The 51,683-nt window shown below is 62.8% G+C and carries 48 protein-coding genes, 1 tRNA gene and 2 pseudogenes (1 of these 51 cut by a window edge); 24 read left to right on the top strand and 27 right to left on the bottom strand.

Features of this window, described 5'->3' with window-relative positions; genetic code table 11:
* Window positions 1-143: 143 nt before the first annotated feature.
* The gene (locus AC1DQK_RS09830) at window positions 144-941 is read right to left on the bottom strand and encodes a hypothetical protein (RefSeq protein WP_477869882.1); all 798 of its coding nucleotides are present in this window, start codon (window positions 939-941) and stop codon (window positions 144-146) included.
* 108 nt (window positions 942-1,049) lie between these two features.
* Between AC1DQK_RS09830 and lipB the strand changes: the two genes are divergently transcribed.
* The 3 genes from lipB (at window position 1,050) to AC1DQK_RS09815 (ending at window position 2,767) form a co-directional block, all read left to right on the top strand.
* Window positions 1,050-1,715 carry a lipoyl(octanoyl) transferase LipB gene (gene lipB, locus AC1DQK_RS09825; protein ID WP_477869880.1) on the top strand — a complete coding sequence of 222 codons (666 nt, stop codon included), beginning with the start codon at window positions 1,050-1,052 and terminating at the stop codon, window positions 1,713-1,715.
* A 57-nt stretch (window positions 1,716-1,772) separates the two neighbouring features.
* Window positions 1,773-2,027, top strand: coding sequence for a hypothetical protein (locus AC1DQK_RS09820; protein WP_477869879.1), 255 nt, complete (start codon window positions 1,773-1,775; stop codon window positions 2,025-2,027).
* 86 nt (window positions 2,028-2,113) lie between these two features.
* On the top strand, window positions 2,114-2,767 hold the full coding sequence (locus AC1DQK_RS09815; RefSeq protein WP_477869877.1) for a hypothetical protein: 654 nt from the start codon (window positions 2,114-2,116) through the stop codon (window positions 2,765-2,767).
* A 57-nt stretch (window positions 2,768-2,824) separates the two neighbouring features.
* Here the strand turns inward: AC1DQK_RS09815 and queE are convergent, their stop codons facing one another.
* Both queE and queC read right to left on the bottom strand, forming a co-directional pair.
* Window positions 2,825-3,457 (bottom strand): 7-carboxy-7-deazaguanine synthase, encoded by a 633-nt coding sequence (gene queE, locus AC1DQK_RS09810; protein ID WP_477869875.1) that lies wholly within the window; start codon window positions 3,455-3,457, stop codon window positions 2,825-2,827.
* The gene (queC, locus tag AC1DQK_RS09805; RefSeq protein ID WP_477869873.1) at window positions 3,457-4,149 is read right to left on the bottom strand and encodes a 7-cyano-7-deazaguanine synthase QueC; all 693 of its coding nucleotides are present in this window, start codon (window positions 4,147-4,149) and stop codon (window positions 3,457-3,459) included. The genes queE and queC overlap by 1 nt, the downstream gene beginning before the upstream one ends.
* 187 nt (window positions 4,150-4,336) lie before the next feature.
* On the opposite strand from queC, the gene AC1DQK_RS09800 reads away from it, so the two are divergent.
* Window positions 4,337-5,131, top strand: coding sequence for a proteasome-type protease (locus AC1DQK_RS09800; RefSeq protein ID WP_477869871.1), 795 nt, complete (start codon window positions 4,337-4,339; stop codon window positions 5,129-5,131).
* A gap of 155 nt (window positions 5,132-5,286) precedes the next feature.
* Here AC1DQK_RS09800 and AC1DQK_RS09795 read toward each other — a convergent pair whose 3' ends face one another.
* From AC1DQK_RS09795 to AC1DQK_RS09780, 4 genes are all read right to left on the bottom strand, one after another.
* Entirely contained in the window at window positions 5,287-5,733 is a 447-nt protein-coding gene (locus tag AC1DQK_RS09795) for a hypothetical protein (RefSeq protein WP_477869869.1), read from the bottom strand.
* Between the two features lie 127 nt (window positions 5,734-5,860).
* The gene (hslO, locus tag AC1DQK_RS09790) at window positions 5,861-6,781 is read right to left on the bottom strand and encodes an Hsp33 family molecular chaperone HslO (RefSeq protein WP_477869867.1); all 921 of its coding nucleotides are present in this window, start codon (window positions 6,779-6,781) and stop codon (window positions 5,861-5,863) included.
* Between the two features lie 138 nt (window positions 6,782-6,919).
* Window positions 6,920-7,849 (bottom strand): ornithine carbamoyltransferase, encoded by a 930-nt coding sequence (gene argF / locus AC1DQK_RS09785; protein WP_477869865.1) that lies wholly within the window; start codon window positions 7,847-7,849, stop codon window positions 6,920-6,922.
* The gene (locus tag AC1DQK_RS09780) at window positions 7,846-9,036 is read right to left on the bottom strand and encodes an acetylornithine transaminase (protein WP_477869863.1); all 1,191 of its coding nucleotides are present in this window, start codon (window positions 9,034-9,036) and stop codon (window positions 7,846-7,848) included. The genes argF and AC1DQK_RS09780 overlap by 4 nt, the downstream gene beginning before the upstream one ends.
* Window positions 9,037-9,241: 205 nt before the next feature.
* Here AC1DQK_RS09780 and AC1DQK_RS09775 point away from each other — a divergent pair, with 205 nt between their 5' ends.
* The 4 genes from AC1DQK_RS09775 to AC1DQK_RS09760 all read left to right on the top strand — a co-directional run bounded on the left by AC1DQK_RS09775 (window position 9,242) and on the right by AC1DQK_RS09760 (window position 14,022).
* Complete coding sequence (locus tag AC1DQK_RS09775; protein WP_477869862.1) at window positions 9,242-10,246, top strand: hypothetical protein; 1,005 nt, start codon at window positions 9,242-9,244, stop codon at window positions 10,244-10,246.
* A 148-nt stretch (window positions 10,247-10,394) separates the two neighbouring features.
* Window positions 10,395-11,795, top strand: a complete 1,401-nt coding sequence (gene thrC / locus AC1DQK_RS09770) for a threonine synthase (RefSeq protein ID WP_477869860.1) — start codon at window positions 10,395-10,397, stop codon at window positions 11,793-11,795.
* 5 nt (window positions 11,796-11,800) lie between these two features.
* On the top strand, window positions 11,801-13,033 hold the full coding sequence (locus AC1DQK_RS09765; RefSeq protein WP_477869858.1) for a M16 family metallopeptidase: 1,233 nt from the start codon (window positions 11,801-11,803) through the stop codon (window positions 13,031-13,033).
* Window positions 13,034-13,155: 122 nt separating this feature from the next.
* Entirely contained in the window at window positions 13,156-14,022 is an 867-nt protein-coding gene (locus AC1DQK_RS09760; RefSeq protein ID WP_477869856.1) for an RsmD family RNA methyltransferase, read from the top strand.
* Window positions 14,023-14,454: 432 nt separating this feature from the next.
* On the opposite strand, the pseudogene AC1DQK_RS09755 reads toward AC1DQK_RS09760, so the two are convergent.
* A pseudogene (locus AC1DQK_RS09755) lies at window positions 14,455-14,571 on the bottom strand (HGGxSTG domain-containing protein); the annotation flags it as partial.
* Between the two features lie 230 nt (window positions 14,572-14,801).
* Here AC1DQK_RS09755 and AC1DQK_RS09750 point away from each other — a divergent pair.
* Window positions 14,802-16,184, top strand: a complete 1,383-nt coding sequence (locus tag AC1DQK_RS09750) for an NfeD family protein (RefSeq protein WP_477869854.1) — start codon at window positions 14,802-14,804, stop codon at window positions 16,182-16,184.
* Window positions 16,185-16,967: a slipin family protein gene (locus tag AC1DQK_RS09745; protein ID WP_477869852.1), complete on the top strand. Its 783-nt coding sequence runs from the start codon at window positions 16,185-16,187 to the stop codon at window positions 16,965-16,967.
* Between the two features lie 225 nt (window positions 16,968-17,192).
* Here the strand turns inward: AC1DQK_RS09745 and AC1DQK_RS09740 are convergent, their stop codons facing one another.
* Window positions 17,193-18,035 (bottom strand): hypothetical protein, encoded by an 843-nt coding sequence (locus tag AC1DQK_RS09740; RefSeq protein WP_477869850.1) that lies wholly within the window; start codon window positions 18,033-18,035, stop codon window positions 17,193-17,195.
* Between the two features lie 396 nt (window positions 18,036-18,431).
* Here AC1DQK_RS09740 and AC1DQK_RS09735 point away from each other — a divergent pair, with 396 nt between their 5' ends.
* Window positions 18,432-18,701, top strand: a complete 270-nt coding sequence (locus AC1DQK_RS09735) for an ECs_2282 family putative zinc-binding protein (protein ID WP_477869848.1) — start codon at window positions 18,432-18,434, stop codon at window positions 18,699-18,701.
* Between the two features lie 38 nt (window positions 18,702-18,739).
* Window positions 18,740-19,177 (top strand): hypothetical protein, encoded by a 438-nt coding sequence (locus tag AC1DQK_RS09730; RefSeq protein ID WP_477869846.1) that lies wholly within the window; start codon window positions 18,740-18,742, stop codon window positions 19,175-19,177.
* An 85-nt stretch (window positions 19,178-19,262) separates the two neighbouring features.
* Here AC1DQK_RS09730 and AC1DQK_RS09725 read toward each other — a convergent pair whose 3' ends face one another.
* Entirely contained in the window at window positions 19,263-19,556 is a 294-nt protein-coding gene (locus tag AC1DQK_RS09725; RefSeq protein ID WP_477869844.1) for a 4a-hydroxytetrahydrobiopterin dehydratase, read from the bottom strand.
* A 56-nt stretch (window positions 19,557-19,612) separates the two neighbouring features.
* Here AC1DQK_RS09725 and AC1DQK_RS09720 point away from each other — a divergent pair, with 56 nt between their 5' ends.
* The 4 genes from AC1DQK_RS09720 to AC1DQK_RS09705 all read left to right on the top strand — a co-directional run bounded on the left by AC1DQK_RS09720 (window position 19,613) and on the right by AC1DQK_RS09705 (window position 22,262).
* A complete protein-coding gene (locus AC1DQK_RS09720) occupies window positions 19,613-20,017 on the top strand; it encodes a metallopeptidase family protein (protein ID WP_477869842.1) in 405 nt (134 codons plus the stop codon).
* Window positions 20,014-20,598 carry a heme ABC exporter ATP-binding protein CcmA gene (gene ccmA, locus AC1DQK_RS09715; RefSeq protein WP_477869840.1) on the top strand — a complete coding sequence of 195 codons (585 nt, stop codon included), beginning with the start codon at window positions 20,014-20,016 and terminating at the stop codon, window positions 20,596-20,598. The genes AC1DQK_RS09720 and ccmA overlap by 4 nt, the downstream gene beginning before the upstream one ends.
* Before the next feature lie 8 nt (window positions 20,599-20,606).
* Window positions 20,607-21,254, top strand: coding sequence for a heme exporter protein CcmB (gene ccmB, locus AC1DQK_RS09710; RefSeq protein ID WP_477869903.1), 648 nt, complete (start codon window positions 20,607-20,609; stop codon window positions 21,252-21,254).
* A gap of 171 nt (window positions 21,255-21,425) precedes the next feature.
* The gene (locus AC1DQK_RS09705; RefSeq protein ID WP_477869838.1) at window positions 21,426-22,262 is read left to right on the top strand and encodes a TIGR00266 family protein; all 837 of its coding nucleotides are present in this window, start codon (window positions 21,426-21,428) and stop codon (window positions 22,260-22,262) included.
* A gap of 127 nt (window positions 22,263-22,389) precedes the next feature.
* Here the strand turns inward: AC1DQK_RS09705 and AC1DQK_RS09700 are convergent, their stop codons facing one another.
* Both AC1DQK_RS09700 and AC1DQK_RS09695 read right to left on the bottom strand, forming a co-directional pair.
* Window positions 22,390-24,453 (bottom strand): S9 family peptidase, encoded by a 2,064-nt coding sequence (locus tag AC1DQK_RS09700; RefSeq protein ID WP_477869836.1) that lies wholly within the window; start codon window positions 24,451-24,453, stop codon window positions 22,390-22,392.
* 8 nt (window positions 24,454-24,461) lie between these two features.
* Window positions 24,462-24,977, bottom strand: a complete 516-nt coding sequence (locus tag AC1DQK_RS09695) for a hypothetical protein (RefSeq protein ID WP_477869834.1) — start codon at window positions 24,975-24,977, stop codon at window positions 24,462-24,464.
* An 82-nt stretch (window positions 24,978-25,059) separates the two neighbouring features.
* On the opposite strand from AC1DQK_RS09695, the gene AC1DQK_RS09690 reads away from it, so the two are divergent.
* The 3 genes and pseudogenes from AC1DQK_RS09690 to AC1DQK_RS09680 all read left to right on the top strand — a co-directional run.
* Window positions 25,060-25,136 (top strand) — tRNA-Arg (locus AC1DQK_RS09690).
* On the top strand, window positions 25,100-25,642 hold the full coding sequence (locus AC1DQK_RS09685; RefSeq protein WP_477869901.1) for a helix-turn-helix domain-containing protein: 543 nt from the start codon (window positions 25,100-25,102) through the stop codon (window positions 25,640-25,642). The genes AC1DQK_RS09690 and AC1DQK_RS09685 overlap by 37 nt, the downstream gene beginning before the upstream one ends.
* 6 nt (window positions 25,643-25,648) lie before the next feature.
* A pseudogene (locus AC1DQK_RS09680) lies at window positions 25,649-26,046 on the top strand (transposase); the annotation flags it as partial.
* 136 nt (window positions 26,047-26,182) lie between these two features.
* Here AC1DQK_RS09680 and AC1DQK_RS09675 read toward each other — a convergent pair.
* The 14 genes from AC1DQK_RS09675 to AC1DQK_RS09610 all read right to left on the bottom strand — a co-directional run bounded on the left by AC1DQK_RS09675 (window position 26,183) and on the right by AC1DQK_RS09610 (window position 46,130).
* Complete coding sequence (locus tag AC1DQK_RS09675) at window positions 26,183-28,906, bottom strand: TonB-dependent receptor (protein ID WP_477869832.1); 2,724 nt, start codon at window positions 28,904-28,906, stop codon at window positions 26,183-26,185.
* A gap of 755 nt (window positions 28,907-29,661) precedes the next feature.
* Window positions 29,662-33,120 carry a pyruvate carboxylase gene (gene pyc / locus AC1DQK_RS09670; protein WP_477869831.1) on the bottom strand — a complete coding sequence of 1,153 codons (3,459 nt, stop codon included), beginning with the start codon at window positions 33,118-33,120 and terminating at the stop codon, window positions 29,662-29,664.
* Window positions 33,121-33,247: 127 nt separating this feature from the next.
* On the bottom strand, window positions 33,248-34,228 hold the full coding sequence (locus AC1DQK_RS09665; protein WP_477869829.1) for a sugar kinase: 981 nt from the start codon (window positions 34,226-34,228) through the stop codon (window positions 33,248-33,250).
* Between the two features lie 17 nt (window positions 34,229-34,245).
* Window positions 34,246-35,391: a mannitol dehydrogenase family protein gene (locus AC1DQK_RS09660; protein ID WP_477869827.1), complete on the bottom strand. Its 1,146-nt coding sequence runs from the start codon at window positions 35,389-35,391 to the stop codon at window positions 34,246-34,248.
* 77 nt (window positions 35,392-35,468) lie between these two features.
* Complete coding sequence (locus AC1DQK_RS09655) at window positions 35,469-37,865, bottom strand: right-handed parallel beta-helix repeat-containing protein (RefSeq protein ID WP_477869825.1); 2,397 nt, start codon at window positions 37,863-37,865, stop codon at window positions 35,469-35,471.
* A 124-nt stretch (window positions 37,866-37,989) separates the two neighbouring features.
* Window positions 37,990-39,192 carry a UxaA family hydrolase gene (locus AC1DQK_RS09650; protein ID WP_477869823.1) on the bottom strand — a complete coding sequence of 401 codons (1,203 nt, stop codon included), beginning with the start codon at window positions 39,190-39,192 and terminating at the stop codon, window positions 37,990-37,992.
* Complete coding sequence (locus AC1DQK_RS09645) at window positions 39,192-39,488, bottom strand: UxaA family hydrolase (RefSeq protein WP_477869821.1); 297 nt, start codon at window positions 39,486-39,488, stop codon at window positions 39,192-39,194. Before AC1DQK_RS09645 ends, AC1DQK_RS09650 begins: the two co-directional genes overlap by 1 nt.
* Window positions 39,485-40,519: an aldo/keto reductase gene (locus AC1DQK_RS09640; RefSeq protein WP_477869819.1), complete on the bottom strand. Its 1,035-nt coding sequence runs from the start codon at window positions 40,517-40,519 to the stop codon at window positions 39,485-39,487. The genes AC1DQK_RS09645 and AC1DQK_RS09640 overlap by 4 nt, the downstream gene beginning before the upstream one ends.
* Entirely contained in the window at window positions 40,516-41,409 is an 894-nt protein-coding gene (locus AC1DQK_RS09635; protein WP_477869818.1) for an amidohydrolase family protein, read from the bottom strand. The genes AC1DQK_RS09640 and AC1DQK_RS09635 overlap by 4 nt, the downstream gene beginning before the upstream one ends.
* A 2-nt stretch (window positions 41,410-41,411) precedes the next feature.
* Window positions 41,412-42,263, bottom strand: coding sequence for a fumarylacetoacetate hydrolase family protein (locus tag AC1DQK_RS09630; protein ID WP_477869816.1), 852 nt, complete (start codon window positions 42,261-42,263; stop codon window positions 41,412-41,414).
* Window positions 42,260-43,408, bottom strand: coding sequence for an FMN-dependent L-lactate dehydrogenase LldD (lldD, locus tag AC1DQK_RS09625; RefSeq protein WP_477869899.1), 1,149 nt, complete (start codon window positions 43,406-43,408; stop codon window positions 42,260-42,262). The genes AC1DQK_RS09630 and lldD overlap by 4 nt, the downstream gene beginning before the upstream one ends.
* A gap of 7 nt (window positions 43,409-43,415) precedes the next feature.
* Window positions 43,416-44,147, bottom strand: coding sequence for an SDR family oxidoreductase (locus AC1DQK_RS09620; protein ID WP_477869814.1), 732 nt, complete (start codon window positions 44,145-44,147; stop codon window positions 43,416-43,418).
* Window positions 44,144-45,499, bottom strand: a complete 1,356-nt coding sequence (gene fucP, locus AC1DQK_RS09615) for an L-fucose:H+ symporter permease (protein WP_477869812.1) — start codon at window positions 45,497-45,499, stop codon at window positions 44,144-44,146. The genes AC1DQK_RS09620 and fucP overlap by 4 nt, the downstream gene beginning before the upstream one ends.
* A gap of 292 nt (window positions 45,500-45,791) precedes the next feature.
* Complete coding sequence (locus AC1DQK_RS09610; RefSeq protein WP_477869810.1) at window positions 45,792-46,130, bottom strand: L-rhamnose mutarotase; 339 nt, start codon at window positions 46,128-46,130, stop codon at window positions 45,792-45,794.
* Between the two features lie 66 nt (window positions 46,131-46,196).
* Here AC1DQK_RS09610 and AC1DQK_RS09605 point away from each other — a divergent pair, with 66 nt between their 5' ends.
* The 4 genes from AC1DQK_RS09605 to AC1DQK_RS09590 all read left to right on the top strand — a co-directional run bounded on the left by AC1DQK_RS09605 (window position 46,197) and on the right by AC1DQK_RS09590 (window position 50,068).
* A complete protein-coding gene (locus tag AC1DQK_RS09605; RefSeq protein WP_477869808.1) occupies window positions 46,197-47,276 on the top strand; it encodes a zinc-binding alcohol dehydrogenase family protein in 1,080 nt (359 codons plus the stop codon).
* Window positions 47,277-47,368: 92 nt separating this feature from the next.
* Complete coding sequence (locus AC1DQK_RS09600; RefSeq protein ID WP_477869806.1) at window positions 47,369-48,193, top strand: IclR family transcriptional regulator; 825 nt, start codon at window positions 47,369-47,371, stop codon at window positions 48,191-48,193.
* 567 nt (window positions 48,194-48,760) lie between these two features.
* A complete protein-coding gene (locus AC1DQK_RS09595) occupies window positions 48,761-49,240 on the top strand; it encodes a VOC family protein (RefSeq protein WP_477869804.1) in 480 nt (159 codons plus the stop codon).
* A gap of 51 nt (window positions 49,241-49,291) precedes the next feature.
* Window positions 49,292-50,068 (top strand): glutathione S-transferase family protein, encoded by a 777-nt coding sequence (locus tag AC1DQK_RS09590; protein WP_477869802.1) that lies wholly within the window; start codon window positions 49,292-49,294, stop codon window positions 50,066-50,068.
* A 316-nt stretch (window positions 50,069-50,384) separates the two neighbouring features.
* Here AC1DQK_RS09590 and AC1DQK_RS09585 read toward each other — a convergent pair whose 3' ends face one another.
* A complete protein-coding gene (locus AC1DQK_RS09585; RefSeq protein WP_477869801.1) occupies window positions 50,385-50,828 on the bottom strand; it encodes a nuclear transport factor 2 family protein in 444 nt (147 codons plus the stop codon).
* A gap of 160 nt (window positions 50,829-50,988) precedes the next feature.
* Between AC1DQK_RS09585 and AC1DQK_RS09580 the strand changes: the two genes are divergently transcribed.
* On the top strand, window positions 50,989-51,683 hold the 5' portion of the coding sequence (locus AC1DQK_RS09580) for an SDR family oxidoreductase (protein WP_477869799.1). Its footprint extends 70 nt past the window's final position; 695 of the gene's 765 nt are visible here — the first part of the coding sequence; the start codon lies at window positions 50,989-50,991; the stop codon falls past the right edge of the window.

Raw genomic sequence — 51,683 nt, 5'->3', positions numbered from 1 at the left:
CTTGCCCGGAAGCATCGGCTCGATCCGACGCCACTGCGCCTCGCTTAACTCGTATCGCTTGATCCCCATGATGCCTCCGCAATCGCGGAAACCCATGAATCAGACATCCCACCACTTGGGAATCCTCTGAATGTCGATACAGCCTAGGACATCGCGATCCTGCGATAGATCAACGCGATATACACCGCCATCACCAGCGACAGCATCGCCTGCAGCCCCGCACTGATCAGCGCCTGGGCGACCACCAGCAATTCTCCGTCGCTGACCGCCAGCTTGAGCAGTTGGACAAGCGAGCCGATCACCAGCTGGTCGACCAGCGCGACGATGATCTGCAGGAAGATGAACAGCACCCAGAAACCCGCAAAGCGCAACACGTTGTCGCGGCCGAGCGCCCAGATCCGGCGGAGCACCTGCGCCGTGCCAAGCTGCTCCAGCGCCAGCACCGGCGCTGCGACCAGCATCCGCACCATGATCACCAGCATGGGAATGATGATCAGCAAGGAAAACAGCGTGGACACCGCCGGAGAGGCGGGGCTCGCACCGAACGCGATCGCAGCCAGCGTGCCCATGGTGACGACCCCGATCGCTATGACGATCCAGATCGACATGACGACGAGGCCCGCCAGCAGCGCCGCCGGCGCCCGCTTCAACGCTCCGAGCAGCGCCTCTCCGACGCTGATGCGTGGCACCAGAACGATCAGCGACACCGCCAGATACCCATAGATCGCCAGGATCAGCGCCGGCAGGACGAGCAGCATCTGGGGGCTTGCGGTCCCGGTGCCGGCGGCGCTGCGCATCGCGGGTGCGCTGGCGATGGCAATGCCCAGCAGAACCTGCATCGGCCCGAAGATCGCCAGGCCCACCGGGATCAGCAGCCCGCTCTCCCGGCGCATGAAAGCTATCGTCTCTTCCCAGACAGTCCCGAGCGAGAAAGCGGTCATTCGATTGCATATCCCCAGACAGAACATCTCTCGCCTATCCTGCCGGGCCCTTGCTGTGCAATCGCCTCGCTCTTGATCGCGCAAGAAAATAGGCATTATGCGGTCAGCATGACGATCGATCACGACGCGATCGAGTGGCGGGTATCCCCCGGCCTCTCCCCTTATGCCGACACGCTCGCAGAGATGGAGGAGCGGGCCGCAGCCATCCGGGCCGGCGAAGCGCGAGAGTTGATCTGGCTGCTCGAGCACCCGCCGCTCTACACGGCCGGCACCAGCGCTGCGATCGACGAACTGCTCGCGCCGGACCGGTTTCCGGTGTTCAAGGCAGGACGTGGCGGGCGCTATACCTATCACGGCCCTGGGCAGCGGGTCGGCTATGTGCTGCTGGACCTCGAGAAAAGGGGCCGCGACGTGCGCCGCTTCGTGTCGGGGATGGAGGCGTGGCTGATCGCCGCTCTGGCGGACTTCGGGATTGTGGCGCGCAGCGAGCCGGGGCGGGTCGGTATCTGGACCGGCCAGGGTGCCGACGAGGCCAAGATCGGCGCGATCGGCGTTCGGATCCGGCGCTGGGTCAGCTTCCATGGCTTCTCTCTCAACGTGGATCCCGACCTTTCACATTTTCTGGGCATCATTCCCTGTGGCTTGGGCGATTTCGCAGTGACCAGCATGGCCCAGCTCGGTGTTTCGCCGGGCATCGACGCGGTCGACGCGGCGCTGCGCCGCCATTTTCCGGACATGCTCGCAGGACTGTGCGGCAACGCATCCGTCGCTTGAGTGGCCGAGTCGTTCCCTGTATCTTGAGCGCAACTCAACAAAATCAGGGAGTTCCTCATGAATCGTCCGATCAGCATCCTCCTCACCGGTAGCCTCATCGTGACGGCCGCTGTCGGCCTTTCGGGCTGCGGCAAGAAAGCAGGAGACAGCGACACCAATGTCGTAGAGATGAATGCCAGCGATGGATCGATGAACGACATGACGGTCGTCGAGAGCGCAACGCTCGATCAGGCGGGCGGCGCAGTATCTGCCGACAATGCGGTAGCCGTCGATAACGGCGCCGAAGCCGGCAATGCGAGCAACGCGAACTAAGACGGGGGACTATCAGCGGGGGCGCTTCGATTTGTCCGGGAGAGGTAAGAATGGCGTTCCGATGGCTGGTTTTGGCGGCGGCTGGCATGATGGCGATCGGCCAGGCCGGTCCGGCATCCGCCTATTTGTTCTGGGTCCAGCCCACCTTCAAGGGTGGTCCCGTAAATGGCGACGAGCCGGGCTTGGGCATGGAAATGCCGAAGGCGACTCCCGCGGAACTCCGGGCGCATATGTTGTGGAATATGCGCGCCGGGCTCAACGTCGCGGCGCTGCAGTGCCAGTTTTCACCAATGCTGCTGACGGTGCCCAACTATAACGACCTCCTGTCGAAGAACGCCGTCGAGCTCAACACGGCCTACAAGACGCTGAACGCCTACTTCAGGCGCACCGGCGGCAAGACGTGGCAGAAGGCCTTCGATCAATATACCACCAAGACCTATAACGGCTTTTCGACGATGCACGCCCAGCTCGGCTTCTGCGAGACCGCGAGCGCAATCGGCCGCGATGCCCGCAAGCTCGGCCGCGGCAATCTCACCCAGCTCGCGGTCGATCGGATGCGGGAGTTTCGCAACAGCCTGATTCCGGTCGGCGACATGATTCGCGCGCAACGATGGATCTCGGTGTCGGTCCAGCCGCCATCGATGGTCAAGGAATGCTGGACCCGCAAGGATCTGCTGAAGGCGGCGTGCGTGCCGGCCGGCTATCAGCAGGCCAGCACCAATCCGCAGGCTGCCGGATAATATCTCCAGCCGCCTCGTGAGCTGGTCGAGCCAGGCGCGAGGCGATGGACGACGCCCTCAGCGAATGCCCACCACCTTGTGGGTCTGGGTCGACAGCCGCCATTTCGGATGCCGAAGGATGAACGCGATGGCGGCTTCGCGCGCATAGGCGAGATCCGGACCATCCATCGGCTGGATCAGCAGATGCTCGAAATCCCAGGTCTCGAATTCCTGCGGATCGAGACCGGCCTGGGGCCAGACCAGCTTGAGTTCATTGCCTTTGCGCAGCACCACGTCGGTACCGGACTTGGGGCTGACGCAGATCCAGTCGATGCCCGGCGGAGGCGGCTGCGTGCCGTTGGTTTCCACCGCCGTCTCGAATCCGCGCGCCTTCAATGCCGCGATCAGCGCGATGTCGACCTGCAGCAGTGGCTCGCCGCCGGTCATCACGAGAAAGGGCGCGTCGAACTCCCCCCATAGCTCGGCGGCGCGATCCGCCAGCGCATCGGCATTCGGATAGCGGCCACCATTGTCGCCATCGATGCCCACGAAGTCGGTGTCGCAGAATGTGCACTGCGCGCCGGCGCGATCTTCCTCGCGCCCGCTCCACAGATTGCAGCCGGCGAAGCGCAGGAACACGGCACGCCGCCCCACCTGCATGCCTTCGCCCTGCAGCGTCAGGAACATCTCCTTGACCGCATAGCTTCCCATCAGGCGTACACCGCGGGATCGGCCAGCCCTGCCTCGGCAAAGCCCTTGGCGCGCAACCGGCAGCTGTCGCACAGGCCGCAATGACGCCCGTCCGGCGTCGGATCATAGCAGGACCAGCTCATGCCGGCGTCCAGCCCCAGCCGATCGGCCTCGCGGGCGATGTCGGCCTTGGTCATGTGCTGGAGCGGCGCGTGGATGGTGAAGCCCTGCCCTTCCACTCCCATCCGCGTCGCCAGGTCGGCGAGCTGCTGGAAGGTAGCGATGAACTCGGGTCGGCAATCGGGGTAACCCGAATAATCGAGCGCATTCACGCCGAGGAAGATGTCGCGCGCGCCGGTCGCCTCCGCGAAACCGAGCGCCAGCGACAGGAAGATCGTGTTGCGGGCGGGCACATAGGTCACCGGGATGCCGGGCTCGACGCCGTCCTTCGGTACCGCGATATCGTCGGTCAGCGCCGATCCGCCGAAGGCCCGCAGGTTCAGCGGGAGGGTGACGTGCCGGACGACGCGGAGCGCCGCCGCGATGCGCTTCGCCGCTTCGAGTTCGACACGGTGGCGCTGGTTATAGTCGATCGTCAACGCCGCAAGCTCGAAGCCGCGCTCCAACGCCAAAGCTCCGGAGACCATCGAATCCAATCCGCCCGACAGCAGCACGATTGCCCGGCGGCCCGCGGTGTTCACATCGTCAGACATGGCGCGCGCTTAGGCGATTTTGGCGCGTCGGTCTACCGGCCGACGCGGCCCGCCATCCGCCCGCGCCGCCGAGCGTTCCAGCCCGCGAACGGGACAGGTTCGACAAAAAGAAGCTCTTACAATTTCCCGCGTTCGTATATGCATAGCGCAAGTCGGCTGGGGAAGCCGGCGGACGAGGGGGGATGCTATGACTTATTGCATCGGCATAATGCTCCGTCAGGGGCTGATCATGATTGCCGACACCCGCACCAATGCCGGGATCGACAACATCTCGACCTATCGCAAACTTCATGTGCTTGCCGACAATGATCAGCGGCTCTGCGTCGTCGCGAGCGCCGGCAATCTGTCGGTCACCCAGCTTGTCCTGGGCATGCTGGCCGAAGGCCTGCCGCCGCTCGGTCCGGAAGACGCTCCGCGCAAGGTCGAGCATATGCCGACGATGTTCCGCGTCGCCCAGCTTGTCGGCGAGGCGGTGATGGCCGCCGGCCGCCAGCTCAAGCCCGCCTTGCACGCCGCTGGCGTGTCATCCGGGATCTCGTTGCTGCTCGGCGGCCGGATCGGTGACGGGCCGCCCCAGCTGTTCCTGATCTACGACGCCGGAAACTTCATCGAGTGCCAGCGCGACAGCCCCTTCTATCAGATCGGCGCCACCCAATATGGCAAGCCCATCCTCGATCGCGCGATGAACTTCGAGAGTTCCATCGATGAAGCGGTGAAGGTCGGCCTGCTGTCGTTCGATTCGACGATCCGGTCGGACAAGTCGGTCGGCCTTCCGTTCGATGTGATGGTGATCCGCGCCGATCCGAACCTGCCGGTGATCACGCGACGGATCGAGATCGACGATCCCTACATGCGCACTTTGTCGGCGCGCTGGTCGGTCGTCCTGAACGAAGGCCGCGCCGCGATCCCCGATCCTCCTTTCCTCGCCGACGAGGAAGGCACGCACGATGGCGATGTCGTGGAGCTGAAGTCGGTCAGCTGAGCAGGCAAAAAAATGGGCCGCCCTGGAGCGGCCCAGTGAGGCTGTGAAGCCTGCTAAGGGAGGAAAATGTACCTAAAGGGGAAGGCACGATTTGCTTCTAACCCGATGGGGATAAACAAAGCGTTAACCGGCTGGTGGGGCCGGAAACCCGGGACCTATTTCGCGGCAGTCTGGGCAGTGCAAACGCCCACCCGATGCGCCTGCGCCGAATAGTCGAACGGTTCGTTATGAGCGATTCCCTGCGTCTGGATCGTCGCCAGGGTAGGTGATTGCACCCGCACGGTCGTGCGGCCCCAGCCGGCGCGCTGGCAGCTGTAGTGAACCGTGGAACTCTTGGGTTCATTTGCGATCACGAAGCGCGAGCAGCCCGGCTGGTCATGCTCGATCTGCACCAGCCGGATCTGGTCGGTTACGCACATCAGCTTCGGCGAACTGCCCTTGACATCGAGCTGCCACAACCCGCTTTCAAGCTGCTTCAGCGCCGCGAGCGACAGCTCCGGCGAGGCCGCCACCGGCGGGGCGATGGCGGCCGGCGCGGCCATCGTCTGCGACGCCGCCAATAGCAGACCAACCGTCGCCGCCCTGAATGCGAAACCCATCATCGCCCTCTCGTACACAATAGAGCACTCGATTCGCTTATCGCGTCACGCAGGATAGCCAAGTTCGACCAACGGTCGTTATCATACGATCGATATATGAACGGCCGAAGATGGCTGTGATGTGCGCCACTCAGGCGATCGAGCTCAGCGCCAGCGAGAAGCGTCTTGCGCAGAACTCGCAATCGACGTGGATATCGCCCTCGGCATCGGCCATCTCGGCGCGATCTTCGACGGGAAAACGGGTGATCACGCCACGGATATGCTCCGGATCGCAGCGGCAGCCGCGGGCCAGCGATACCGCAGCCATGGTGCGGACCTCGTCCTCCTCGTTGAACAGGCGCCACAGCACGGTCTCCAGCCGGAGATCGGCGTCGGTCAGTTCGTCGAGAGTAAGCGTCTGGCCCAGGGCACGGACATGGTCCCATTCGGGATGGTCGAGTCGGGTGTGGATTCTATCCCGGCCCTCTTCGCCTTCGGGCAGGTGCTGGATCAGGATGCCGCCGGCGACATGGCGGCCATCGGGCATCCGTCGGCTCGCGAGCCGGACCAGGCTCGGCAGTTGCTCGGACTGGCTGAAATAGCGTTCGGCGGCTTCGGCGAGCGATCCGCCCTCGAGCGGCACGATTCCCTGATAGCGTTCGCCGGTGATCGCCTGGTCGAAGGTGATGGCGAGATAGCCCTTGCCGAACAGCGCGAACAGCGACGGATCGGCAGGGATTTCGGCCAGCCGCTCGGGATCGTGGCGAATATAGCCGCGCATCTCGCCGCCCTTGTAGTCAGCGACCATCAGCTGGACCGCGCCGGCCTCGGCCTGCGCCTGCAGCGTCAGCTGGCCCTCGTCATGCTTCAGTGTCGAGCCCAGCAGTGCAGCCAGCACCAGCGCTTCGCCAAGCAGCCTTTCGATGACCGGAGGATAGCCGTGCGCGCCGAGGATCACGTCCAGCATCGGCCCAAGCCGCGCGAGCCGCCCGCGGGCATGCCGCTCGGGAATCGTGAAGCCCAAGGCGATGTCGAGATCGTTACGGCCGGGATCATTAGGTTCGGAAGCCAAAGAACAGTCCCCATCGTCACCCTGAACCTGTTTCAGGGCCCACTCCCCCACAAGCCCCACCCGGGAGGAGGATGGGTGGATGCTGAAACAAGTTCAGCATGACGAGCGGGATTTTCAAGCCCGCTCGCCTCTCAACATTTACTGGAGCTTCCCCAGGCACCAGAGCAAGACCGCCTTCTGGGCGTGGAGCCGGTTCTCGGCTTCGTCCCAGATCAGCGATTGCGGCCCGTCAATCACCGCGTCGACCACCTCCTCACCGCGATGCGCGGGCAGGCAGTGGAGAAAGGCGGCGCCCGGCGCAGCCTGCGCCATCAGCGCCTCGTTGACCTGGAACGGCATCATCGCCGCCAGCTTCGCCTCGGCATGCGCCTGGCCCATCGAAATCCAGGTATCGGTGACGACGACATCGGCGCCAAGCGCAACCTCGCCGGCATCGCGCGAGAACGCTATGTCGCCGCCTCGCGCTTTCGCTGCGGCCACCACCGTCGGATCGGGATCATAGCCGTCGGGACAGCCGATGCGCACCGGGAAGCCGAGCAGGCTTCCCGCCTCGATGATGGAATGCAGAACATTGTTGCCGTCGCCCAGCCAGGCCCAGCTCAGCCCCGCAACCCTGCCCTTGTGCTCAAGCACGGTCAACAGGTCCGCCATGATCTGGCACGGATGCGAATGATCGGTGAGCCCGTTGATCACCGGCACCTCCGCATATTTGACGAGATCGGCGATCTTCCCGTGATCGTCGGTGCGAATCATGATCGCATCGACATAGCGGCCAAGTACGCGCGCGGTGTCGGCAATCGTCTCGCCGCGGCCAAGCTGCATGCTGCCGGCGTCCATCACGATCGTCGTGCCGCCGAGCTGGCGCATCGCCATGTCGAACGAAACGCGCGTCCGCGTCGAGTTCTTCTCAAAGATCATGGCCAGCGTATAGCCGGCCAGCGGGGCATCGCTGTCCACCGTGCCCCTCGGCAAAGCCTTGCGGGCCTCCTTGCGGGCCTTGGCGGCGTTCAGCATCGCATTCAGCCCATCGGGGCCGGCATCGGCGAGGTCGATGAAATGCCGGGTCATTGGGCCGGCGCGTAGGACCGCGCCCCTGCCGACAGCTTCTCGATGCACTCGGCGATGTGGCTTTCCTCGATCACCAGCGGCGGCAGGACGCGGACGACATTCTCGCCCGCCGACACCGTCAGCAACCCGTGATTGTCGCGCAGATGCGCTACGAAGTCGCGCGCCTCGGCGCTATCCTTCAGCTTGATGCCCAGCATCAGGCCCACGCCGCGCACGCTGTCGAACAGCGTGTCGTGGTTGGGGATGAGCTGTTCGAGACTCTGGCGCAGCCGATCGCCCATCTTGCGGACATTGGCGAGGAACGCGTCGTTGACCGCGACCTCGAACACGGCCTCGCCCGCGGCCATCGCCAGCGGATTGCCACCATAGGTCGAACCATGGGTACCGAACACCATGCCCTTCGCCGCTTCTTCGGTCGCCAGGCAGGCGCCGAGCGGGAAGCCGGCGCCGATCCCCTTGGCCACCGCCATGATGTCGGGCGTGATGCCATATTGCTCATGCGCGAAGAAGGTACCGGTCCGGCAGTAGCCGCACTGGACCTCGTCGAGGATCAAAAGCAGCCCCTGCTCGTCGCAGATCTCACGCAAGCCTTGCAGGAACTCCGGCGTCGATGGCGTCATGCCGCCCTCGCCCTGGATCGGCTCGACCAGGAAGCCCGCGGTGGTGGCATCAACCGCGGCGCGCGCTGCCTCAAGGTCGTTGAACTTCACCACCTCGAAGCCCGGTAGCAGCGGTTCGAAACCTTCCCGCATCTTGGGCTGGTTCGTGGCCGAGATCGCGCCCAGCGTCCGGCCGTGAAAGGCGCTGGAGAAGCTGATGATCTTGGTCCGCTCGGGCGCGCCGTTGACATAATGATAGCGGCGCGCGGTCTTGATCGCGCACTCGACCGCTTCGGCGCCCGAATTGGTGAAGAACACCGTGTCGGCGAAGGTCTTGTCGACCAGCTTCTGCGCGAATGCCTCGCCCTGGGGGCTACCGTAGAGGTTGGAGACATGCATCAGCGTCGCCGCCTGGTCGGCAATCGCCTTCACCAATGCCGGATGGCCATGGCCGAGCATGTTGACCGCGATGCCCGCGGCGAAATCGAGATAGCGCTCGCCGCCCTCACCGATCAGATAGCAGCCTTCGCCTCGCACCGGACGCACGCCGCACCGCGGATAAACCGGCATGAGCGGGGTGATGGTCATGGCAAAGCTCCCTCTTTCCTCTGATCGCTGTTGAACTGTCCCGAAAACGCAAAAAGGCGACCACCCGGCCGCCTGTCGGAGCGCGCATATAGTGAAGCAGCACCACGCTCGTCAAACGCTTCATCGCATGCCGCTGGGCACGTTAACCGACTGCTGATAAAATTTGCCGAAAATCCCGTAAATCCCGAACCATCATAGGTCGTCGATGCGTCGCCTGCTGGCCCTTCCCTTGCTCTCCATCCTTGCGCCGGCCGCTTCACTCCGCGCGCAGGACATCATCGTGTCGCCGCTCTTCGGCACGGAGCTGCGTTATGAGCAATATTCGGCGGAGCGGCTGCTGAGCCCCGAGGACGCGATCCTGATCCGCGCACGTCCCGGCCTGGGTCTCTCGACCGGCCCCTGGTCGATCGCAGCGGTTAGCGATGCGGCGGTGACGGTCCGGCGCAACGAGAGGAGCACGCTCGGAGGCCGGGTGCCGATTCGCCCCGAGGCGGTGCAGGTCGACGAGTTGCGACTCGATTATCGCGGCCTGGCCAAGACCGAGATAAGCCTTGGCCGGCAGCACCTGGGAATTGCCGATCCGGCGATCACCGGCGACCGCGATGGCCAGCAGACCTTCGATGCCGCGCGCCTGCGCTGGACCGGGCTGCCCGGGCTCAGCGCCGATCTTGCTTATGCGTGGTCGAGCAGCAGCCTGTGGGCAGCATCGCAAGCGCCGCTTCCGGCGACCGTGGCCGGCGATAATATCTTCGCGCAGCTCAGCTGGACCAGCGGCCTCGGCACGCTGAGCGGCTATGCCTATCAGATCGACCAGCGCAACACCGCGCAAAGCGATTTCCGGCTGCTCAACCAGGTCTATGGCGCCCGCTTCGCTGGCAACCGGCGCATCGGCGAAAGTCTCAGCCTCGCTTATTCGCTCGGCTTCGTCCGCCAGACCGGATCGCTCGCAAATGCCGTCAGCCGGATGCCGACCTATTGGCAGATCGGCAACCGTCTCGACCTTGGCGACCTGAGCGCGTCGCAGATCAGCTATCGCCGCTTCGCCGCCAACGGCATCAGCACGCTCAACGGCAACACGCTGAGCCTGGCGACCAGCGCTACCCGCGGCAAGCTGACGGTCGGTGCGGCCTACAAGGATTTCCGGCCGCTGCCCGAGAGCGGCGCGATGTCGACCCAGGACCTGCGCATTTCGATGGGACTGATTTTCTGACTTGATTGGTCGCCCAGCCCCTAGCCTTCGGATCCTGCGACGCCCAAGCCCGCGGAAGGCGACGATGCGATACCGCCGCCCGGTGAAGGCTCCCCAAAAGGCTAGCATCCTTGCCGCGACCCGCGCGTACCGCTAAGGCGCGCCGGTCATGCAGTATGTCAGCACCAGGGGTGACGCGCCCCGTCTCGGATTCGAAGATGTAACGCTCGCGGGGCTCGCCTCCGACGGAGGGCTTTACGTACCCGAACATTGGCCCAGCTTCAGCACGGCCGAGATCTCGGCTTTGCGCGGGCTTTCCTATGTCGACACGGCGGTCGCGGTCATGCGCCCGTTCGTCGCGGGCGCGCTCGACGACGCGGCGCTCAGGAGCCTGTGCGAGGCTGCCTATGGCCGCTTCGCCCATGCCGCGGTGGTACCGCTCAAGCAGCTCGATCATCGCCAATGGCTGCTCGAACTGTTCCATGGCCCGACGCTGGCTTTCAAGGATGTCGCGCTCCAGCTTCTCGGCCTGCTGTTCGAGCGCTTCCTGGCCGATCGCGACACCCACCTGACCGTCATCGGCGCGACCAGCGGCGACACCGGCTCCGCCGCGATCGACGCGCTGGCCGGCCGCGCCAAGGTCGACATCTTCATGCTCCACCCCAAGGGCAGGGTGTCGGACGTCCAGCGGCGGCAGATGACCACCGTGCTGGCGCCGAACGTCCATAACATCGCCATCGAGGGCAGCTTCGACGACGCCCAGGCCCTGGTGAAGGCGATGTTCGCCGACAGGCCCTTTGCCGGCCGCTTCAACCTCTCCGCGGTCAATTCGATAAACTGGGCCCGGCTGATGGCCCAGATCGTCTATTATTTCTACGCCGCGGTCCGGCTTGGCGCACCCGAGCGCCCGGTCGCCTTCTCGGTGCCGACCGGCAATTTCGGCGACGTCTTCGCCGGCTATGTCGCCGCGAAGATGGGCCTGCCGGTCGCGAAGCTGATCGTCGCGACCAACGTCAACGACATCCTCCACCGCGCGCTGTCGGCCGGCGACTATTCGGTCGGCTCGGTGACGGCTACCGCCGCGCCCTCGATGGATATCCAGGTCAGCTCGAACTTCGAGCGGCTGCTGTTCGATCTGCATGGGCGTGACGGTCCCGGCCTCGCTGCCTCGATGAAGGGCTTCGAGTCGAGCAGGCGCTACAGCCTGCCCCAGGCGATGCGCGACGAATCGAGCGCGCTGTTCAGCAGTGCGCGGATCGACCCCGACCGTATGCAGCAGGCGATGCGCTGGGCGCACGACCGTGCCAATGAGGTGATCGATCCGCACAGCGCGATCGGCCTGGCCGCGGCGCAGGATGCCGCGGTCGATCCGGACATCCCCGTCGTCACCCTGGCGACAGCGCATCCCGCTAAGTTCCGCGATGCGGTGGAGCGCGCAACCGGCATCCGCCCGTCGCTGCCGACCCGGATCGGCGAACTGTTCGAGCGCGAGGAGCGCTATGCGGTGCTTCCGGCTGAGATCGGCGCGATCGAGGCATTCGTGGCCGATCAGACCGCGGCGGTCGCCTGACCATCATGTCCGGCCCGCACATTCACCGGCTGGCTAATGGCTTCACCATCGCGGCCGAACCGATGGCCGGCGTGGAGACGATTGCGATCGGCCTGCATGTCGATTGCGGCGCCCGGCATGAGGACGCCCGCGCCAACGGCCTGGCCCATCTGTTCGAGCATATGGTGTTCAAGGGCGCCGGCGGCCGCAGTGCGCGCGAGATATCCGAAGCGGTCGAAAATGTCGGCGGCTATCTCAACGCCTTCACCTCGCGCGACCAGACCGCCTTCCAGGCACGCCTGCTCGCCGAGAATCTCGATCTCGGCGTCGAACTGATCGCAGACCTGGTCCGCAAGCCGCATTTCGACAGCGGCGACCTCGCGCGCGAGAAGGACGTCGTGCTGCAGGAACTCGGCGAGGCGCGCGATCTGCCCGACGATATCATCAACGATCATTTCCACGCGACGGCCTGGCCTGGCCAGGCGTTCGGCCGGCCGGTTCTGGGCAATGAGGATACGATCGCCGCGATCTCGGTCGACGACCTGCGCGGCTGGACCCGCAAGCATTATCGCCCCCAGGGCATGGTGCTCGCCGCCGCCGGCAAGATCGATGTCGACGCGTTGGTCGCTATGGCCGAGGCGTGCTTCGGCGACATGGAGCCCGCGCCCCGCCCCGTCGCCGAATTGGCGGTCTATGAAGGCGGCAGCTTCGTCGAGCGGCGGCGGCTTGAATCCGCGCACATATTGTTCGGCTACGAAGCCGTCGGCTATTTCGACGCCGATTATTATCCGCTGATGCTGTTCAGCCAGGCCGCCGGCGAGGGCAGCTCGTCGCGGCTGTTCCAGGCGGTGCGCGAGGACCGCGGCCTCGCTTATTCGGTCGGCAGCTCGGTCGCCGCATGGCGCGATACCGGCATGCTGACGGTCTACCTCGCTACCGCGCGTCGCGAGGCGCAGAACGCCGCGGATCTTTCGCGGGACATATTGCGCGAAGCGGCAGCGACTCTCACCCCCGTCGAGCTCGCCCGCGCCAAGGCGCAGATCCGGGCGACGATCCTGATGACGCTCGAATCGGTCCAGGGCCGCGCCGACCGCCTCGGCTTCCAGACGCTTGTCCATGGTCAGCCGCTCGATCCGGCAATAATCGTCGCGAAGATCGAAGCCTGCACCCTCGATCAGGTCCGCGCCGTCGGCACCCGCATGCTCGAAGGCCGCGAGACGCTCGCGACGGTGGGGCCGGCGCTCAAGGCCGCAGCGTGAGGCTGTTGGCCGATTGCGTCATTCCAGCGGAAGCTGGAATCTCCCTTCTTCCTCGCCACCGGGAAGGCAACGAGATCCCAGCTTTCGCTGGGATGACGCACTTGGGCTAGGGGCTGGCGGTAATGAACCTCCACACCCTCATCACCGAAGCCTGGGACGATTACGGCCTCGTCGACTCCGGCCATGGCCGCAAGCTCGAACGCTATGGCCGCTTCCGCTTCATCCGTCCCGAGCCGCAGGCAATGTGGGCGCCGGCATCCGATAACTGGGAAGCGGACGGCGACTTCATCGGCGCGTCCGACGAGGACGGCGGCGGCAAATGGCATCTGTCGCGCGACGTGCCGCGCGGCGGCTGGCACATGCGCTGGGAGGAGGTCCGCTTCACCGCCCAGAACACCCCCTTCCGCCACCTCGCCTTCTTCCCCGACATGGCGCCGCAATGGGCCTGGATGCGCGACCGCACCGGCGAGGGCGAAGAGGTGATGAACCTGTTCGGCTATACCGGCGTCGGCACGCTGGCGCTCGCCGCCAAGGGCGCCAGGCTCACCCATGTCGATGCGTCGAAGAAGTCGGTCGATGCCGCCAAGGCCAACGCCTTTCTCAGCGACATGGCCGACCGCCCGATCCGCTGGATGGTCGACGACGCCGCCAAGTTCACCGCGCGCGAAGTGCGCCGCGGCCGCCGCTATGACGGCATCTTCCTCGATCCGCCCAAGTTCGGTCGCGGGCCGGAGGGCGAGGTCTGGCGGCTCGAAGAACATCTCCCCGCGCTGATCGCCAATTGCCGTGCGCTGCTCGACGACAAGTCCAAGTTCCTCGTCCTCACGGTGTATGCGATCCGCATGTCGGCGCTGGCGATCGGCGAGCTGCTGTCGCAGGCGATGGCCGATCTGGGCGGCACCGTCGAGGTTGGCGAGATGGCGGTGCGCGAAGAAGCGCGCGGGCTGCTGCTGCCGACCGCGATCTTCGCGCGGTGGCGGCGGGACTAAGCCCCCGGTCCCACGCCATAGGCGGCATGGCGGCGATCCGACCGGCCCTGACGACGACGACGACGCTGCTGCCGAAAGCCACTTCGGGGTCCAAATTTCCGGGTGCATGGGGTTGTTCGGCCGTTTTTTAATTTTTTCGGATTCGGTGGCGGTGCCGGCGCCTGACCTATTCACCTGAATCCGTTCGTCCCGAGCCCTTCGACTGCCTGCAAGGCAGGCGCTCAGGACGGGCTTCGGCCTCCGGCCGAAGTCGAGGGACGGAAGCGTGTCTCGACTTCGCTCGACAAGAACGGGTGGTTCTATGGCACCCGCCAGCATCCGGCGCATCGCCGCGGGGCTGGTGGCGCGCAAATAGCGCCTGATCTCGAGGATGCGGGCGGAATGGACACCGTGCTTCCACGCATTGCGATTGCCGCGCGGCGCGCCGCTGCCCTTGCCGCCATGCATCCGGCAGCGCCGGGCGCCATGCACCGCCGGCGAGCAGCACGCCCCACCCGCCCGCGTCCGCGCGCCGCACCGGGGTGCGTTGGCGAGGATGTCTGGCTGCATCGGCGTGCGGTCTCCGTATCAGGTTCCGATCGCTTAGCAGAAGAGGGGCGAAAGCGCCAGAACAAATGAGGAACACTCGGAAGATCGGGAGGCCTTCCGGTGCAGCTATCTGGTGCCAGTGCTTCATACAGGAGCGGGGCAGGCGCACTTAAGAGCGCCAGCCGATCAGATTTCGATTTTCCGGATTCGCCATCAATTTCATGCTAAGATGGGCCGATCGGATGACGGCGATGCATGTCACGCACGCGCGAATAGGCGGCCTGTGCTGCTTCCTGCTAATGCTTTTGGGCACCGGCTTGCCGTTTCTCCTGCCGGCAGCCACCGCGACCCCGCGAGCGCCCGCCGTCGTCCTGCATCTCGACGGCGCAATCGGGCCCGCCAATGCCGATTATGTGGTGCGTGGGCTGAAGATGGCAGCGAGCCGCAAGGCCCCGCTCGCCATCCTGCGTTTGGACACGCCGGGCGGACTGGACAGTTCGATGCGCGACATCATCCGCGCCATCCTCGCTTCACCCGTGCCGGTCGCGACCTATGTCAGCCCCAGCGGCGCGCGGGCGGCGAGCGCGGGGACCTTTATCCTCTATGCCAGCCATATCGCTGCCATGGCCCCCGGCACCAATGTCGGCGCGGCGACGCCGGTCCAGATCGGCGGCGTGCCTTCGCTTCCCGGCGGCGATGAGCGGAAAAAGGACGAGAAGAAGCCCGGCCGCCCCCCGACCGACCATATGGAAGCGAAGGCGATCAACGACGCGGCCGCGTTCATCCGTTCGCTGGCAGAGTTGCGCGGGCGTAACGCCGATTGGGCCGAGAAGGCGGTTCGCGAAGCCGCCAGCCTATCGGCCGCGGCGGCGCTGAAGGCGCATATCATCGACATCGAGGCGCGCGATCTCCCCGACCTGCTCCGGCAAGTGCAGGGACGCATGGTCACCGTCGCCGGCCGGCGGGTCGCGATCGACAGCGCGGGGGTTGCGCCCATTCATGTTCTGCCGGACTGGCGCACACGGATGCTGGCGGCGATCACCAATCCCAATGTCGCCCTTCTTCTGATGATGATCGGCGTCTACGGACTGATCTTCGAATTCATGAACCCAAGCTCCTTCCTGCCCGGCACGCTCGGCGCGATCTGTCTGTTGACCGGCCTCTATGCCTTCGCCGCGCTGCCGGTGAACTATGCCGGGCTCGCACTGATCCTGCTCGGCATCGGGATGCTGGTCGCGGAAGCGTTCCTGTTCTCGCACGGCATCCTCGGCACGGGCGGCGTGGTCGCCTTCGCGCTCGGCGCTTCGATCCTGGTCGATGCCGAGTTGCCCGAATTGCGCATCTCCTGGTCGCTGATCGGGGGGATCACCGTGGCGAGCGCGGCCTTCATTCTGCTCGTCATCCGCACCGCGCTGGGCTCGCGGCGGCGCAAGGTCGTGACGGGCGCCGAGGAAATGATCGGAGCACCTGGCACCGTCCAGGATTGGAGCGGCGGCAACGGCCATGTGTTCGTCCATGGCGAGCGCTGGTCTGCATTTGGCGATGGGCAGCTCCACAGGGGTCAACCGGTCCGGGTGAAGGGGTTGTCGGGCCTGACGGTCGAAGTCGAACGCGCTGCGACACAGGAGGATTGAATGTTGATGAACCTGGCTTTCTACGCGCCCATCGTTCTTCTCCTGCTCCTGTTCCTGACGGCGGCGATCAAGATATTGCGCGAGTATCAGCGCGGCGTGGTGTTTACCCTCGGCCGCTTCACCGGCGTCAGAGGACCTGGGCTGATCATCCTCATCCCCTTTGTGCAGCAGATGGTCCGCACCGACCTGCGCACGACCGTGCTCGACGTGCCGACGCAGGACGTTATCTCGCACGACAACGTGTCCGTCCGCGTCAATGCAGTCATCTATTTCCGCATCATCGATCCCGAGCGGGCGATTATCCAGGTCGAGGATTTCCTGAACGCGACCAGCCAACTCGCCCAGACCACGCTCCGCTCGGTGCTCGGCAAGCACGAGTTGGACGAAATGCTCGCCGAACGCGACAAGCTCAACAACGACATTCAGGAAATCCTCGACAGCCAGACCGCCGCATGGGGCATCAAGGTCGCCAATGTCGAAATCAAGCAGGTCGATATCACCGAGACAATGGTGCGGGCGATCGCCCGCCAGGCCGAGGCGGAGCGCGAGCGGCGCGCCAAGATCATCAATGCCGAAGGCGAGCAGCAAGCAGCGCAGAAGCTTCTGGAGGCGGCGGCGATCCTGGGGCAGCGGCCCGAGGCGATGCAGCTGCGCTACCTCAGCACGCTCAACGTCATCGCCGGCGAGAGGAGCTCGACCATCCTCTTCCCCTTCCCGATGGAATTAGCCCAGTTGCTCAATGCGGGGGCACCGAAGCAGCGAGAAGGGATGCCCGAAGGCTGACGATCGGGAATCGTCCAACCATTGCGAATAAATCTACGCGGCGTTTGAAGAGATTCGGCGACACGATACTTAGTCACTTTCGAGCACGCCCGACCGCCGACGTCAGCGGTATTTAGTATTGTGTCCCCGGAACTTGTGACACTTTACTAAATCCTCAACCTATCCGGGCGCTGCGTCGAGGAGCGCGCCCTCAAGCCGCGGTACATTTAGGGGTTAAGCAACGTGTCACCGTAATACCACGTCGGCCTCGATGCGTGCCATATCGCGGCCCCAGGCGGTGTTCGCTCGGAAATGCGCATCGAGCGCGTCCGCCTCGGCGAGGGTGACGACGCGATGCACGGGGTCGGCGGGAACGCGGTGAAGCGCACGGTTGCCGAACAGGTCGCCGAGCAGGAGGTTCTGGAGTTCGATCAGGAAATCCTCGCTATAGGCGGTCGCATCATCGAGCGCGTCGGTCAGCCGTTCGCACAGCTTTGCAATGACCGCGGCCCCCTCAGGCGTCGGCGGGGTGTAGCGGAAGATCGTCCCGTCGGGCGCATCAGCGGGGAGCGCCGGCATGATCTCATCGCGGAAGGCATCCTGGACAAGGTCGCGCGTGTCGAAGAGCACGCTGCTCATCGCTGTCCGGAAGATCAGAAGCCGCGGATCGATGATCCGCCGGCGCTCGACGAGGAAGGTGAGCTTGAGCATGGCCTGAGAAAAGAGCTCATAGAGGCCGAGCAACGCCATGTAACGGACAGTCGGCAGTGGATAGCCCAGCCCCACAGCCTGCGCCTCGGCGGCGGCGACGATCTGGACCGCCATCGTCCGGGTCATCGTGGAGAGCTCGGTGATCGCATCGCTTAGCTCGTTGGCGACCTTGACGGCGTCCTCATACATCGCCGCCTTGAGCTTGCGCCGCTCATTCTCGGCGATTGCGTGGCGCGATTCCCGCGCTTGCGCGCGCATTTGAACGACGAGCGCGCCGAAACCGAACAAAGCGGCGAGAAGTGTGGCCCCCGCCCCGATGACGGCCGCTTTGGTGTCAGGGCCGAAGTTGTGCCACGTCGCCCAGAGCGCATCCCCCATTGCCTTCTCCACTAACCTCCGCGCCATCGCCCGCACCCGCCCCGTGATCGGACCTTTGCCTACCCCATAGCCTGAACGCCGCGCGGAAGCGAACACGCCCCATCCCGCCTATCGCGCCTGAACCAATTCTGGGGACACAAGAAATTCAGGGACACGATACTTAATCACCTTCGAGCACGCCCGGCCGCCGACGTCAGCGGTATTTAGCATTGCGTCCGCGAAATTCCCGCATCCACCCATCCCCGCAGGTCTGGTTAGAGTCAAAGGTTGGCCAGAGCCTTCCTCGTAAAAATATGTCCGTTTTGGTGAGTTTTTCCCGGCTGAAACGGTCCGGAAAACCACTTTACCCGGTGCGAGTTCCTGATATGTTCGCCAAGGCCCATTAGGAGAACAGCAATGGACGCGGAAAAATATAACAGGTCGATTACACTCCTCTGCCCGACTTGCGGCCACAAGGATTTTGAACACGGAGAGGCCGATGGCCCGCTCCGCTGCACAGGATGCGACCGGACCTTCACCCGCGAGGAGCTGATCCGCGAAAACGGCGAGATCATTGCATCCGAAGTGGATGAAGTGAAAGCCGAGCTGGTGAAGGATGTGACAAAGCAATTGCGCGACAATCTGAGCAACGCATTCAGGGGCTCAAAAAGCATCCGGTTTAAGTGATGCTTGTTTCTTTCACAGTTTCGGATGGAGCGGCGCTCTTGGCGTTAGGAATCGCTGTATGGTCGGCCGTGCAGACAGGCCGTTTCAACAGGCGCCAAAATGATTTCGCTGAAACTGCGGAGCACCTGAACCAACTGCTCATAAGGCGGGAAGCTGCGGATTCTGAGCAGCAGCATACGGCCGATATCTCAGCGAACTTCGTTAAAATCGGAAAGAGCGATTATCGGCTGAAGGTGTTCAATCGCGGAGCCAGCACGGCTCGGAGCGTGCGGCTGGAGATGCTGGCAGGAGCCGACCTCGTTTCGGACAGCGAACTGCAACAAAAATTCCCGTTACCGATGCTTGAGCGCCAGCAGGGCACTGAATTGATTACCCATGTCCACATGCAGTCACCAAGCCGTGCCCACGTCAGACTGCTTTGGGACGATGATTCGGGTCAGGGCCACCAAAAGGAACTTTGGCTCGACGTATTCTAGTCTTGTGATCCAAACTCCATCGGCTTCGTTACACCTAGAACGCCGCCAGAAATGCTGAGAACACGGGACGTGGACAGCTCGCCCGCTACTCCAATATCCCCTCGATCGCCTCCGCCATCGCCACATCGCGCGCCGAAAGCCCGCCCGCGTCATGCGTGGTCAGCAGGATGTCCACCCGGTTCCAGACGTTCGTCCATTCCGGATGATGGTCGTGCTTCTCCGCGAGCAGCGCCACCCGCGTCATGAAGGCGAAGGCGGCGGAAAAGTCTGGGAAGGTGAAGCTGCGGCTGATCGCATCGCGCGCCTCGTCATAGTCCCAGTCGGGCAGCGCATCGAGCGCGTCGGCGCGCTCCTCTTCGGTCAGTTGCTCGATCGGCATGGCGTCATCCTCTCGCTGCTGGCGTGAACGCGAACGGCCCTCTATGTCGCCAATGGATGAGCGAAGGTCAAACCATGGCGCCGGGGGCGGAGAGGATCGAGGCGATCGCGCGCGACACCATCGCCCGGCTGCCCGCCGAGTTCGCCACCCACCTGGGCGACGTCGTCCTCCGGGTCGAGGAGTTCGCCGACGACGCGACGCTCGACGAGATGGGGATCGAGAATGCGTTCGAGCTCACCGGGCTCTATACCGGCCTGCCGGTGGGATCGAAGTCGGTCGACCATTCGGGGGCGATGCCCGATATGATCCACCTGTTCCGCCGCGCCATTCTCGACGAATGGGTCGAAACCGGCGTGCCCCTCGAGGCACTGGTCGCGCATGTCGTGATCCATGAGATCGGCCATCATTTCGGCCTGTCCGACGCCGATATGCACGCGCTCGAGGACTCCGTCGCGGGATGAGTGCGCGGCTGGCTTTCACGGACGTCGCCTGCATCCGCGGCGACCGGCTGCTGTTCGAAGCGATGGGCTTCGCGCTCGGCAGGGGTGATGCGGCGCTGCTGACCGGTCCCAACGGGGCGGGCAAATCGAGCCTGATGCGGATCGCCGCCGGGCTGCTCGCGCCCTCGGCCGGCACGATCGAGCGCGACGGCGGGATCGCCTTCACCGGCGAGGCGGCGGCGCTCGACGCGCGGCTGCCGCTCAAGCAGGCGCTGCTGTTCTGGGCGCGGCTCGACGGGGTCGGCCGGACCGACGTCGAAGGCGCGCTCGACATGATGGGCATCGCCAATCTGGCGCAGGTGCCGGTCCATATGCTCTCGACCGGACAGCGCAAGCGCGCCGCGCTTGCCAGGGTAATCGCCGGCCATGCCGCGATCTGGCTGCTCGACGAGCCGGGCAACGGCCTCGACGCCGCCTCGCTCGACCGGCTGGCGGCGGCGATGGCGATCCACCGCGCGCGCGGCGGCATCGTCGTCGCGGCGACCCACCAGCCGCTCGACCTGCCACAGGCGATCGGGATCGCGCTGGGGGCCCAGCCATGAACGCAGCCATGAATCCTTGGGGCGCGATCATTCTGCGCGACGTGCGGCTCGCCTATCAGGGCGGCGGCGCGATGCTGCCACTGGTCTTCTTCCTGCTGGTGGCGACGCTGTTCCCCTTCGCGGTCGGCCCCGATGGCGCGCTGCTCGACAAGGTCGGCGGCGGTGCCTTGTGGATGGCGGCGCTGCTCGCGGCACTGCTGCCGGTCGACCGGCTGATCGCGCCCGATGCCGAGAGCGGCGTGCTCGATCAATATGCGGTGCGCGGTCTTTCGGACGAAGGCATCGCCGCCGCCAAGATCGTCGCGCACTGGCTGGGCTTCGGCCCGCCGCTGATGATCGCCGCCCTGCCCGCCGCCGCGCTGCTGAAGCTCGACGGCGCGACCCTGCTGCATCTCGAGCTGGGCCTGGCGATCGGCACCCCGGCGTTGGCCGCGCTCGGCGTGATGACCAGCGCCCTCACCCTGGGCCTGCGCGGTGCGGGCGCGCTCGCCGGGCTGGTGATGCTGCCACTCGCGGTGCCGCTGCTGATCTTCGGCGCCGGCGCGCTGGGCGATCAGGGCGCTGGCGCGATCAAGCTGCTGGCCGCCACCGCACTGCTGCTGACGGCGCTCGCGCCGTTCGCCGCAGGCGCTGCGCTGCGGGCCGGGCGGGACTGAGCGTCCCAACCAATGGCCGTCATGCTGAACTTGTTTCAGCATCCACCAGGCGGCATGAGCAGGTTGCGAGGCCCCTGTGGCGAGGTTCCGCTCTACCCGTCTGGACAGTCACGGTGGCGTGGTGGATCCTGAAACCAGTTCAGGATGACATGATTCTGATGAGGAGCCCGAATGCCCGACCATAGCCCCTGGAGCCATCACCGCCGCGCCGGCATCGCCGACGATATCGACTTCGAGATCAAGGGCCAGGAACTGCAGTTCCTCGAGATCGAGCTTGATCCCGGCGAGAGCGCGGTCGCCGAAGCCGGCGCGCTGGTCTGGAAGGACGCGGCTGTCGGGATGACGACGGTGTTCGGCGACGGCAGCGGCGGCGCCGACGGCGGCTTCATGGGCAAGCTGCTCGGTGCGGGTAAGCGGCTGATCACAGGCGAGAGCCTGTTCACCACCGTCTTCACCCACAATGGCCGCGGCAAGGCGCGGGTCGCCTTTGCCTCGCCGACGCCCGGCGCGATCCTGCCGCTGCGTCTCGACGAGCTCGGTGGCCGGCTGATCTGCCAGAAGGACAGCTTCCTCGCCGCCGCCAAGGGCGTGTCGATCGGCGTCCATTTCCAGCGCAAGGTGATGACCGGCCTGTTCGGCGGCGAGGGCTTCGTCATGCAGAAGCTCGAAGGCGATGGCTGGGTGTTCGTGCAGATGGGCGGTACCGTCGTCGAGCGCGAGCTGGCTGCCGGCGAGGAACTGCACGTCGATACCGGCTGCCTCGCCGCCTACACGCCCGGCGTCGACTTCGATCTCGTCACCGCCGGCGGCGTGCGCAGCGTGCTCTTCGGCGGCGAAGGCCTGTTCTTCGCGCGGCTGACCGGCCCCGGCAAGGTCTGGATCCAGTCGCTCCCCTTCTCGCGCCTGGCCGGCCGCATGCTCGCGGCGGCGGGAAGCCGCGGCGGCCAGAACCGCGGCGAAGGCTCGGTGCTCGGCGGCTTGGGCGATTTCATCGGGGGAAATGACTGAGGAGGGCGGTTCGCCCGCCTCTCATTCGTCATCCCGGACTCGATCCGGGATCCCGCTTTTCTTGACAGCGTACGAGGGAGAAGCGGGATCCCGGATCAAGTCCGGGATGACGGGGAAACTTGGGCAGTCACTCTACCTGCGTCAGCACGAAAGCATAAGCCTCGGCGTCCTCGCGCAGCGAATCATAGCGCCCCGATTTACCGCCATGCCCCGCCCCCATGTTGATCTTGAGCAGCAGCAGATTGTCGTCGGTCTTGGCGGTGCGAAGCTTCGCCGCCCATTTGGCCGGTTCCCAATAGGTGACGCGCGGATCGTTCAGCCCGCCGGTGATCAGCATCGGCGGATAGGCCTTGGCCTCGACATTGTCATAGGGGCTGTAGCTGCGGATCAGCTCGAATGCCGCCTTGTCGGTGATCGGATTGCCCCATTCGGGCCACTCGCCCGGCGTCAGCGGCAGGCTCTCGTCCTGCATCGTGTTGAGCACGTCGACGAAGGGCACGTCGGCCACCACCGCGCCCCACAGCTCGGGATCGGTATTCGCGACGACGCCCATCAGCTCGCCTCCCGCCGAACCGCCATTGATCGCAATATTGCCCGCTCTGGTAAGCCCCGCCGCGATCAGTCCCCTGGCCGCGTCGGAGAAATCGTGGAAGGTGTTCCAGCGCTGCTCGGCCTTACCCTGTAGATACCAGTCATAGCCGAGATCGTCGCCGCCCCGGATATGCGCGATCGCATAGGCCCAGCCGCGATCGACCATCGACAGCCGCACCGTCGAAAAACCCGGCGGGATCGCATGGCCATAGGCGCCATAGGCGTAGAGGAACAACTTGCCCGAGCCGTCGCGCGGAAAGTCCTTGCGATAGAGCACCGACACCGGGATCGTCTTGCCGTCGCGTGCAGGCACCATCAGTCGCTCGGTCGCGTAGAGCGACGGATCATAGCCCGACGGGATCTCCTGCACCTTGAGCGTCGTCAACGCGCGCGCCGCCGGATCATAGTCGAACACCGTCTGCGGCGTGACCATCGACGCATAGCTCAGCCGGTAGGCGGGCGGATCATATTCGGGATTGCTGCCGAGCCCGGCGGTATAGCTCGCCTCGGGAAAGGCGATGCGGTGCTCGCTGCCGTCATAGCCGCGCAGCCGGATCTGATCGAGCCCGTCGACCCGCTCGGTGAGCACCAGATGCCGGGCGAAGCTGGTCAGCCCGCGGATATAGACGCTGTCCGAGCCGGCGATCACCGTCTCCCAATTGCCGGGATCGGCGGGATCGGCACGCGCCACGCGAAAATTCACATGATCGTCATTGCTGTGGATCCACAGCGATCCGTGCGCGCTGTCGACCGAATATTCCCGCTTCGTCTGGCGCGGACTGACCAGGATCGGCTCGGCGCCCGGATCGTCGGCCGGCACGAGGCGGACCTCGCTGGTCTGGTTGTCGCCGGTCGAGATCAGGATCCAGCGGCGATCATGGGTCTTGCCGACGCCGACGTTGAAGCCGAGCTCCTCGGTCTCCTCATAGAGAGTCCGGTCGGTCGCCGGATCGCTGCCGAGGATGTGCAGCCGCGCCCGATAGGTGCGCCAATTATCGTTGACCTCGGTGTAGACGAGGCTCTGTGAATCCGCGCCCCAGGCGACCGCGCCGTTGGTGACGCGGCTGACCGTCTCGATATCGGCGCCGGTCGCCAGGTCGCGGATCTTGAGCACGAAGCGCTCGGCGCCGCTCGTATCGGCCGACCAGGCTGCGAGCCGCCCATCGGGGCTGACGCTGAGCACCTGCAGCCGGAAATATTCGACCGTGCCAGCTTCGGCCGGCTCGTCGAGCAGGATGCTCTCCGCGCCACCGGTGGCCGGCTTGCGATACCAGATCCGATATTGCCCGCCCGGCTTGAACGCCCACCAGTATAGCCAGTCGCCGTCCCTGTGCGGGACGCTGGCATCGTCCTCCTTCAGCCGCCCCTTCATCTCGGCGAACAGCGCTTCGACGAGCGCGGCATGCGGCGCCATCGCCGCTTCGAAATAGCTGTTCTCGGCGCGCAGATAGGCGAGCACATCCGCGTCGTCGATGACCGGATATTTCTGGTCCTTGAGCCAGAAATAGGGGTCTTCGATGGTATAGCCATGGCGGCTGTAGCTGTACGGGCGGCGCTCTGCGGCGGGGGCGGCGACGGGCGTCCGGGAACGGTCAGGCATGGGCGCGTTCACGCCGGCACCAGCCCTGCGAGCACCGCCCGCTCGGCCTCGTCGAGCGCCTGCACCTGCATCGTCGCCTCGGCGATCACCGCCTCGTCGCCGCCCTTGCCGTCCGCCACCGCGGCCTGGCGGCGGCGATCGAGTTCGGCGAGCGCATTGCCGATCGGGGCGCGTGCGGACTCGACGTCGCTATAGGCCTGCTGCGCGACCACCCACGGCTCGCTGCCCTCCGCGGCGCTGCGTCCCGCCTCGATCTGCGGCCGCGCCTTCTCCAGCGCCGCCTTGAATGCAGCGTCGGCGGCATTGGCGCTGGCCAGGATCTCGGCGATGTCCGCCGACGCCGCCAGAGGCGGCGGCGCGGGCGGCGGCACCGCCGGCGCAGCTTCCGCCTGCATCATGGCCCGCTCGATCGGCCGAGGCGCCAGCGAGGGATAGCCGCTACGCGTATCGACGCAGCCGGCAAGCGTGGGGAGCATGGCGAGAGCAGGCAGCGCCAGCAGCGCGGCGGAACGGCGGGTCATCATGGCGCGAAATCTAGGCCCCCGATAAAAACTGCGCAACGGGGTTGCGCCCGCCGCGACTGCCGACTAGGAACCCCGTCACAACGCGCCCGTAGCTCAGCTGGATAGAGCATCAGACTACGAATCTGAGGGTCGGACGTTCGAATCGTTCCGGGCGCGCCATTTTTCAATCACTTAGCCATCAAGAGTCTGGAAGTCCGGCATTTGGACGGGCTTTTGAACGGAGCCGCACTCGATCGACTCCGTTCCTTTCAAACGCCGAAGCGGCTCGTTACCTGCGTCTATCACCTCGCACGCTCGAGAAGTTTCGAGTGACAGGAGGCGGGCCAAAATTCAGAAAGCTTGGTCGACGCGTCGTCTACGCCGTGACCGACCTCCATGAATGGGCCGGCTCCCGCGTATACGGCATAGCGGCAAAGCCGTTGCCAAGATGGAGAGCCGCGCGTTCCAGGCCTCATAAAAACGACGGCATCAGAGTGCCATTTTTTGACTCAGACTGTCGGAACGCCGGTATACCGTCAGGCCATCTTCAAAATTCCTCCCGCAGACATTTCGTGGGTCAGCCGGCGATCCCGCCGTTGACCGATTGCATCAGGCGGCCGTTGCTCGTCGGGCCGAGAACACTGTTTCTCGCCGCATCAGGACCCACGCGAATGCGCCGACCCTAGCCGAGCTTGGCGCAAATCCCCGAGGATGAGCTGATCCTCAGCGTTGGCGGCGATGGCGCCTATAATACCAGAGACTGTCACGCCGCCATTGCCGGGCGCGGGACCGATCCGGTCATCCCGGTTCGCCGCAATGGCCGTACATGGATCAAAGATTCCGCCCCGGCGTCGATGCCCGCAATGAAGCGCTGCGTGCGATGAAGCGGCTTGGCAGGGCCATTTGGAAGAAGTGGAGCGGCTACCACAGCCGCAGCCTGGTCGAAACCAAGATGCACGGCTTCAAGCTGCTCGGCCAGCGCCTCTGCGCGCGCGCCTTCGATCGTCAGAAAACCGAACTCAAAGTCCGTGCCGCAATCCTCAATCGCTTCTCGCAAATCGGAAAGCCCAATACCGTCCGTATCTCGTAATAATATCAAATAATCAGGAATTTATTCTCATATCGCGTTATGCGACAAAGCCATTCGCCCTTGGTTAGGGAAGCAGGAAATGTTGACGGCGCGCACGATATAATCGTACGCGCCGCAATTAATATTAGGCTTAATTTTAGAACCGTACGCGCGCTCCGAATGTAATGCGGCGGCCGCTGTCTTCATAGTAACGAACAATGTCGAGGTTGTCGTAGTTGACAGACGGCTCGTTGAACAGATTGGCTACGTCGAGGTTTAGCGAAATGTTGCTGTTCACGTCGTAGCTGAGCGATCCGTCAACCTGACCGAACGAACGCTGGAAATCACCGTCGCCGAAGTAGCTGACTTGGTCGTTAGTGTACTTGCTGCGGTACGTATAGGAGATACGAGCGCCAAACCCGTACTTCTCGTAGTACAGCGCAGCGTTGTACGCCTTCTTGGACACGCCCGGCAGCGGTGTCGCGGCAGCGCCGCTCGCCGGAACGACGCTGCCGACATCAAGCAACGTCACGTTCCCCAGAACGCCGAAGCCATCGAACGGGCTGGGAAGGAAGGTGAACGGAACCTGCGCACCCAGCTCAAGACCTTTCAGCTTCGTGCTCGCACCGTTATCGGGGAAGGAGTGAGAGAACGTGACGTTCTGAAGCGGACCACCAACGCCCTGCTTGACGGCGTATGTTTCGAACTGCGTCGCGTTGACGACGAAATTCTTCACATCCTTGTAAAACACGGCTGCGGAGAGCAGGCCGGTCTGCCCGAAATAATATTCGAGCGAGAGGTCCGCCTGGCTAGCAAGGAACGGCTTAAGCCGCGGGTTACCTGAGGAGATGTTCCGAACGTTCGCATTGATGCTGGTGGACGTGGTGAGCAGGCTCAGAGTCGGCTTAGTCATCACACGCGCCGCGCCAAAACGAAGCGAGAGCTGATCAGTAAGTTTATACCGTAGGTTGAAGCTGGGTAGCCAGTTCGAATAGTTGTTCTTCACGCTCGATGATGGCGCCGTACCGACCAGAGTCTGCGCTGCGAGCTGGATGAACGTGATGTCGTTGAAGTCGGCAACACTTCCGATCGATTCCTGTCGCGTTTTCACATAGCGAATACCGACATTGCCCGACAGCCGGTCGTCCGCCGTAGCGAAGTCGAGCCGGGCATAGGCAGCGAACGATTTTTCGTCGACCTTATAGTCGGCCGCAGGATCAGCCTGAGGTGAGGCCGCAGCAAGGACCTGTGAGAACGGAACCTTAGCGTACAGCAAATCCAGATTGGTATAGAGGCCAGTCTTCAGAAGGTTCGCGGGGCCCGAATAGCTTGGGAAGGCATTGGGGAATGAGAACCTCGACATGACTGGGGTTGCGACGAAGCTGCCGCCCTCTACGCCCGCATTGTAAGGCACGCCCAGAAGACCGGCGAGCGTCTGCGCCGACATGATGACACGAGCAGAGTTGAAAGACAGCTTGCGGTCGGAGAAGTTTACGCCCGCGCTGACCTTGTTGATGAAACCATCGTCGAACTTGTAGCTCACGTCACCCTTGAACGACTTGTTCTTGTCGGTGGTCGGCGCCTTGTAGCTGCCGCGCAGACCAACGACATTATAGTTGGCAGGGTTCATGGGGTCGAAGCCGCGCGTAAATGTCAGGCTGGTCATGTTGCCGGGGTCAGCGGTCAGATCATAAGCGACACTGGCGCGGCCGATTGCCTCCATACCCAGATTGGTACGTTCCTGACGCGTGCGGGAATAGTTCCCCTCCAGCGATACGGTAAGGTTGTCGTGCTTCCAGTTCAGACCAACGGCAGGCGAAAAGGTCTTGGTCAACGTTTCGTTCTGCTCCTGGTTGGCCACCATCCAGACGCCGTCCGCGTCAAGCTTGGTGACCAGTCCGTTGCTGATCGTGCTGTTCTGGACCGAACCCGTGATGCTGGTGAAGCGGGGATAGAAGGACGTGCGCTTGAGGTCATCCTTCAGGTTGGCATAAAATACGTCACCCCAAAGCTCGACTTCATCGCCTAGCTTGGCCTGAACGCCGCCGACCAGCGTGATACGGCGGGTTTTGCCGGTATCATATTGCGGGCCCGCTGCGTGATCGAAGAGGAACGTGTCGAGGAAATCGCCATCGCGGTTGTAGTCGACGGGAGGATTGCGGGTTGCTTCGACGCCGTTTTCCGCGCCGAAACCGACCATGCTGTCAGTCCGGTATTTGCGCTGACGAAGGTCGGCGCCGACATAAACGCCCACATCGCCGTCTGCGAACACCTTGTTTACGAATGCAGTAAGATGGGGAGCAACCTTCTTCGAGTTACCCTCGTAAATGCCTTCGGCTGCTACCGCGTAACGGTCCTTGCCAACATCCAGCGGCCTTGCGATCCGGACGTTGACCGTAGCGGACAGACCGCCGTCGATCATGTCGGCTGTGGGAGTCTTGTAGACCTCGATAGCGCTGACAAAGTCGGAAGACAGGTTCGAGAAGTCGAAGCTGCGCTGACCGGTCGAGGTAATCGTGCGCCCATTGAACTGGGTCCGCGTGAAGTCGGGGCTGAGACCGCGAACGCTGATGCGCGTACCTTCGCCGTTGGAGCGCTGAATTTGGACGCCCGTGACGCGCTGAAGCGATTCTGCCAGGTTCTGATCCGGGAACTTACCGATATCTTCCGCGGAAATTGCGTCGACAATCGCGGAACTTTCGCGCTTAACCGTCACCGCGTCCGCAAGACTGCGGCGAATGCCGGTCACGACGATTTCGGGTGCAGCCTCGTCTGCACCGGCTGCGGTCGACGCATTCTGAGCATGAGCCGGCGCTGCAGCCATGGCAATGGTGCAGGCGGCGCCCGCCAGCAGGCCGCAACGTATGAACCTTATAGACATCCTGTGGCCTCTCCCTCGTTTTTAGTGTGCCTACCGTATGCCCATCCAATGGCCCTGTCAATTCACTAATGAGAGCCAACTCTCATTATATGGCCATCCATCCAATCGGGGTGAACTTGTATCCGTTGCACGCGGCTCCCTCCGCAATCAACGAAGATGGGTACTCCGCGCCGACAACATCGCCGTCCCTGACGCGATAGTCTCCATCCATTTCAAGCGCGACGACCGGAACAAGCGTGTCGGGGCGTCGATCGGGCAAGGTTATCCGGGTCCCGTCAACGTCCGCCGTCACCGGCAACTCTGCGCGCCCCTCGAGCAGAACGGCCCGGCGGACCTCACCCTGCAAACCGTAAAGCGCCGCGGAATGCGACCCTTGAACTGGCCAGTCGAAAGTGTGCAGATAGAGGCCGTCCGCCCCTGTCGTGACATCGCCCCACGGCTGCGTGACACTCCAGGGCGAGCGGCCTGCCCCGTATATGGACTGGCCATGCCGGCGAGCCAGTTGCCGATATCGAGCAACGCGTCCTTCGGTATCTTGGGGAAAGTCCCATCAGCCTTGGGGCCTGACCTGTGCCGGTTTGCTGAGCCTGAGCGCCGGGAGCCTTGCCTACATATATGCGATTCATAAATCGTATATGATCTTGATGGCACGTCAGAGGTTACACGCTATCTGCCGAGTCCAAGGCTGAAGCCAGCATCCGACTGAAGTCGGAGGGGTTTCTCCTCATCGAGGATTCTAAAGTGCCAAAGTAGTGCTAGCCCTTTGGGTTCAGGACCATCAGCAGGTCCTTAGCCTCAACCACATCGCCTATCTTCACGGGAACCTCGGCTATCACGCCAGCAGAGGGCGCGACGATTGCTGACTCCATTTTCATGGCTTCCAGCGTCACGAGACGGTCACCAGCTTCAACGGTCTGGCCAGATACCGCACCCACCGCAACGACTAGGCCGGGCATTGGCGCGGCAACGTGCGATGGATTGTCGGGCTCCGCGACACGGCGGGCGGGCCCACTCGCGCCAGACAGACGATGAGTCACGGCGATCACGCGCGGCTGCCCATTAAGCTCGAAAAACACGCGGACACTGCCATCATTTTCAATCTCGCCGATCGCGGTGAGCGTAATGACCAGCGCCTTGCCGCGCTCTATGGCAACATGAATCTCTTCGCCGACCGACATCCCGTAAAAATAGACCGGCGTAGGAAGCGACCAGACAGGGCCAAAGCGATTGATCGCTTGGGCAAAACCGGCGAAAACCTTTGGATACATGAGGTAGCTGGCAAATTCTGCCTCGCTCAGCGAACGGCCGCACTCCGCCTCGGCAACCTTACGTTCTGCCGCGAAATCGCACTCCGCAAGCAGATCAGCCGGACGGACCGTGATCGGCTTGATATCCCCCAGCACACGCTCTTGAATGTTCTGCGGCCATCCACCGGCCGGTTGGCCGAGATCGCCGCGCATCATCTCGACCACCGAACCGGGAAAAGCAATTTCGCGCGCCGGGGCGAGAACATCATCACGACGAAGTCCTTGCGAAACCATCATCAGCGCCATGTCGCCTACCACCTTCGACGATGGCGTTACCTTGACGATGTCGCCGAACAGCAGATTGGCATCATGATAGGCAACCGCTACCTCATGCCACCGAGACTCAAGCCCAAGGCTGCGCGCCTGCTCCTTGAGATTGGTAAACTGTCCGCCGGGCATCTCATGGAGGTAAACTTCGGATGCGCCGGCGCGCAGGTCGCTTTCGAACGCGACATATTGTTCGCGCACACCTTCCCAGTACGTGCTGATCTCGCGGATGGCGCGGGCGTCCAGTCCCGTATCACGGGGGCCGTGGCGCAGAGCCTCAATGACAGAGCCAAGACAGGGTTGAGAGGTCGTCCCGCTCATCGCATCCATGGCCACATCGATGCTGTCCACCCCGGCCTCGACGGCCGCCAACACGCTGGCCGCCGCCGCGCCCGATGTATCATGTGTATGAAACGCAATCGGCAAATCGGTTGCCTCACGCAAGGCGGAGAATAGAACGCGCGCCGCAGCTGGTTTCAGCAAGCCGGCCATATCCTTTACGGCGAGCATCTGACATCCGGCAGCTTCAAGCTGGCGCGCCAGTTCGATATAATAGGATAGGCTGTATTTAGTCCTGTCCGGGTCGAGAATGTCCCCGGTATAGCAAAGCGCGCCCTGCGCCAACTTGCCGCTTTCGAGCACGGCGTCGATCGCGACGCGCATGTTATCGACCCAGTTCAAACAGTCGAAGACGCGAAATACGTCGATCCCCTTGGCAGCCTCGCGAATAAAATGACGGACGACGTTATCGGGATAGTTGGTATAGCCAACGCCGTTTGCGCCGCGCAGGAGCATTTGCGTCAGCACATTGGGAGCAGCATCCCGAATAGCGAACAGACGCTCCCACGGATCCTCTGTCAGAAAGCGCATGGCAACGTCAAAGGTGGCGCCACCCCAACATTCCAGACTGAACAGTTGCGGAAGCAGGCGGGCATAGGCTGGAGCGGCGCGCACCATGTCTATGGTGCGCATCCGGGTTGCGAGGAGCGACTGGTGTGCATCACGCATCGTGGTGTCGGTCACCAGAACGCGGTCCTGCGCACGGATCCATTTCGCAAGGCCAGTCGCGCCGTCTCGTTCCAGCACCTGACGCGTACCATCGGCTATCGCGTCGGTTGCTCTGGGTGCCTTCACGGCGCGCAGATCCGAACGGGGGCGCTTCCGGTCCTTGACGTCAGGGTGCCCGTTCACGGTCACGTCCGCGATATAGTTCAGCAACTTCGTCGCGCGGTCGCGCCGCTTGCCGATGGCGAGCAAATTCGGCGTTTCGTCAATAAACCGGGTGGTGTAGCGATTGGCCTGAAACTCCGGGTGCATCAGCACATTTTCGAGAAAAGCCAGATTGGTCGCCACACCCCGGATACGATATTCGCGCAGTGCCCGAACCATGCGCGTTACAACCTCGCCGGGGGTCGGTGCCCAGGCTGTCACCTTCTCGAGCAATGGGTCATAGTGGCGGGTAACGATCGCGCCCGAATAGGCCGTTCCGCCATCAACCCGGATGCCGTAGCCGAAGGCACCGCGATAGGCCGTTATGCGGCCATAGTCCGGAATGAAAGCATTGTGCGGGTCTTCCGTAGTGATACGACACTGCAAGGCATGGCCGTTGAGTGCGATTTGCTCTTGCGGCGGCACGCCTGTTTCGTTGGCGACGCCAAGGCGACCACCCTCGGCGATCCGTATCTGCGCCTTAACAATATCGATGCCGGTGACCATTTCGGTCACCGTGTGCTCGACCTGAATGCGGGGATTGACCTCGATGAAATAGAAGTTGCCGGTTTCATCGTCCATCAGGAACTCAACCGTGCCGGCACCGCGATACCCGGTCTCTCGTCCGATCGCTAAGGCGGCCTCGCACAAAACCGTGCGCGTTGCCGCATCGAGATACGGCGCTGGCGCGCGTTCGATCACCTTTTGATTGCGTCGCTGGATCGAACAGTCCCGCTCGAACAGATGGAACAGCTTACCGTGACTGTCTCCCAGCAGTTGCACCTCAACGTGACGCGCCCGGCGGATCAACTTTTCGAGATAGACTTCATCCCGTCCGAAAGCGGCCTTCGCCTCGCTCCGCCCCGATTTCACTGCCTCCAGCAGCTCGGACGCAGACTCGATCGGGCGCATGCCGCGACCACCACCGCCCCAGCTCGCCTTGAGCATGAGTGGATAACCCATTTCGGCTGCGAGAGCGCTGATCAGTGCGTCATCCCCGGGCAGAGGCTCACTTGCCGGGACTACGGGCACACCGGCCCGAACCGCGACATGCCGCGCCGAAACCTTGTCGCCCAACAGCCGCATGGTTTGCGGGTCAGGCCCGATGAAAGTGATCCCTGCCGCCGCGCAAGCCTCAGCAAAATCGGGGTTTTCGGACAGGAAACCATAGCCGGGGTGGATAGCGTCCACGCCATTCTCGCGGGCGATAGCGATGATTTGGGCAATGTCGAGATAAGCGCCGATCGCGCCCTTTCCCGCAGCGGAAAGCAGATAGGCTTCGTCGGCCTTAAACCGGTGCAGCGACAGGCTGTCTTCCTCGGAGTGGACAGCAACCGTGCGAATGCCGAGTTCCGTCGCGGCGCGGAACACGCGAATGGCAATTTCGCCACGGTTGGCCACCATGAGCTTGCGTATAGGCTGCAGCAGCATTTGGTCATCTCCTGACACGAGAAGTTCGAGCGGTAGCCGGCGCACCACCACAAGGGGTCAGATCGACAGCAAGTCGAAGCATGAAGTCATAGACTGTTCAACGAGCGCTCAGCGTTCTCGTCTCGCTTCATCGGCGCACGTCCGATTGCGTCCAAAAGCCACGGAGGTCTTCTGCCGTCGCTGCAAGCGCATCACCCCGTTGGCTATGCTTGAGACACGCCGCCGCCAGGCCCATTTGGGCAATATCGGCTGCCTGATCATCGCACAGTATCGCGTACAGAATTCCGGCAGCAAATGCGTCGCCGCTCCCAATTCTGTCCACGACATCTGCGATCCGAACCTCCTCAGTTGTGATGTCCTGACCGGCACGCGTCACGAAACGCGCCGCCAGATGCTGAATCCCTACACTTTCGGCGCGCCGGTACGTGTGCGCAATCCGCGTCAGGTACGGAAATGCGTCAAACAGGGCCATGACCTCGACCGGGGCACCGGGTGAATTGCCAAGCACCATGGCAGCATCACGGTGATCAACGAATGCGAGATCAGAAAGGGCGAGTGCCTCGGAAAAGGCGGCTGCCCCGTCCGCCTCACGTCCTACCCATAACGCCGGCCGAAAATTCGCGTCGAATGAGACCATTACGCCCATCTCTCGTGCCGCGCGCATCGCGCCAAACGCAGCGCTGCATGCGTTCGTACTGACGGCCAGCGTAATGCCCGAGACATGGAGTACCGCGGCACCCTCTAGCGTTTGCCGCCATGCGTGGCCAGACCAGTCGTGTGTCGCAAAGATGCTGTTCGCACGATCATATGTTATGCGCGACACTCGTTGCGACGCACCCGTATCGACGAAGTAGAGCCCTAGCCGGCCCTCCCCACGAACCACGGCGCGGGTATCGACGCCGAACGAACGCAGGTGAACCAATGCGCGGTCCCCGAGTGGATTGTCGGGGAGCGCGGTGACGATTGTGGTTTTACGGCCGAAACCAGAGAGCGCGGCAGCCACATTGAGTTCCGCGCCACCGACGTGTAGCTCAAGCCGATTGGCGAAACCTAGCAAATGCTGGCCCGGCTCGGTCGACAACCGGCCAAGTGCCTCGCCAAAGCACACAACTGCACATGATCTAGTCACGAGACCGGCGCTCCCGCATGGCTCGCGAGCTTGGCGAGCTCAGGCATGGCCGGCGGGTTTGCGGCGGCGCTTACCCAGCAGAGAAATTCGCCAACTCGCTTCGCAAGCTTTGCATCGTGATCGTTTGCTATGTCAGCGATCCGATGGGCGAGGAAGGGATTGCGGAAGCGCGCCATTGTCTGCAGGACGTATGCGGCCGCTTGGTCACCCAGCCCATGCGCGGCAAAACCCGGGACCACTTCCGACACAAATATACGACTTAAGGCGTCTGCCGTGTCCAGGTCGTCAAGCGCCGCGCGCACTATCATCTCGACCGGACGACCTGAATCGATCCAGCGCTGCGCCAACCAGCTATGGCCAAGATTGAGGATGTGCAGCTTGAGACGTTCATAGTGTTCAAGGTTGTCGGTCAACACCACATCGGGATGAGCGAACGGCATCGACAAGCCCGGCTGCTTTTCAACGGCCCATAGCGCGTAGGGCTCCGCGACAGCGCCCACAGGCTCGATAGGCTCCGATACGATCCGGTCGACCAGGCTGTTTACCCAAACACAGTCCTGTTCGAGCCAATTGCGGAAAGAATTGTCGACACCGATTTCGCCCGCAAAATCCACGATGATCCGCTTGAGTGTGTCGCCGTTGCGCTGCACGAGTTCACACGGAAGCATCGTCAGCGGTTCGAAATTGCCGTGACGCCACCGTGCGTACATCAGCGCCAGCAGGATCGCGGGGAACGACTTTGGCGCATATTCACCCTCGACAACAGCGAGCGACCTATCCACATTGGCGACGCGATAGCCGCCATCGCCCACATTGGAGAGGACGGCAGTCGCGCTTGTGGTGAACAGCCTTACAAGGTCCTGCCAGTCGCGCGACGCCGCCATGCCGCGGCTTACACTAGTAACCGTGACCGTCCGATCTATCTTCAGCCCGTCTCTCCCGAGCCCGCGAATAACGACCGGATACCCGCCGGGCTGTCCAAATGCGGCGACGCGCGCCGCGCGGGCTGCGTCACCGCTGGTCTGGACTACGACAATTTCCGGAACATCCTGCCCAGCCTCCGCCGCTTCGGAGGCGAACAGATCGACATGCGCCTGAAGGAACCTGCTGGTGCCGAACTGTATGAGACAAGCGTCTGTCATTATTGAACCCTATGACGTCGCACGCCTGTGTCTGCACTCGGGCGGACGCGCTCAGAAGCGACTGGAAGCTGCCTTTTCTAATGAAAAGAGAGCGTAAGGCGTTGCGATTGTTGGTTGCGAAACACATCGACGATTATCGATCCCTGCCACCGGCGCCCCTGCGCGGCGGTGATGAAGGCTGCTGCCGTCTTGACGTCCTGCCCGGGGGCTTCAGCCGACCCGACGATGGCACGGATAACGTCGCCGCTCTTGAGACCTGCGGCCGCGGCCGCGCTGCCCGGCTCCACGGTCAAGACAAGCACGCCGAAGATATCCGGCAGGCCTGCCGCCGACTGCTCGCCCAGAGTCTGGACCGATTTGACGGTCATTCCGGCAAAGGGGCGCGGTGTTTCAAGCTGGTTCGCGGCAGGGGCGAGCACCGGCTCCGGCAGTCTCGGCCTCTCCGCCATCGCGCGCAACCGGGGATCGCGAACGCCGAAGTCGTCCATGCGGAAGTTACGGAAACCGATGCGCAATGCCGGCACGTCCGCAGCGACCGAGTAATTGCCACGTGCCGGTGCGACGAATTTGGGATTGCCCGCCACCGAATGACTGTCGGTGCCATTTTCCTGCGCAAGCTTGAGATCCGCAGCCGTCGCGAAGAAATTGTAATCGACCAATTTTCCCCAGCTCTTCATGAGGATAGGCTGATAAGCCGCCATAACAATGTTCCGAGTGAATACATCCTCGCTGTTGGCGAACCACACGTGCGGGTGAAAGGTATTGTTAAGCATTATGTTGTTGCGCGCTGTACGATCGAAACCCTCACGAAACTTCAGCCCGCCCATCAGCATGAGATTGTCCTCGATCAGGTAGTTCGAGGATCCATCGTCCAGATCGATATCCCAGCCATGATCGCAGTGGAACCGATTGTGGCGAAGCACGATCGTTTCGCGAGCATCAAGCTTGACGAGCGATCGCTCGGCCATCGTTCGGCGATCCATCTCTGCGCGATCGGAATGCCAGAAACGGTCGCGTCCCCAGCTATTGTAGGCGCCGTGATCGCCGCTCTCGCGCACAGTATCAAATACGTCGTTATTGGTGATCTGGTGACCACCCCAAGTGCCGTCACCCACGTTGATTCCGGCGCGGGGAGCGCGGTAAATGCTGTTATGATCGACGGTGATACGCGCCGACATCGCGATCTGCACGGCCGCCGACTGTTTCTCAACCAGTCCGGTATCGTGGATCAAATTGTCTTCCGCGATGCTGTCGGCAGGATAGTCGTCGGTCTTAGGTCCGGGCGTCCGGTCGATGCTATCGAGAGGCGCGTTCTCGTTGTATTCAAACAAGGGCGTCCGCACCGCCGTGGGAAGCCCGACAAAAGCGATTGCGCTGGCGCCTATGCGGGCGATCAGGTTACGCCGGATCACAACCTGGCGCGCGTGACCGCTGACGACGATAGCGTTGCCGCCAAGATCCTGAAAATCGCTGCCCTCGACCGTTACCCGATCAGCGTCTGCAATCAACACTGCCCCGCCGCGATGAAACATCCAGTCCGACCGCAGCAGGGGTTCGGTGGTCTTCATGTAGGTTGGCTCGGTAGCGCGGAAGGCCAGCCCGGAAACACGAATGTCGTGCACGGGCGCGCCGGATTTGCCGACCACCCGGATCAACTCTTCCGATTCTCCTGCACGAAACCCCGTTCGGGGAGGARGCGGACCGTTACCCTCAGGCTTGAAATAGAGATAGCCCGCGTTCTGGTCGTAATACCATTCAGCCGGGGAATCGAGTTCCTCGCGCACGTTCTCGACGAACCGTTCGTTCAAACTGGGCGGTGCAGCCCGGTTATTACCGACCGCCGACGCGTAACGCAGCGTCCCATCGGGATTTTTACCGAGGATCGGCACATGCACGTCACCCCAGCGGCTACCGTGCAGGGCATGTAATACCGCACCAGCGGGATTGGACCACCGCGCCACCCGCTCGGCGGAGGTTGCATCCGCCGATACACCTCCGAATGGCAGCTTCGCGGGATCGTAATTGGGATAACGGGCAAGGATCAGCGCCTTGTCGCCCAGCCACAGTCGCATGAACGGCCTGGTCTTGAGCTGGGCGCGCCAGACCCCATCCGCCTGACGCTCCCACGACAACTTCGGCAGATCGCGTGCGCCAGTCAATTCCACGCGGGCGCCGGCTGCGGCCTCGATGGTGAAGGGCGCGGCGGGCGTGCCGGATAGCGCGGCATCGATTACAATGGGTGCGCCCAGAGCATAACGACCGGCGGCGAGACGGATGATCCGAATGCGCGCTTTGCGGGCATCGGCGAGCGCTTGGGTGAGTTCAGCGGTAGAGCGGACCGGCCGTACCGATTGCGCCCCAGGTTTGGCCACGAGCGCGAATGCCGCTGGCGCATTAGCACATGCGAGAACAAACAACCCAAGGGTGAACGCGCTGATCTGCCGAGAGAGCATCTTGGCTCCTTTCACGTCCATACTGTCATAGTTTTATATATGATTTAATAATATCAAAATATGCAAAAGATGGAAAGTGCAAACCAGCGCCTTGTCCAGCATTGCGTCGTGCGCTTAAGCAAACTGCGCAATCACGTCGCGCCGGTCAGGCGCACTCCTTCGGGCGCGCAGGCGCAGATGCCTTGTAGGTGAGCACGAATTCGCAGTGCCCCAGAGCCTCAGACTTGGTCTGGCTACCCGCAGCGACCGCGAGTACGAGATCGTAAATTTCCTGGCCTACATCCTCCAGCGTACCCCGGCCGTCGAGGATGCGGCCGGCGTCGACATCCATGTCGCCTTCCATGCGACGATAGGTTGCCGGGTTGGCGCAGACCTTGATAACCGGCGATATCGCCGATCCCACGACAGAACCGCGACCGGTGATGAATATGTTGACGTGAGCACCGCTTGCGATCAGCTCGCCGATTTCCGCATTGTCAACGATGTTGGGGAAACCGAATTTGGGATCGCCCGGAGGCACAACGTCCAGCAGGTAGAGGCCAGGGCCGGGCACCGGCTCGGCCGGATCGATCACCCCGTCAATCGGCCGACTGCCTGACTTTGCATAGGCACCGGCGGACTTTTCCTCCTGGCTCGACAAACCACCCTCGGCATTACCCGGCGCGAAGCTGCCATATCCCATGGCGCGGTAATAGACTTCAGCCTTTTGTACCGAGGCGATCAGAGCGTCAGCGACTTCGGGTGTGGAGGCGCGGCTGGCCATATGACTTTCGCAGCCGATCATTTCCCCGGTTTCCTCGAATACACAGCTGGCGCCCGCATCGATGAACGCATCGAACGCCCGCCCCACGGCCGGATTGCCGGTAATGCCGCTGGTCCCGTCTGACCCGCCGCAGATCGTGCCGATAACAAGATCCGACACGGCCATAGGCACACGTACCGCGCGGCGATCCGCTTCCGCGCGCACACGCTCCACCGCCGCAATGCCCTCGGTAATCGCGGGGCCGGTGCCGCCGGCGTGCTGTATCACCACGGTTTCGACCGGACGCGAATGCTCCATTGCATTGCGCGCCAGTGCCTCGCGATTGAAGCTCTCGCATCCCAGCGACAGGAGAACGACGCCGCCGACATTCGGATGCGTCGTCAGCGCCTTCATCATGTTCAAGGCGTAGTCGTTGGGATAGCAGCCGGGAAAACCTATCAGTTGCACCCGCGGATCATCGATCCGGTCAACGATCCGGCGTGCCACATGGTGCGCGCACTCCACAAGATAGACCACTACGATGGCGTCGCGGATGCCCTTTCGGCCATCTTGACGTAGCCAACCCTCGAACGGGACGTGGTTCATTACTGGGTTCCTGTCGCGTCTCTCAGATGCGCCGAAATATAGTCGCTCTGCATATTGTGGATGTGAACCCAGCTACCCGCGGGAATAGCTTGGGATGCCGACCCGATCGGCACGCCATATTTCACTATCTTATCTCCAGATTTCAAGAGTAAGATTGAAATCTTATGTCCAAGGTCGATAGAATCGAGTGCGATCACCGACGCGCCGTCTATCGCGATCGTTTCGCCTGCGGTTATCGGCCGGCAACAAACCGCGACGTTATCGTCAGGTGACAATCGAATTGCCGCGGCGCTCATGCTCCATGTCCCGGTAGCGGCGCGTCGGCGCGAACAAGTTTCTCGTGGGCGACTTCTGCCCAGAAGGATGCCGAAATTTGCTCCCGGTAAAGCTCCACGGTATTGGCAACCCGGCGCGCGCTGCCTATCCCCGGGATGACGCTGGCGACGAGCGGATGAGCGAGCGCGAATGCGAGTGCGGCGGCAGGAAGATTGACCCCGTGGCGATCAGCAACTGCCTCAAGGCGGCGAACGCGGTCGATAACGTGGTCCGGCGCAGGGCCATAATCATAGTGGATCGTGCCCTCGCGCCGGGTGCCCGTCGCAAGAATGCCGCTGTTGTAGGGGCCGCCGATCACAATGGAGGTTCCCGCCGCCTCGCAGGCCGGGAACAGGGCGTCAAGCGCATCCTGTTCGAGCAGTGTATACCGTCCGGCTAGCAGAATTGCGTCCAGCCGCACCTCGGCCATGACGTCCAGACACACCTGAATTTCATTTACGCCGATGCCGAAGCCCGAAATTGCCTTGCTGTCGCGCAGTTCTTCGAGCGCCCTCAATCCACCGCCCGTCGTGAGTTGCCGCCAGTATTCGTCATTGGCATCGCCGTGCGTGTAGCGGCCAATGTCGTGCACATAGAGCAGGTCGATGCGCGGCAGGCCAAGACGCTGAAGGCTGTGTTCGTAACTGCGCGATATCCCGTCATAGGTATAGTCGTAGCGCATCATGAACGGCATAGGTGAACGGAAGCCATCCCGATCGCGGTCGTCCACCACGGTGGAATCCGGCATCATCAACCGGCCGACCTTGGTCGACAGCACAGTGTCAGGCTTCAACCGGAGCGCGTCGCCGACGCGTCGTTCGGATAAACCCCGGCCGTAGTGCGGTGCGGTGTCGACATAACGCAGCCCTGCCTCCAGAGCCGCATCAATGGCGGCCCGCGCATCAGCGTCCAACACCGGTGTATAGAGATTCCCGAGAGACGCGGCTCCGAAGCCCAGCTCCGGAACATTTAGGCCGGTTGACCCCACTGGACGGCGAGCAATGACAGTCACAGGTCAAGTTCCAATCGATAAATGCGGTTAGCGTTGCGAGCCCAAAGCTTCGCCCGCTCGTCGTCGGACAAACCCTGGAGAATTTCCTCATATGCACTGAGGGTCCGATCGAGCGGGGCAAACAGGCGGTCGGTCGGGAAGTTACTGGCAATCATCACCCGGTCCGTACCGAACAGATCCACCACCTCCGCGATGATCGGCGAGAAGGCAACGGGATCAAACGGCGCAGCAATGAAGCCGGCCCCGGAAAGCTTGATCGAAACCTGCGGCATAGCGGCAAGCGCCGTCAATCCGGTACGCCATGCGCCGAGCCCATCAGACAATATCGGCAGGCCCAGATGATTCACAATTACTGGCACATCAGGATGAGCTGCCGCCGTCTCAATCAGTCCGCCTAGCTGCTGCGGAAAACCATGGAAGTCGAAACTGAGCCCATATTGCGCCAACAGACCGAAGCCACGCCGCCACGCCAGATCGCGTGTAAGGTCGCTGGCGTAGGTCTGCCGCGATGGGTCGGGATGCCAGTTCACGAGATGGCGTATCCCGCACACGCGCGGCCGCGCGGCCTGTCGGGCGAGCAGGTTATCGACATCGGGATGGTTTAGCTCAACCCGTGCGACTATTGCCGTTGGCAGCCCTTCGGTGTCTGCAATCTGGTTAAGCCAGTCAGTTTCACGCTCACCGTCGTCAGGATGCGCGCCGGCATCGACATGCACAGCACCCACGAGATTCCACGCGGCGGCGGCAAGTCGATGGTCGGCAAAACTATAGCTTCCGGCAATCGGCGCACTGGCAGGTTCGTCCAGCCAGGGATAGCGCAATTGCGCTGCGCCACCCAAGGCCCTGTCCCACAGGTGCAGGTGAGCATCGACGAACGGCGGGTGGCTCATCGTCAGCTCTGCGTCTGCGCAACGAACTCCTGACGTTGCTCGCCAAGCTTTTCTATTCCAAGCGTAACAACGTCACCCGCCTTCAGATACCAAGGTTCGGGCTTCTGCCCCAGCCCTACGCCGGGCGGCGTACCGGTTGTAATGATATCGCCCGGCTCCAGCATCATAAATTGCGAGCAGTAGCTGACGAGCTCGGCCACCGAAAAGATCATTGTGCGCGTGTTGCCGTCCTGAACGCGCTTGCCGTTAACATCGAGCCACATCGCAAGATTCTGCGGATCGCCAACCTCATCGGCCGTAACCAGCCACGGGCCGACAGGGCCGAACGTCGGAAAGCCCTTGCCCTTGTCCCATGTCGTGCCGCGTTCCATCTGCCAGTGCCGTTCGGACACATCGTTGATCGTGCAATAGCCGGCGACGTAGGAAAGCGCATCGCTCACCTCGACATATTGCGCGCGAGTGCCGATCACAACGCCCAGCTCTACTTCCCAGTCGGTTTTTTCCGAGTTGCGCGGGAGCATTACGGGGTCGTTCGGCCCCTGCAGGCAGCTAACCCACTTGTTGAAAACTACGGGCTCTTCCGGGATCGGGAGGTTCGATTCCGCCGCATGATCGGCATAGTTGAGGCCAATTGCGACAAACTGGCGCGTACCCGCAACGGGTACGCCATATCGCGGTGCGCCTTCGACGAGGGGCAGGGTATCCGGGTTTATGGCGGCCAGCCGTGCGAGCGAAGCCGGAGACAGGGTTTCGCCCGTGATATCGGCAACTTCGGTAAGCGCACGAATTCGGCCCTGATTGTCGATAAGTCCAGGGCGCTCCGCACCGGGGGCACCATAGCGGCAAAGCTTCATGTGTTGTCCTTCGTAGATACGAGTATGGATTGGTCGATTTTCGAAACGGCGTTCACGCCCGTCAGGGTCATCGCGACGCGCATTTCCTTCTCAATGAGATTGAGCAACCGGGTAACCCCGGCCTCTCCGCGGGCAGCCAGCGCATACAACCACGCACGACCAAGCAGGACGCCATGCGCGCCCAGCGCCAGCATCCGCACAACGTCGAGTCCCGACCTCACGCCGGAATCGGCCAGGATCGTCAGCCGATCGCCCACCGCATCGGCAATCGCCGGTAGCGCACGCGCACTCGACAGCACACCGTCAAGCTGACGCCCGCCGTGATTGGAGACGACAACGCCCTGGGCGCCCAAAGCCGCAGCCGAACGCGCATCGTCAGGTTCAAGAATACCTTTGATGATCAGCGGTCCATCCCAGGCATCCCTGATCCACTCCAGATCCCGCCACTGGATCGATGGGTCGAAGTTCGCGCCGAGCCAACCGATATAATCGTTCATGCCGCTGGCATTGCCCAAGACAGGTGCAAGGTTGCCAAGCCGATGGGGCCGCCCGCGCAAACCTACATCCCACGCCCATTTGGGACGGAACATGGCCTGAATTACGCGGCGCAACGCTGCATAGGGACCAGACATCCCGGAATGGGCATCGCGGTAGCGCGCGCCCGGCACCGGCATGTCTACGGTGAACACCAGCGCTTCGGCGCCCTGCTCCTTCGCCTTGGCCAAAAGATCGAGCATGAAACCGCGATCTTTCAAGACGTAGAGCTGAAACCAGAGCGGACCGTCACTGGCACGGCGGACTTCTTCCATGCCACACAAGCCCACGGTGGAAAGCGTGAACGGCAACCCGCGGGCGTTGGCCGCCCGGGCCGCCAGCGTCTCGCCGCGCCGACGATACATGCCAGCGATTCCGACCGGCGCTAGCGCCACCGGAAGCGGCATTTTCCGGCCGAAAAGCGTCGTCGAGAGATCCATCGTCGCCACGTCGCGCAAAACCCGCTGCCGAAGAGCTATGTCGGAAAGATCGGCGATATTGCGGTGCAACGTCCGCTCGGCATAAGAGCCTCCCTCCGCATAATCGAACAGGAAGCGCGGCAGCCGCGCCCGTGCTGCCGCGCGAAAATCGGTCGTGGAAGCGATCGTCACCATGGCATCAGGCCATACACCAGCCGCCGTCGATGACGTGCAACTGCCCCGTGGTATAGGCGCTATCGTCCGATGCGAGGTAAAGCGCCAGTGCTGCGACCTCTTCCGCTGTGCCAAGACGACCCATTGGCTGGCGCGCAATGAATGCCGCGCGTGCCTTGGCTTCATCCCCCGTCGCGGCCAACCGCTCATCGAGCGAGGGAGACTGGACCGTCCCGGGACAGATGGCATTGCACCGAATGCCCTTCCCAACATAATCCACTGCAACGGAGCGTGTTATTCCGGCAACCGCGCCCTTTGACGCGCAATAGGCGTAACGGTTGGCCACCCCGATCAAGGCGCCGGCGACAGAAGCCATATTGATGATGGATCCGCCACCGCGTTCGATCATCGCGGGAAGCATAGCCGTGAGCATATGCGTGATCGCATGCACGTTGAGATCGAACGACAGGTCATAGCCGCAATCGGCTGTATCGAGCAGCACCCCTGCATCGACGTAGCCCGCGCAGTTGAACAGCACATCCACCCCGCCGGCAACAGCGCCAAAGTCGGCAATCGCGGCACGGTTCGCAAGGTCGACAACATGGATCGAGCATCCGGTCAAATCGGCTAGCGCGTCCGCGTTGCGATCCAGAGCGAGGACCTCCGCTCCTTCGGCGGCGAACAATTCAGCGGCGGCCCGGCCGATGCCCTGCCCGGCTCCGGTCACAACCGCACGTTTACCTTCCAATCGCTTCATAAAACTCTCTTTACTAAATCACGCCGAGTGGGCCGTGCGGTCCGGTCAGTCGCCCGACGCGCGTAGATCGCGAACAGGCAGACGACGACGAAGCAGGCGGCGGGCACGAGTGTTGCTCGGGTTATACTGGAGATGTCCGATACGAGGCCCATCGCTGCGGTCAGGGCGGCACCGCCAATGATCGCCATCACGATCAATGATGACCCCGCCTTACGCAGAGGCCCAAGCCCTTCGACACCGAGCGCGAAGATCGTCGGGAACTGGATTGACATGAACAGGCTGGCCGCGACGAGCGCGTAAAGCCCACCCAATCCGCCCACAATCCCGGCATATGCCGACAGTGCAGCGGAAATTACGGAGAAAATTATCAAAAGATTAACTGGGGAGACTCGCGACATCAGGGCTGTGCCGACGAAGCGGCCACCGGCAAAAAGCACCAGCGAGACGAAGAGGGCGTCGGCACCCGCCCGCTCCCCGAAGCCCGCGTTCGCCTGTGCATAGCGGATCGTGTAACTCCATAACCCGACCTGCGCACCAACATAGAAGAACTGAGCGGCCACGGCAGCCATCAGTCGGGGACGACGAAACACGGCGGTGAATGGAACATGCTCTCCATCATCGTCGTCTACCGAGCCGCCATGCGCATCAATGGTGCCACGCGGAAAGGGAACCAGGATGGCAGCCAGCGCGAACATCAGGACGACCGCCGCAATTGCCAAATATGGCATCACGACTGCCTGTATTTCCGTGCGATAAAACGCTTCACGCGCTGCCTCACTCATTGCGGCAAGGGTGCGCTCGTCATGCTCCATGCCTGACAGAATAAAATTACGGCCGACCAGAATACCGGCAATCGCCCCGAGCGGATTGGCCGCCTGCGCGAAGTTCAGGCGCCTCGTTGCAGAACGCGGATCGCCCAACTCCGTGATCAGGGGATTAGCGGAGGTTTCCAGAAAGGCGAGGCCACATGCGATCACGAACAAGGCAAGCAGGAAGAGCTGGTACATCCCCGCAATTGCCGCCGGATAAAATAGCAGCGCCCCGGAGCCATACAGAGTCAATCCGGTTACGATGGCGGATTTGTATCCAAAGCGCCTCATGACTGCCGACGCTGGAACCGCAAAGAGGAAATAGCCAAGGTAGAAGACTTGCTGGACGAAGCTTGTCCCGAAATCCGACAAAGCGAATGCCTTGCGGAACTGAGCGATCAGAATGTCATTGAGATTGTTGGCCATGCCCCAAAGGAAGAACAGGGACACGGTAATGACCAACGCCGCCGTGAAGCTGCGACCAGCGTCGGCGGCATTGAGGCGCGGACCGCCGCCGGTCATGTTGGTTGGTGACAAGGCCATTAAAGTTCCTCCATCCGGTGCGCGCGATGTGCCCGTCGATGGCAAATGGGGCATGCCGGATGGCGTGCGATACAGCTCGGATCAGCGCGGTGAGCGACCCTGTTTTGTCCAGACACCACCATTCTCCCGAACATGCCTTATTGGTATCATATATAGTTTTATAATATCATATACGATATTGTCAACCGCCTTTGGCCCTGAGCATGTCATCTGACGCGCGGGAGCGATATCGGACCTGACCGCCCTCTACGCACTCCAGGCCCGCATCGCGGCACCGGTGCGCGCAGCAGCCTTACTGCTCCTCCATCGCGAATATCCGCTGCATCGGTCGCCACTTTTCACCGTCGGCCGCGCTCCGAAGCGGGTGCTGAAACCGGTCCATGACACTTTCCCACCGGCCATCCACCTCAGCCTGCGATGGATCGAGCGGTATGGGCCATGCGTCGGAAACTTCTGCGACCATGAACAATCGATCATCCACCCGCCAGATTTCCATGTTCAGAAAACCCTTCGCGCGAATACCTGCAATGACTTCCGGCCACACGGCGCCGGGGGCATGAGCAGCCTCATAAGCCGCAACAAGCTCGGCGTCGTCCACCAGGTCCAAGGCAAAGCATTTTCGCTGGCTCATCACTTCTCTCCAAACTTCATTCTGCATTTTTGTTGCATATATGATAGTAAGGTTGCAAGCATCTGTATGCGCGCGCCCAAGGCAAGCTTCCGGCGCCACAAAATCCAGCGACTATTGGAACGTGAGGACCATATGAAGGCACTAGTATGCGTCGGACCGAACGAGGTTCGCATCGAAGAGCGGGAAAATCCCAAGGCAGGGCCGGGAGAGGTATTGCTGCGCATTCGCCGTGTGGGCGTTTGCGGCACCGACTTTCACATATTCACCGGCAACCAGCCCTTCTTTTCCTACCCGCGACTGATCGGCCACGAACTGGCCGCGGAAGTTATAGAAACCCCTTTTGAAAGTGGGCTAAGGGTAAATGAGATTGTCACGGTCAACCCCTATCTCCCCTGCGGTGAATGCGTTGCCTGCCAGCGCGAGCGACCCAACTGCTGCATGCGTGTGAGCGTATTGGGCGTTCACGCTGACGGCGGCATGACGGAATATCTTGCCGTACCCGCCGCAGCGGTAATCCCCGCCCCCGGGCTCACGCTCGATCAGGCAGCCATGGTAGAGTTTCTCGCCATAGGAGCCCATGCAGTCCGCCGCGCGCAAGTCGCGGGAGGCGCGCGCGTTCTGGTCACCGGTGCTGGCCCAATAGGTATTGGCTGCGCGATGTTTGCCCGTATCGCCAGAGCCGGCTCCGTCACATTGCTCGACAGAAGCGCGACCCGGCTTTCCAAGGCAACCGAAAGCTTCGGTTTTGATTCATGCGTCATAGCGGGCCCCGATGCGTCGGCCGAACTTGCACAAATCACCAACGGCGAAATGTTCGATTATGTTTTCGACGCCACCGGCAGCGCGGCGGCCATGAATGCCGGTCTGGCCCACGTCGCCCACGCGGGCACATATGTTCTCGTGGGGCTGTGCCTCGACAATCTGACATTCGCCGACCCCGAGTTTCACAAGCGGGAGACTACACTGCTCGCCAGCCGGAACGCTTTACACGCAGATTTCGAGCAGGTCATCGAATCTATCCGCAACGGCACTATCCCGACGGACCAGATTCTGACGCATCGCGCGAAGCTCGCAGATCTGGCAGAGGGCTTCCCCGCCCTGCTGGCGGAACACGAAACTGTGCTAAAGGCGGTCGTGACAATCTAAATCCCGCCGCGCGCATCGTATCGTTCGGGCCACGGCCGGTTGGGGCCTTCCGTGGGCGGTCGATTATCGTTAGACCGGCTGTCACAGGAGTGATGTGGGAAAATATGCCAAAGCTGGACAGCGCCACGGTCAATCGAAAGGGAAGCTACAAGGCTCCCGCGCTCGACAAGGCCTTTCTTATAATCGAGTTGCTTGCCAACAATCCGCAAGGTTTGCTGGCAAGCGAGATGGCCGCAGAGCTGGGTCGGTCGCTGGGAGAGTTGTTCCGCATCGTGGTCGTGCTAGAAGAGGCTGGATATCTTCAAAAGTCGAAAGTCAACGACCGCTACACCGTCACCTATAAATTCCTGGATGTCGCTTATCGCGCCACGCCCGCGCGCAAGCTCGTTGTAACCGCGCAGCCTGAGATGCAGTCTTTGGCTGCGGCAATCGGCCAGTCGTGCCACCTGGTGGTGGCGCAGGCTGCCGAAGGTCTGGTAATAGCGCGCGAGGAAAATCCTGGAACGCGCGGCTTTGCTCTGCGTGTAGGCGCTTCGATTGATCTCATACGAGCCTGCTCGGGCAACGTGCTGCTAGCTTTCGTGTCAGAAGAGACCAGCGAGCAAATGATTAGTCGCGCTGCGGCACTGCGGAAAGAACCGATCGGGCAAACGTCGCTGATGCGGCGCCTGAAAGAGGTCCGCGCGCGCGGTCATAACTTGCGAGAAAGCCCGGTCACGCGCGGAGTTACCGATATCAGCTTCCCGATATTCGGGTTTGGCGGAGAGTTGCTGGCGGCGTTGACCGTGCCGTTCCTTGAACTGATTGACGGCTCGCAACTGGTTTCGATTGAGGAAGCGACGGCGGAATTAAAAGAGACTGCCGAAAGAATTTCGATCGCGCTTGGCTGGCAACCGGATCACGCTCTTTCTGACTGAATAGCATGTAACGGCGCCTATTGGGCGCGCATCATCACTTGGCCTCAGCGTCACCGCGAGCCATGGATAGCAAGACTTATCACCGGCTTTGTTGCATAACAAGGTAATGGATTCCCTGGTAGTGTCTCAGTTTGAAATTGGACGGATCGAAGAACCTATTTTTTCGGCGTTGACGGTTCGTGCTGGGCGTAGCGGTCGGAGGGGGCTTGGGATCTGATGCTTCGGCGGCACCATGGTTCTTCCTGGCTTGCGGATCAGGTGTTTTTTTGACTCAGACTGTCGGAACGCCGGTTTACCGTCAGGCCATCTTCAAAATTCCTCGCGCAGACATTTCGTGGGTCAGCCGGCGATCCCGCCGTTGACCGATTGCATCAGGCGGCCGTTGCTCGTCGGGCCGAGAACACTGTTTCTCGCCACGCGGAACAAGCATCCGGCCAGTCCGAACGAAGCTGAGGCTGTCGGTGATCTTGCGGCCATCCGGCGGCTCGAGGCTTAGTCCATCGAGACGATGCCTCTGCGGCATTTTCCCTGGATTCAACTTTGAAAACCGACAGGAGCGGGACCACGATGCTCAATCAGGCAGACCTCTACCATATCGGCATCGTCGTCGATGACTTCGACGCGGCGATGGATCGCTACGGCCGGCAGATGGGGGTGACATGGTCTCCGCTCATCAACGTCACGGTGCAGATCTGGACCCGCGACCATGGCGAGATGGAACTGCATTCCCATGCGATCTATTCCCAGCAGCAGCCGTGCATCGAACTGGTGAAAACGCTGCCCGGCACTTTCTGGACGCCGGCCGAGGGACGGCCGCTGCATCATCTGGGCTACTGGGTCGACGATCTCGCTGCCGCTTCAGCCGATCTGGAAGCGCGGGGCTGCCCGAAGATCGCCTGCGCGCAGCACGACGGCGCGATGATGGGGTTCGCCTATCATGAAATGAAGGACGGGCCTTATATCGAGCTCGTCGACCGCGCGGTCTTCCCGGACTGGCCGGCCTTTCTGGCTGGCCGGATGCAGCATGAGGTCGTCCACAAGGACTGACCTGCCGGTGGCGAAGCGGCGACGCTTCGTCCCGTCATCGAGGAAGGGCCGATGATCACGCTACACGGGATGTTCAGTCCCAACGTCTTCAAGATCGCCCTGATGCTCGAAGAGGCCAGCCTGCCATACCGGACGGAGCATGTCCCGGTGATGTGCGGCGGAAACCACAGGAACGACTTCCTGAAGCTGAACCCCTTGGCCAAGGTTCCGGTGATCATCGATCCGAACGGGCCTCTGGCGGGCCGCGCGTTGTTCGAGAGCGGCGCCATTCTCATCTACCTTGCCGAAAACTACGCCCCTGCCCTCCTGCCGCGGGAAGCGCATGACCCAAGCCGTTGGCAGGTGCTGACCTGGCTCGCGGTCCAGATGGCACTCGCCGGGCCCATGCTGGGGCAGATGAACCATTTCCAGGGACTGCCCGCCGAGAAGGACGGCTATGCCTACGGCCGGTATCGCGACCAGGCGCGGTTCGTCTATGAGCGGATCGACGGGCAGCTTGCGGACAACGCCTATCTGGCCGGCGCGAGCTATTCGATCGCAGACATCGCGATGTATCCCTGGACCGCCTACATGGAACGGCACGGCTTTGCGCCGGACGATTTCAGGCATCTGATGCGATGGCGGTCGGAGATCGACAAACGTCCGGCGACGGCACGCGCGCTCAAGGTCATGATGGCCTTCATGCGGCTCGATGGCGAATCCCTGCAACGCACCACGCCGCAGGACATGGACCGGTTCTACAACCGTTCGGCGCCCGGCCCGGCGATGGACAGCGACGCCTATTTCGCGCTGGGGCCCATGATATCGGCGCGTCCGGCGCCTGGGTGATCCCGCCTCGCGGGCGCGTCGACAAGGGCTTCGCCCCGTTGCCTCCCAATTCCGTCGCTGTGCCGGCCCGCCGGGCGTTACATCGACAGTGGCCTCGACCAGCATGCCGCCTTCGGATCGCGACGCGCACGCTTGGCCTCCGCCGGATAGGCGAGGCCCGTGGCGACTCGCCAAGCTGGACGGGCCGCCTAATGTGCTCTGGTGCTGGGAAATTCCGTTAACGATGCCACCCCTCGTCCCTGCCTGCAGTTGCCGGGATAGGTGCAGGCCCGGCAAACAGCTTGCGTCGTCTTGCCGGGCGAGATGGCGAGACCGCTCAGCGCGGGCGGGTCTCTACCCGCAGCCGGCGCAATTCGACGCTGCGGAACTTCCACGCATCCTCGATCCGTACATAGCGCTCGTGATAATGGCCGTAGCCGTGAAGATAGGCGATCGGGGATGCCGGCGCGTCGTCGAAGAACAGCTCGTCCTCCATCGCCCAGACGCCATGCGCCTCGTCCGGCCCGTCGAAGCCGATCTGCGGCATGTGGCCGAAGTGGATCGTCGCAACTCCCTCGAGCGAGGAGGAGACGCCGGCCCTGACCGCCGCACGGCCGGAAAAAACGAGGCCCGGCCCGTCATCCGGCGCGCTCAGCACGGCATCATCCGCAAAAAGCGTCTCGAACGTGTCCCAGTCCTTGGTGTCGACCGCGCGGAAATAACGCGCCTTGAGTTCGCAAATCGCCACATGGTCCACAAGTTGGTTCAAAGGATCGGTCATGATCGTCAAAGGCCTCTGCTGCCTAAGACTTGCCTATAAGGATTTGCGCAAAGCGCGCACATGCATTCGGACGACGCGCGCGATGCTCCCGCGTGGCAAGGCGACCGCGTTTGAGCCCACCAGGGCGGGCAGCGTCGAGGGTAGTTTGATGAGCAAGACCATGGTCGTGACCGGTTCGGCATCGGGGATCGGCAAGGCGACCGCGGAGCGGTTCCGTCGGCGGGGGCACCGGGTGATCGGGGTCGATCGTCGCGAGGGTGGAGCGGATGACATCGTCGCCGACCTGAGCACGCCGGACGGGCGCGCCGCGATGATCGAGGCGGTCGAGCGCGCATCTCCCCAGGGAATCGATGCCGTCGTGGCTTCCGCGGCGATTGCTAGCGTACCGCAGCCGCACGCCATGATCGCGATCAACTATTACGGCGCGATTGCCACGCTCGAGGGGTTGCGCCCCCTCCTCGCCCGTTCCCCGGCGCCGCGCGCCATCACCTTCTGCTCCACGGCGATGCTGCTGCCGAGCATGGACGAGGGGTTGATCACCGATCTGCTGGAAAAGGACGAGCAGACGGTGCTCGCAAGCCTGACGGCCGATGCAAATGTCTGTTACTGCTCGGGCAAACGCGCGCTCGGGCAGTGGCTGCGCCGCGCGGCCGTTTCGCCGGAATGGGCCGGTTCCGGCATTCTCCTCAATGCGATCGCGCCGGGCGTGATCAACACCCCGATGAACGACATCGTCTTCTCCAGCGAAGAGGGGCGGCGGATGCTCGCCACCTATCAGCCGAACGCCGTCGGCCGCTTCGGCGAGGCCGATGAAGTCGCCGAGGCGGTGGCCTTCCTGGCGGAGTTGGAGGGGAA

The organism is Rhizorhabdus sp. P4_G5, assembly GCF_056401065.1.
This window is presented reverse-complemented; position numbering and strand designations above follow the sequence as displayed.

Coding starts and splice junctions, on each gene's coding strand:
- AC1DQK_RS09650 (WP_477869823.1), bottom strand. CDS start 39,192: ATGAACCACGTCCCGTTCGAGGGTTGGCTACGTCAAGATGGCCGAAAG.
- argF (WP_477869865.1), bottom strand. CDS start 7,849: ATGACCCGGCATTTCATCGACCTCGCCGATGCCGGCCCCGATGGGCTG.
- AC1DQK_RS09585 (WP_477869801.1), bottom strand. CDS start 50,828: ATGACCGATCCTTTGAACCAACTTGTGGACCATGTGGCGATTTGCGAA.
- AC1DQK_RS09705 (WP_477869838.1), top strand. CDS start 21,426: ATGCCCGACCATAGCCCCTGGAGCCATCACCGCCGCGCCGGCATCGCC.
- AC1DQK_RS09780 (WP_477869863.1), bottom strand. CDS start 9,036: ATGACCATCACCCCGCTCATGCCGGTTTATCCGCGGTGCGGCGTGCGT.
- AC1DQK_RS09815 (WP_477869877.1), top strand. CDS start 2,114: ATGATGGCGATCGGCCAGGCCGGTCCGGCATCCGCCTATTTGTTCTGG.
- AC1DQK_RS09695 (WP_477869834.1), bottom strand. CDS start 24,977: ATGATGACCCGCCGTTCCGCCGCGCTGCTGGCGCTGCCTGCTCTCGCC.
- AC1DQK_RS09745 (WP_477869852.1), top strand. CDS start 16,185: ATGTTGATGAACCTGGCTTTCTACGCGCCCATCGTTCTTCTCCTGCTC.
- AC1DQK_RS09740 (WP_477869850.1), bottom strand. CDS start 18,035: ATGGGGGATGCGCTCTGGGCGACGTGGCACAACTTCGGCCCTGACACC.
- ccmB (WP_477869903.1), top strand. CDS start 20,607: ATGAATCCTTGGGGCGCGATCATTCTGCGCGACGTGCGGCTCGCCTAT.
- AC1DQK_RS09610 (WP_477869810.1), bottom strand. CDS start 46,130: ATGAGCCAGCGAAAATGCTTTGCCTTGGACCTGGTGGACGACGCCGAG.
- fucP (WP_477869812.1), bottom strand. CDS start 45,499: ATGGCCTTGTCACCAACCAACATGACCGGCGGCGGTCCGCGCCTCAAT.
- AC1DQK_RS09735 (WP_477869848.1), top strand. CDS start 18,432: ATGGACGCGGAAAAATATAACAGGTCGATTACACTCCTCTGCCCGACT.
- AC1DQK_RS09700 (WP_477869836.1), bottom strand. CDS start 24,453: ATGCCTGACCGTTCCCGGACGCCCGTCGCCGCCCCCGCCGCAGAGCGC.
- AC1DQK_RS09590 (WP_477869802.1), top strand. CDS start 49,292: ATGATCACGCTACACGGGATGTTCAGTCCCAACGTCTTCAAGATCGCC.
- AC1DQK_RS09750 (WP_477869854.1), top strand. CDS start 14,802: ATGCATGTCACGCACGCGCGAATAGGCGGCCTGTGCTGCTTCCTGCTA.
- AC1DQK_RS09775 (WP_477869862.1), top strand. CDS start 9,242: ATGCGTCGCCTGCTGGCCCTTCCCTTGCTCTCCATCCTTGCGCCGGCC.
- pyc (WP_477869831.1), bottom strand. CDS start 33,120: ATGCTGCTGCAGCCTATACGCAAGCTCATGGTGGCCAACCGTGGCGAA.
- lipB (WP_477869880.1), top strand. CDS start 1,050: ATGACGATCGATCACGACGCGATCGAGTGGCGGGTATCCCCCGGCCTC.
- AC1DQK_RS09720 (WP_477869842.1), top strand. CDS start 19,613: ATGAGCGAAGGTCAAACCATGGCGCCGGGGGCGGAGAGGATCGAGGCG.
- AC1DQK_RS09595 (WP_477869804.1), top strand. CDS start 48,761: ATGCTCAATCAGGCAGACCTCTACCATATCGGCATCGTCGTCGATGAC.
- AC1DQK_RS09620 (WP_477869814.1), bottom strand. CDS start 44,147: ATGAAGCGATTGGAAGGTAAACGTGCGGTTGTGACCGGAGCCGGGCAG.
- AC1DQK_RS09630 (WP_477869816.1), bottom strand. CDS start 42,263: ATGAAGCTTTGCCGCTATGGTGCCCCCGGTGCGGAGCGCCCTGGACTT.
- AC1DQK_RS09795 (WP_477869869.1), bottom strand. CDS start 5,733: ATGATGGGTTTCGCATTCAGGGCGGCGACGGTTGGTCTGCTATTGGCG.
- AC1DQK_RS09760 (WP_477869856.1), top strand. CDS start 13,156: ATGAACCTCCACACCCTCATCACCGAAGCCTGGGACGATTACGGCCTC.
- AC1DQK_RS09800 (WP_477869871.1), top strand. CDS start 4,337: ATGACTTATTGCATCGGCATAATGCTCCGTCAGGGGCTGATCATGATT.
- AC1DQK_RS09725 (WP_477869844.1), bottom strand. CDS start 19,556: ATGCCGATCGAGCAACTGACCGAAGAGGAGCGCGCCGACGCGCTCGAT.
- AC1DQK_RS09765 (WP_477869858.1), top strand. CDS start 11,801: ATGTCCGGCCCGCACATTCACCGGCTGGCTAATGGCTTCACCATCGCG.
- queC (WP_477869873.1), bottom strand. CDS start 4,149: ATGTCTGACGATGTGAACACCGCGGGCCGCCGGGCAATCGTGCTGCTG.
- AC1DQK_RS09645 (WP_477869821.1), bottom strand. CDS start 39,488: ATGAGCGCCGCGGCAATTCGATTGTCACCTGACGATAACGTCGCGGTT.
- AC1DQK_RS09820 (WP_477869879.1), top strand. CDS start 1,773: ATGAATCGTCCGATCAGCATCCTCCTCACCGGTAGCCTCATCGTGACG.
- queE (WP_477869875.1), bottom strand. CDS start 3,457: ATGGGAAGCTATGCGGTCAAGGAGATGTTCCTGACGCTGCAGGGCGAA.
- AC1DQK_RS09600 (WP_477869806.1), top strand. CDS start 47,369: ATGTGGGAAAATATGCCAAAGCTGGACAGCGCCACGGTCAATCGAAAG.
- thrC (WP_477869860.1), top strand. CDS start 10,395: ATGCAGTATGTCAGCACCAGGGGTGACGCGCCCCGTCTCGGATTCGAA.
- AC1DQK_RS09660 (WP_477869827.1), bottom strand. CDS start 35,391: ATGACAGACGCTTGTCTCATACAGTTCGGCACCAGCAGGTTCCTTCAG.
- AC1DQK_RS09675 (WP_477869832.1), bottom strand. CDS start 28,906: ATGTCTATAAGGTTCATACGTTGCGGCCTGCTGGCGGGCGCCGCCTGC.
- ccmA (WP_477869840.1), top strand. CDS start 20,014: ATGAGTGCGCGGCTGGCTTTCACGGACGTCGCCTGCATCCGCGGCGAC.
- AC1DQK_RS09605 (WP_477869808.1), top strand. CDS start 46,197: ATGCGCGCGCCCAAGGCAAGCTTCCGGCGCCACAAAATCCAGCGACTA.
- AC1DQK_RS09635 (WP_477869818.1), bottom strand. CDS start 41,409: ATGAGCCACCCGCCGTTCGTCGATGCTCACCTGCACCTGTGGGACAGG.
- AC1DQK_RS09830 (WP_477869882.1), bottom strand. CDS start 941: ATGACCGCTTTCTCGCTCGGGACTGTCTGGGAAGAGACGATAGCTTTC.